53 protein-coding genes (1 of these 53 cut by a window edge) are annotated in these 56919 nt (G+C 56.7%); 24 read left to right on the top strand and 29 right to left on the bottom strand.

Annotated elements, in window-relative coordinates:
- Positions 1-333: 333 nt before the first annotated feature.
- Entirely contained in the window at positions 334-1614 is a 1281-nt protein-coding gene (locus CPH17_RS11950; RefSeq protein ID WP_074398298.1) for a serine hydrolase domain-containing protein, read from the top strand.
- Positions 1615-1675: 61 nt separating this feature from the next.
- Here the strand turns inward: CPH17_RS11950 and CPH17_RS11955 are convergent, their stop codons facing one another.
- The 12 genes from CPH17_RS11955 to CPH17_RS12010 all read right to left on the bottom strand — a co-directional run bounded on the left by CPH17_RS11955 (position 1676) and on the right by CPH17_RS12010 (position 13769).
- Positions 1676-2704, bottom strand: a complete 1029-nt coding sequence (locus tag CPH17_RS11955; protein WP_074398296.1) for a helix-turn-helix domain-containing protein — start codon at positions 2702-2704, stop codon at positions 1676-1678.
- A gap of 165 nt (positions 2705-2869) precedes the next feature.
- Positions 2870-4159 carry a TRAP transporter large permease gene (locus CPH17_RS11960; RefSeq protein ID WP_074398294.1) on the bottom strand — a complete coding sequence of 430 codons (1290 nt, stop codon included), beginning with the start codon at positions 4157-4159 and terminating at the stop codon, positions 2870-2872.
- Positions 4149-4676: a TRAP transporter small permease gene (locus CPH17_RS11965; RefSeq protein ID WP_074398293.1), complete on the bottom strand. Its 528-nt coding sequence runs from the start codon at positions 4674-4676 to the stop codon at positions 4149-4151. The genes CPH17_RS11960 and CPH17_RS11965 overlap by 11 nt, the downstream gene beginning before the upstream one ends.
- A gap of 6 nt (positions 4677-4682) precedes the next feature.
- Positions 4683-5711, bottom strand: coding sequence for a TRAP transporter substrate-binding protein (locus tag CPH17_RS11970; RefSeq protein WP_074398291.1), 1029 nt, complete (start codon positions 5709-5711; stop codon positions 4683-4685).
- A gap of 351 nt (positions 5712-6062) precedes the next feature.
- Positions 6063-7109, bottom strand: coding sequence for a TRAP transporter substrate-binding protein (locus tag CPH17_RS11975; protein WP_074398289.1), 1047 nt, complete (start codon positions 7107-7109; stop codon positions 6063-6065).
- Between the two features lie 57 nt (positions 7110-7166).
- Entirely contained in the window at positions 7167-8615 is a 1449-nt protein-coding gene (locus CPH17_RS11980) for an aldehyde dehydrogenase (protein ID WP_074398287.1), read from the bottom strand.
- Positions 8616-8660: 45 nt separating this feature from the next.
- On the bottom strand, positions 8661-9491 hold the full coding sequence (locus CPH17_RS11985; RefSeq protein ID WP_096299654.1) for a p-hydroxycinnamoyl CoA hydratase/lyase: 831 nt from the start codon (positions 9489-9491) through the stop codon (positions 8661-8663).
- Between the two features lie 55 nt (positions 9492-9546).
- On the bottom strand, positions 9547-10614 hold the full coding sequence (locus CPH17_RS11990; protein WP_074398284.1) for a TRAP transporter substrate-binding protein: 1068 nt from the start codon (positions 10612-10614) through the stop codon (positions 9547-9549).
- A gap of 66 nt (positions 10615-10680) precedes the next feature.
- On the bottom strand, positions 10681-11157 hold the full coding sequence (locus tag CPH17_RS11995) for a DUF3237 domain-containing protein (protein WP_074398282.1): 477 nt from the start codon (positions 11155-11157) through the stop codon (positions 10681-10683).
- A gap of 15 nt (positions 11158-11172) precedes the next feature.
- Entirely contained in the window at positions 11173-12492 is a 1320-nt protein-coding gene (locus CPH17_RS12000) for a TRAP transporter large permease (RefSeq protein ID WP_074398280.1), read from the bottom strand.
- Positions 12492-13112 (bottom strand): TRAP transporter small permease, encoded by a 621-nt coding sequence (locus CPH17_RS12005; RefSeq protein ID WP_082934303.1) that lies wholly within the window; start codon positions 13110-13112, stop codon positions 12492-12494. The genes CPH17_RS12000 and CPH17_RS12005 overlap by 1 nt, the downstream gene beginning before the upstream one ends.
- A gap of 153 nt (positions 13113-13265) precedes the next feature.
- Positions 13266-13769, bottom strand: a complete 504-nt coding sequence (locus tag CPH17_RS12010; RefSeq protein WP_074398278.1) for a MarR family winged helix-turn-helix transcriptional regulator — start codon at positions 13767-13769, stop codon at positions 13266-13268.
- Positions 13770-13912: 143 nt separating this feature from the next.
- Here CPH17_RS12010 and CPH17_RS12015 point away from each other — a divergent pair, with 143 nt between their 5' ends.
- Positions 13913-15721 carry a feruloyl-CoA synthase gene (locus tag CPH17_RS12015; protein ID WP_074398277.1) on the top strand — a complete coding sequence of 603 codons (1809 nt, stop codon included), beginning with the start codon at positions 13913-13915 and terminating at the stop codon, positions 15719-15721.
- Between the two features lie 121 nt (positions 15722-15842).
- Here CPH17_RS12015 and CPH17_RS12020 read toward each other — a convergent pair whose 3' ends face one another.
- Positions 15843-17036 (bottom strand): DcaP family trimeric outer membrane transporter, encoded by a 1194-nt coding sequence (locus CPH17_RS12020; protein ID WP_096299658.1) that lies wholly within the window; start codon positions 17034-17036, stop codon positions 15843-15845.
- Positions 17037-17242: 206 nt separating this feature from the next.
- Positions 17243-17929 (bottom strand): GntR family transcriptional regulator, encoded by a 687-nt coding sequence (locus CPH17_RS12025; protein WP_096299660.1) that lies wholly within the window; start codon positions 17927-17929, stop codon positions 17243-17245.
- Between the two features lie 142 nt (positions 17930-18071).
- On the opposite strand from CPH17_RS12025, the gene CPH17_RS12030 reads away from it, so the two are divergent.
- The 3 genes from CPH17_RS12030 to CPH17_RS12040 are packed head-to-tail and all read left to right on the top strand — an operon-like array spanning position 18072 to position 21175.
- Entirely contained in the window at positions 18072-19151 is a 1080-nt protein-coding gene (locus CPH17_RS12030) for an aromatic ring-hydroxylating dioxygenase subunit alpha (protein ID WP_096299662.1), read from the top strand.
- Positions 19148-20113, top strand: a complete 966-nt coding sequence (locus CPH17_RS12035; protein WP_096299664.1) for a PDR/VanB family oxidoreductase — start codon at positions 19148-19150, stop codon at positions 20111-20113. Before CPH17_RS12030 ends, CPH17_RS12035 begins: the two co-directional genes overlap by 4 nt.
- A gap of 51 nt (positions 20114-20164) precedes the next feature.
- Positions 20165-21175 (top strand): TRAP transporter substrate-binding protein, encoded by a 1011-nt coding sequence (locus CPH17_RS12040; RefSeq protein ID WP_096299666.1) that lies wholly within the window; start codon positions 20165-20167, stop codon positions 21173-21175.
- Between the two features lie 85 nt (positions 21176-21260).
- On the opposite strand, the gene pcaG is transcribed toward CPH17_RS12040, so the two are convergent.
- The 8 genes from pcaG to CPH17_RS12080 form a co-directional block, all read right to left on the bottom strand.
- Positions 21261-21893 carry a protocatechuate 3,4-dioxygenase subunit alpha gene (gene pcaG / locus CPH17_RS12045; protein ID WP_172898698.1) on the bottom strand — a complete coding sequence of 211 codons (633 nt, stop codon included), beginning with the start codon at positions 21891-21893 and terminating at the stop codon, positions 21261-21263.
- Between the two features lie 15 nt (positions 21894-21908).
- Complete coding sequence (gene pcaH / locus CPH17_RS12050) at positions 21909-22637, bottom strand: protocatechuate 3,4-dioxygenase subunit beta (protein WP_074398266.1); 729 nt, start codon at positions 22635-22637, stop codon at positions 21909-21911.
- Between the two features lie 31 nt (positions 22638-22668).
- A complete protein-coding gene (locus CPH17_RS12055) occupies positions 22669-23850 on the bottom strand; it encodes an alpha/beta fold hydrolase (protein ID WP_074398265.1) in 1182 nt (393 codons plus the stop codon).
- Positions 23851-23988: 138 nt separating this feature from the next.
- Entirely contained in the window at positions 23989-25191 is a 1203-nt protein-coding gene (pcaF, locus tag CPH17_RS12060) for a 3-oxoadipyl-CoA thiolase (protein ID WP_096299670.1), read from the bottom strand.
- Between the two features lie 10 nt (positions 25192-25201).
- Positions 25202-25975 carry a CoA-transferase subunit beta gene (locus CPH17_RS12065; RefSeq protein WP_074398261.1) on the bottom strand — a complete coding sequence of 258 codons (774 nt, stop codon included), beginning with the start codon at positions 25973-25975 and terminating at the stop codon, positions 25202-25204.
- Positions 25975-26808, bottom strand: a complete 834-nt coding sequence (locus tag CPH17_RS12070; RefSeq protein ID WP_074398260.1) for a CoA transferase subunit A — start codon at positions 26806-26808, stop codon at positions 25975-25977. The genes CPH17_RS12065 and CPH17_RS12070 overlap by 1 nt, the downstream gene beginning before the upstream one ends.
- A gap of 185 nt (positions 26809-26993) precedes the next feature.
- Positions 26994-28322 carry a class-II fumarase/aspartase family protein gene (locus CPH17_RS12075; RefSeq protein WP_074398258.1) on the bottom strand — a complete coding sequence of 443 codons (1329 nt, stop codon included), beginning with the start codon at positions 28320-28322 and terminating at the stop codon, positions 26994-26996.
- Between the two features lie 118 nt (positions 28323-28440).
- Positions 28441-29124: a TetR/AcrR family transcriptional regulator gene (locus tag CPH17_RS12080; protein ID WP_074398256.1), complete on the bottom strand. Its 684-nt coding sequence runs from the start codon at positions 29122-29124 to the stop codon at positions 28441-28443.
- 205 nt (positions 29125-29329) lie between these two features.
- Between CPH17_RS12080 and CPH17_RS12085 the strand changes: the two genes are divergently transcribed.
- The 6 genes from CPH17_RS12085 (at position 29330) to CPH17_RS12110 (ending at position 36021) form a co-directional block, all read left to right on the top strand.
- A complete protein-coding gene (locus CPH17_RS12085) occupies positions 29330-30337 on the top strand; it encodes a DctP family TRAP transporter solute-binding subunit (RefSeq protein ID WP_074398597.1) in 1008 nt (335 codons plus the stop codon).
- 87 nt (positions 30338-30424) lie between these two features.
- Positions 30425-30922, top strand: a complete 498-nt coding sequence (locus CPH17_RS12090; RefSeq protein WP_074398254.1) for a TRAP transporter small permease — start codon at positions 30425-30427, stop codon at positions 30920-30922.
- Positions 30919-32184, top strand: a complete 1266-nt coding sequence (locus tag CPH17_RS12095; RefSeq protein WP_172822116.1) for a TRAP transporter large permease — start codon at positions 30919-30921, stop codon at positions 32182-32184. The genes CPH17_RS12090 and CPH17_RS12095 overlap by 4 nt, the downstream gene beginning before the upstream one ends.
- A gap of 28 nt (positions 32185-32212) precedes the next feature.
- On the top strand, positions 32213-34096 hold the full coding sequence (locus CPH17_RS12100; protein WP_074398251.1) for a bifunctional sugar phosphate isomerase/epimerase/4-hydroxyphenylpyruvate dioxygenase family protein: 1884 nt from the start codon (positions 32213-32215) through the stop codon (positions 34094-34096).
- Positions 34093-34971, top strand: coding sequence for a shikimate dehydrogenase family protein (locus tag CPH17_RS12105; protein WP_082934301.1), 879 nt, complete (start codon positions 34093-34095; stop codon positions 34969-34971). The genes CPH17_RS12100 and CPH17_RS12105 overlap by 4 nt, the downstream gene beginning before the upstream one ends.
- Before the next feature lie 99 nt (positions 34972-35070).
- Positions 35071-36021: an AEC family transporter gene (locus tag CPH17_RS12110; RefSeq protein WP_074398250.1), complete on the top strand. Its 951-nt coding sequence runs from the start codon at positions 35071-35073 to the stop codon at positions 36019-36021.
- A gap of 11 nt (positions 36022-36032) precedes the next feature.
- Here the strand turns inward: CPH17_RS12110 and aroQ are convergent, their stop codons facing one another.
- Positions 36033-36476, bottom strand: a complete 444-nt coding sequence (gene aroQ, locus CPH17_RS12115) for a type II 3-dehydroquinate dehydratase (RefSeq protein WP_074398248.1) — start codon at positions 36474-36476, stop codon at positions 36033-36035.
- A 174-nt stretch (positions 36477-36650) separates the two neighbouring features.
- Between aroQ and CPH17_RS12120 the strand changes: the two genes are divergently transcribed.
- On the top strand, positions 36651-37445 hold the full coding sequence (locus CPH17_RS12120; RefSeq protein WP_074398246.1) for an IclR family transcriptional regulator domain-containing protein: 795 nt from the start codon (positions 36651-36653) through the stop codon (positions 37443-37445).
- Here the strand turns inward: CPH17_RS12120 and hglS are convergent.
- Positions 37419-38789: a 2-oxoadipate dioxygenase/decarboxylase HglS gene (gene hglS / locus CPH17_RS12125; RefSeq protein WP_074398244.1), complete on the bottom strand. Its 1371-nt coding sequence runs from the start codon at positions 38787-38789 to the stop codon at positions 37419-37421. The genes CPH17_RS12120 and hglS overlap by 27 nt on opposite strands.
- Positions 38790-38985: 196 nt before the next feature.
- Between hglS and CPH17_RS12130 the strand changes: the two genes are divergently transcribed.
- Positions 38986-39840, top strand: a complete 855-nt coding sequence (locus CPH17_RS12130) for a DUF72 domain-containing protein (RefSeq protein ID WP_074398242.1) — start codon at positions 38986-38988, stop codon at positions 39838-39840.
- Positions 39841-39999: 159 nt separating this feature from the next.
- Complete coding sequence (locus CPH17_RS12135; RefSeq protein ID WP_096299672.1) at positions 40000-41343, top strand: sodium-dependent transporter; 1344 nt, start codon at positions 40000-40002, stop codon at positions 41341-41343.
- 102 nt (positions 41344-41445) lie between these two features.
- On the opposite strand, the gene CPH17_RS12140 is transcribed toward CPH17_RS12135, so the two are convergent.
- Positions 41446-41664 (bottom strand): PA3496 family putative envelope integrity protein, encoded by a 219-nt coding sequence (locus tag CPH17_RS12140; RefSeq protein WP_074398238.1) that lies wholly within the window; start codon positions 41662-41664, stop codon positions 41446-41448.
- Positions 41665-41916: 252 nt separating this feature from the next.
- Between CPH17_RS12140 and hexR the strand changes: the two genes are divergently transcribed.
- From hexR to CPH17_RS12160, 4 genes are all read left to right on the top strand, one after another.
- Complete coding sequence (gene hexR, locus CPH17_RS12145) at positions 41917-42774, top strand: transcriptional regulator HexR (protein WP_074398237.1); 858 nt, start codon at positions 41917-41919, stop codon at positions 42772-42774.
- A gap of 220 nt (positions 42775-42994) precedes the next feature.
- Entirely contained in the window at positions 42995-45193 is a 2199-nt protein-coding gene (gene uvrD, locus CPH17_RS12150) for a DNA helicase II (RefSeq protein WP_096299674.1), read from the top strand.
- Between the two features lie 78 nt (positions 45194-45271).
- Positions 45272-45751, top strand: a complete 480-nt coding sequence (locus tag CPH17_RS12155; protein WP_074398233.1) for a phosphate-starvation-inducible PsiE family protein — start codon at positions 45272-45274, stop codon at positions 45749-45751.
- A 108-nt stretch (positions 45752-45859) separates the two neighbouring features.
- Positions 45860-46954 carry a TRAP transporter substrate-binding protein gene (locus CPH17_RS12160; protein WP_074398231.1) on the top strand — a complete coding sequence of 365 codons (1095 nt, stop codon included), beginning with the start codon at positions 45860-45862 and terminating at the stop codon, positions 46952-46954.
- Between the two features lie 67 nt (positions 46955-47021).
- Here the strand turns inward: CPH17_RS12160 and CPH17_RS12165 are convergent, their stop codons facing one another.
- Positions 47022-47435: an acyl-CoA thioesterase gene (locus CPH17_RS12165; protein WP_074398229.1), complete on the bottom strand. Its 414-nt coding sequence runs from the start codon at positions 47433-47435 to the stop codon at positions 47022-47024.
- A 106-nt stretch (positions 47436-47541) separates the two neighbouring features.
- Between CPH17_RS12165 and CPH17_RS12170 the strand changes: the two genes are divergently transcribed.
- The 6 genes from CPH17_RS12170 to cysZ all read left to right on the top strand — a co-directional run bounded on the left by CPH17_RS12170 (position 47542) and on the right by cysZ (position 53485).
- The gene (locus tag CPH17_RS12170) at positions 47542-48498 is read left to right on the top strand and encodes a PstS family phosphate ABC transporter substrate-binding protein (RefSeq protein WP_074398227.1); all 957 of its coding nucleotides are present in this window, start codon (positions 47542-47544) and stop codon (positions 48496-48498) included.
- 101 nt (positions 48499-48599) lie between these two features.
- Positions 48600-49712, top strand: a complete 1113-nt coding sequence (locus CPH17_RS12175) for an ABC transporter permease subunit (RefSeq protein ID WP_096299676.1) — start codon at positions 48600-48602, stop codon at positions 49710-49712.
- Positions 49709-51106, top strand: coding sequence for a phosphate ABC transporter permease PstA (pstA, locus tag CPH17_RS12180; protein ID WP_096299679.1), 1398 nt, complete (start codon positions 49709-49711; stop codon positions 51104-51106). Before CPH17_RS12175 ends, pstA begins: the two co-directional genes overlap by 4 nt.
- Positions 51100-51915 (top strand): phosphate ABC transporter ATP-binding protein PstB, encoded by an 816-nt coding sequence (gene pstB / locus CPH17_RS12185; RefSeq protein WP_096299681.1) that lies wholly within the window; start codon positions 51100-51102, stop codon positions 51913-51915. Before pstA ends, pstB begins: the two co-directional genes overlap by 7 nt.
- A gap of 28 nt (positions 51916-51943) precedes the next feature.
- Entirely contained in the window at positions 51944-52672 is a 729-nt protein-coding gene (gene phoU, locus CPH17_RS12190; protein ID WP_027337263.1) for a phosphate signaling complex protein PhoU, read from the top strand.
- Between the two features lie 81 nt (positions 52673-52753).
- Positions 52754-53485 (top strand): sulfate transporter CysZ, encoded by a 732-nt coding sequence (cysZ, locus tag CPH17_RS12195; RefSeq protein ID WP_096299683.1) that lies wholly within the window; start codon positions 52754-52756, stop codon positions 53483-53485.
- Positions 53486-54042: 557 nt separating this feature from the next.
- Here the strand turns inward: cysZ and phoR are convergent.
- The 3 genes from phoR to ubiA all read right to left on the bottom strand — a co-directional run.
- On the bottom strand, positions 54043-55368 hold the full coding sequence (gene phoR, locus CPH17_RS12200) for a phosphate regulon sensor histidine kinase PhoR (protein ID WP_096299685.1): 1326 nt from the start codon (positions 55366-55368) through the stop codon (positions 54043-54045).
- 2 nt (positions 55369-55370) lie between these two features.
- Complete coding sequence (gene phoB / locus CPH17_RS12205; RefSeq protein ID WP_074398215.1) at positions 55371-56060, bottom strand: phosphate regulon transcriptional regulator PhoB; 690 nt, start codon at positions 56058-56060, stop codon at positions 55371-55373.
- Between the two features lie 96 nt (positions 56061-56156).
- Positions 56157-56919: the 3' portion of a 4-hydroxybenzoate octaprenyltransferase gene (ubiA, locus tag CPH17_RS12210; RefSeq protein WP_074398213.1), read on the bottom strand. The gene runs 128 nt beyond the window's last position; the window shows 763 of its 891 coding nt (coding positions 129-891); its start codon lies off the right edge, out of view; it ends in the stop codon at positions 56157-56159.

Consider the following 56919-nt stretch of genomic DNA (forward strand, 5'->3'; position numbering starts at 1 on the left):
GTGTGGATGACTAACCTTCTCAACCAGAAGATGAGGCGTTAGCAAAACCTAGTAGAAATATTGTTATTGAATTTTCATGCGCCTTTATTAGAGCTCAAAAGCCGATCAAGCCGATTGTGCGCCAACCTGACTGACCATCAGGGCCTGTTGAGCTCAACAGGCCCTACCCCAACCCTCTATTAACCCACATCTGTTTTACCACTAACACTGCCCCCCTCTGCATTTGCAGGGGTTACTTCCCGGACGACTCTTTCTAGTATGGGGTGCGAGAACGCCTCAACCGCGGGCAACCCATGGCCACTTAGGCCAGACCTACCCTCGCTAGGAGACCCCATGACCATTCCCAAGAACAATGCCAAGCGCTATTCCAAGAGCTATCCCAAGAACTATCCCAAGAACTATGCTATCTGTCTTGCGGCGATCGTTTCCCTCACCTCAACGGCCTGTTTGGCCGCTTCTCTACCAGAAAACGGGGAGCAAGCAGTCGGGGAGCAGTGGGGCACCGAGACAATGATTAATGCCCGGGCCAATATGTTTAACCCTGACCTCAATTTTCTTACGTTTCAACACTTAGACAAGATGTTTGCCACCCGCCAAGTGGCCGCGTCATCAACCCCATGGCCCCTTGAGACAGACTTCATTGAGATTAATGACAACTTCTCGTTCGAAGGCAACGACGTGCCTTTGGAGGAGTATCTGGAGAACACCAGAACCAACGCGCTGTTGGTTATCAAGGATGGCAAAATCGTTTATGAGCAGTACCGCAATGGCTTCAGTGATGACAGCCAGCACGCGGTATTCTCTGCCTCAAAGTCAATTCTCGCGACCTTGGTAGGCGTCGCTGTGGAAGAAGGCAAAATCGAAAGCCTTGATGACAAGGTCACCAAATACCTACCTGAGTTGGAAGGCACTGGTTACAACGATGTTCGCGTCATCGACGTGCTGCGGATGCGTTCTGGGGTTGCCTGGGAAGAAGTCTATGAGTTCGGCGGAGACACCCAACTAACGGAAGTGCACGACAACGCGCTTGTGGCTGGCAACTACCGCTGGTGCGATTACGCCATTGCCTCTTCCGAACCGGAGTATGAACCCGGCGAACGTTTCAATTACGCCACCCTGGATACCAGCGTGCTGGGCTGTGTGCTGGCGAGCGTTTTAGATACCACGGTCGCTGAGTACATGTCTGAAAAGATCTGGCAGCCCGCGGGTATGGAAGCAGATGGCTTCTGGATCATGGATGGTGGGGATGAGTTCTATGGCGCTGGTTTTAACGCCACCCTGCGCGACCTTGGCCGCTTTGGCCTGATGATGCTCAATAGGGGCGAAGCCAACGGCACCCAAGTCGTTCCTGCCCACTGGGTAACAGAGGCCACGGTGTCCGACCCTGGCTATGAGCATATTGCGGAAGGCGCCGACCTCGGCTACCAATATCAGTGGTGGACCTTCCCGGATAGCGATGCGTATACCGCCATGGGTATCTACAACCAATACATCTATATCGACCCGGACAACCAAACCGTGGTGGTTAAGCTGAGCCACACGCCAGATGCCAACGGCTGGGACGATGACAACTTCGCCTTCTTCGACAAGCTTTCTGAGCTTGTTTCTGAGTAAAAATCAGTTAAAACGACGCTTACCGGGCCTTGGCATACCCAGCCAAGGCCGCGGCCACTTTTCACTCGCCAGGCTGACGCAGCGCTGAAAGCAGTGCTACTTTGTTGCTCACACCTAGCTGGACATAAGCGCTACGCAGATACGTTCTTGCTGTTGCCGGGGTGATCCCCAGCATTCGAGCGACCTGTTTATGCGAGTGGCCTTGAGCATAGAGCCTAGCGGCACTGAGTTCACGCGGGGAAAGTGCACTTGAACGCTGCTGAGAACATAGCGTCAGGGCCACGAGGTCGCCGCAGTGGTGCACATTTATGCCTTTGTGTTCATTAGACATTAGCGTGTTCGGTGCCGTGCTTAACTGATCAGCAATAAGGCGTGGCAGGCTAGAGCCTTGCCAGCCAGCATATTTTCGTTCGAGCGCTACGCGAACCTCTTTACCTATATAGAGGAGCTCGCCCTTTCTGTTGGAAAGGGCATAGCTATCCCAACCATTGGGCAGAGCATCAAAACGAATTTTGGCTAGGTACTGCTTCCAGTAATACGCCAGATGGTTAAGAAACTCCTCCATCAGCACTGCATCAAGCCTATCGAATTCACTGCTTGTCTTGCGGCGATATATCGACACAAAAAACAGCATACCGCTGCAGGGAAACTCTAGCGTTACGGCCATACTATGTAAGATGTCATGCCGCTGACAAAAAGCTTCAACCTCGGCGCAATCAGCGTCAGATAAATCGTCATGGCCTCCCCGCACGGCCTTGCCCAGGTAGGAGATTGAAGCCTTGGCGAACCGATCCACCCCGGAAATACCATGCCACTCTTGGGCAAAAGATGAACTCAGCCCCAAGCTGCCATCCATCATGACACTGGGTGCAAAGATAGATGATGAGGTATCCGAGGGTAGATAAAGTTGCCCCCACCAGGCGGCATCAAAGCCCACAATATTAGCGAAGCCTTGTACGGCTTCACATAGCCACCTTTCAGGCATCGAGCATCTGGGCAGCTCCGTCAGCTCCATTAACCCACGGCTGAAACGCTGCAATAGATCGGCATCGCCATGGCGTGTGGATGCCTTATTATTATTGATCTCCATCGTTTCACCTACTGACAGCCACAAGCCTTTGTCGGTAATGGCTTGATGAGCCGCGACGGCTCATCAAGCACCAGCGTCAGCCTCTCTACTCACTTGTGATCGCATAAACTCCTTTTATCGCCACCGCCCAAACGATGCTTAGACAAAGCGGATGACGCAAGCTGACTAGAGCAGAAACAGAGTGCTCAAAATAGGAAAGGCGATTAATAGCGCTAGTCGTATTAAGTCAGAGACCACAAAAGGCGCCACCCCTTTAAATATCTCCCCTAGCCCGACATGCGGCGCCATCGCTTTAATCACGAACACATTCATCCCCACCGGTGGCGTCATCAGCCCCAACTCCACGGTCAAAACGGTGATGATGCCGAACCACACCGGATCAATGCCCATGGTTTGGATGATGGGGTAGACCACCGGCACGGTGATCACCAGCATGGCGATGGAATCCATGAACATACCCAGCACAAAGTAGAGCGCCAGGATGCACAGCACCACCACAATCGGGGTTAAGTCCATGCCGGCCAAGAGATCGGCAATCGAGAACGAAATACGCGATACCGAGATAAAGTAGCCGAGCGTTTCCGCCCCCACCAGCATGAAGAACACCACCGCGGAGAGCGCCAGCGTTTCTTGCAGGCTATGCCATAGCCCACTAAAACGCATGCCTTTCACGAAGGCGTATATCAGGGTAGCAAAGGCACCCACGCTCGCCCCTTCGGTGGGCGTAAACGCGCCAAAGTAGATCCCCAAAATCATGATCAGGAAAACGCCGAAAAACGGCAGCAAGCCTGTTAGCGAGGCAAACTTCTCCTTCCAAGAGGTGGGTTCACCCGCGACGGCAAACGATGGTCGCAAGCGCATCATCACGCTCACCGTGAGGGCATACATCACCAGCCCCATCAAACCGGGGATCAACCCTGCCATGAACATGTCACCCACCGACTGCTCAGTGAGAATGGCATAGATCAGCAGCGCAATGCTCGGCGGGATCATGATACCCAGCGTACCGCCTGCCGCCAGTGCGCCGGTGGCCAGGCCGCGATTATAGCCATAGCGCTCCATTTCCGGCAGCGCAACGCGTGTCATCGTACTGGCCGTGGCCAGTGAAGAACCTGAAATAGCGGAGAAAATGCCGCAAGAACCGACCGCCGCGATGGCCAGGCCACCCTTCCAGCCGCCGCAAATGGTGCGCGTGGAATCAAACAGCTTGCCTGCCATGCCTGAATGCGCCGCCAGCACGCCCATTAAAATAAACATGGGAACCGCGCTGAAACTGTAACTTGATAGCACTTCCACCGGGACGGTTTTAAGCTGCGAAATTGCCGCCCCCCAGCTAATCACTTGGGCAAACCCCACCACGCCGATAATCAACATGGTGAGGGCCACAGGTACCCGCAGCACCATGAGGACGAGCAGCATGCCAAGCCCAACGGCACCGATCATTTCACTCCCCATGGGACACCTCCGCCTCGACACCAAACAACGCGCAGAGCAGCGCATGCAAAAAGCTACGGATACCCAAAAGGAGACTCAACACGGCAGCTATGTAATAAATTGGCCCCATGGGTAGCCGAAGATCCTGAGTCACCTCGCCATGACGAGCTGCTGCTGTGGCAGAATCGACCAGGCCAATAAAAATCACCAGCCCCAGCGCGGCAAAGCCAAGCAGGTAGACACCGTGCAGCCGGGTTTTCAGCTTGTCGGGGAGCCCGTGGGAAAAGGCCTCGACGATGACCTGGCTTTTCTCAACGTTGGCGGCCATCGCCGCGAGCAGCGAGAAAAGCATCAAATAGCTGACCAACTCCACACTGCCGCTAATCCTTAGTGAAACGACCCCTTCGGTCAGGCGCGCCAAATAACGGGTAGACACATCGGCAATCGTGACGCCCAAGAGCCCAACAAGCGCAACGCCCGCCACGATGCGACAGAACAGGGCCAGCCAATAGCTGGCCCTCAGTAAGGTTGACTGCATTATGGATTACTCCTGTTGTGCAGCGCAGGAATCGCGGGCCTCTAGGGCAGCTTCGTAAACTTCTTCGCCCGGTAAGTCACGCTCTTCCAATTCAGCAAGATAGTTGTCAATGCCGTCCTGCAACGGTTTCTGCCAGTCGGCATCTTCCAACGGATTCTTGATTTCACGGATGGTATGGCCCGCGTCTTCGGCTTCCTGCTTGCCTTCCACGTCCAGGCGGTCGAACACTTCACCGGCGTTTTTGGCCCACTTCATGCCCGAATTGTTATCCAGCACTTCCTGTTGCTCGGGACTCAGGCTGTCGTAGGTGCGCTCACTCATGGTGGCCACAAAAATCAGCGTGTAAAACGGCACTTCGGTGTGGTACTCGACCAGTTCGTTAACGCGGAAGCCTTTTAGCCCTTCCCAGGGAAAGCTCAGCCCATCGATAACGCCACGCTGCATAGAGGTGTAGATATCCGGTGCCGGCATGCCCACGGGCTCGGCACCCATGTTTTCGAGAATTTCACCCGCCACGGCAGTGGGGCGGCGAATGCGCAGGCCATCAAGGTCACCAGGCGTTTGCACGTCAGTGTCGATGGTGTGGATACCACCCGGCCCGGTAGTGAACATAAACAGCGGGCGGGTATCCTCATACTCGCTATCCAGATGACCATCGTCGTAGAGCGTTTGCAGGACACAGGCACCCTGGGTTGCCGTTGTCGCAACACCCGGCAACTCAACAATTTGCGATAGCGGGAAACGACCGGCGGTATAGCCTTGGGCCGTGGCACCAATATCTGCGATGCCGTTAGCCGCCGCCTCGTAGATCGCATCTGGCTTGGCTAGCGTACCGGAGGGGAACATTTCAACGGTCAACTCGCCATCGGACTCTTCTTCGATAGTGTCGGCCCACACCTCAAAAATATCTTCGTTGACGCCCGAAGAACCCGGCCAGAAATGCGCCATGCGCAGGGTCGTTTCGGCCTGCGCCGAAGCGATAGTGAAACCCGCCACGGCAGCAGCGAGGATAGAGCGGGTAAAGAGGATTTTCATCAGGAGCTCCTGGACTTTTGTTGGATTCTTATAAGTTCGCATAGCGAATATTAGTTCGCCTATAATCACTACGTTAGTCCACAATGCGCAGTAGAGCTAATCGACATTCGTCTATGATGGCGGTTTATGCCGCCTGTATTTAACAGATGCAGCACAACACTTTCAGTGTTAGGTAGATAAGGGCCAATAGATAAGTCACATTGCCAATATAAAATTGGACTTTTCGAATATAAAATCACGGCTATGGTCGAGCCATCGAATAACACAGCGATTAAACATAAACGGTGCATCAACAAAAAGCCGCTTTCGCAAATAATACGAAAGCGGCTTACCAACAAATCAAGTCAAGGGCTACTTTGTCTGCTCGGTATACTTATCAACCAATCGGGTCGCCTCATCATAGAGCTGTTGGCCTTCAATGCCGCGGCTATTCATGTCGTCAATCCACTGAGCCGTGGCCTTCTCGGCTGCCGCTTGCCAGGGGGCCAGTGAGTCTTGATCGATATAGAACATCTCCCCTTCACCGCTTGCTTCAATCGCTTCGATCGCGTCCTCTTCCGCTTGATCCATGACCTGACCGATACGCTGCGCTTCCTCGAGCCCGGCATTGTCGTCAATCACCTGTTGCTGTTCTGGCGAGAGTGCATCATAGCTAGCCTGGTTTAAGCCCAGTACCATCATCGCTGTATACAACCCATGCTCACCTTCGAAAAAGGTGTGGTTCTGGGCGACATCCAGCACACCCAGTGCCGCTGCGCTCTCAAAGGGCAGCGTCAGGCCATCGATCACTCCACGGGAAATCGCCTCTGGAATTTGTGGCATCGGCATACCTACCGCCTTGGCACCGAGAAGACCCAGGTAGCGGTTCATGGTTTTAGAGGGGGCGCGAATCGCTAGCCCATCAAGGTCATCGGCGCTCTCTACTGACACATCCCGGGTATGGACTTTGCCTGGCGTATGCGCAAAAACGGCGATGGGATAGACACCCTCGAAGGCGTCTTGCATATGCGTTGTCGCAAACTCATGGGCGGCCATGCTGGTGGCTTCCCCCGTTGTGGGCAGGAAGGGTTGATCGAATGCCTCGGACTCCGGGAAGCGATTCGGTGTATAGCTGAGCAGTGTCCAGCTGATATCCACCACCCCGTCTTTGGCTTGATCGTAGAGCGATGGCGCTGAGCCCCCCAACTGCATGGCTGGGAAAATTTCCACCTTGATAGCCCCTTCGGACTGCTCTTCGATCCGCTTGGCCCAGGGTTCCAGATACTCGGTCTGCACGGGCGTGGCCGGGGCAGCAAAATGGTGCAAGCGCAGGGTCACCGTGTCCTGGGCGTAGCCACTGGCGCTGAGGAGCATGCCAGTTAACAACGTGAGGCTGGCGAGTGTGGGTTTTATTGTCATTGTAATGAACTCCTTTATTTACTTCGCTTTCTTGCAAGATATAGTGCTTGCGCTTATCTAAATGGGGTAATGGCGCGGCCCAAGCTGCATGGTCATCCAGCGCAGGTCGGTGAATTCCTCAATCCCGGCTTTTCCGCCAAAGCGTCCATAGCCGCTCGATTTCACGCCGCCAAAGGGCATCTGGGGTTCGTCGTGCACAGTGGGGGCGTTGATGTGGCAAATACCCGACTCAATGCGCTGGGCAAACTGCATCGCCCGGGCGGTGTCGCGGCTGAATACAGCAGCCGAAAGGCCATATTCGCTATCGTTTGCCACGCGTAGGGCTTCCTCTTCATCCTTGACGCGCATCAGCGCGACTACCGGGCCAAACGACTCTTCGCCATACAGACGCATCGCCTTGGTAACCCCATCCACCACGGTAGGCTGCATAATGACGCCTTCGGCCTTGCCGCCGCAGGCCAGGCGAGCCCCATGCTGCTGGGCGTCGTCGATCAGGGCGTTGAGTTTCTCGCCCGCTTCGCGATTGATCAGCGTGCCCAGCGCATTGCCTTCGCCGCGGGGGTCGCCCGCGCGTAGCGTTTGCGCCTTGCGGGCCAGTTTTGCGACGAAGGCGTCGGCGACCGCGTCCACCACGATCAGTCGCTCGGTGGACATGCAGATCTGGCCCTGGTTGAAGAAGGCGCCAAAGGCGGCAGCCTCTACGGCGGCGTCCAGGTCGGCATCGTCAAGCACCACGAACGGCGCCTTGCCGCCCAGTTCCAGCAAGACCGGCTTAAGATGACGCGCGGCTTTTTCGGCAATGATGCGCCCCACCTGGGTAGAGCCGGTGAAGTTGATACGCCGTACGGCTTGATGCTCGATCAGCGCCTCGACGACCTCGGCGGCCTGCGGGGGCGCATTGGTCACCACGTTAACGATGCCATCGCCCAGGCCAGCCTCGATCAGCACCTCCCCGATCAGATGATGCGTCGCGGGGCACTGTTCCGAGGCCTTGAGAATCACCGTGTTACCACACGCCAGCGGTGTGGCAATGGCACGGGTGCCTAGAATAATCGGCGCGTTCCAGGGCGCAATGCCCACCACCACGCCGCAGGGCACGCGCACGCCCATCGCCAGGTTATCGGGCACGTTGGAAGGGATGACCTCGCCATTCACTTGCGTAGTCAGCGACGCCGCCTCACGCAGAATGCTGGCGGCGACCATGACGTTAAAGCCCGCCCAGCCTGGCGTCGCGCCGGTTTCATCTACCATGCGTTCGATAAAGTCAGCTTGCCGCGCCTCCATAACCTCTGCCGCTTTGAGCAGCTTGGCGCGCTTTTCGCCGGGGCCCGTTCTTGACCAGGCCGGGAAGGCGCTCGCGGCGGCGTCTGCGGCCCGAGCTGCATCGGCGACAGAGGCCGCCGCCGCCTGGGTGACAACGTCGCCAGTCAGCGGATTGGCCCGCGTAAAGTTGGCGTCTTGCTCAGCGGCACACCGCTCACCGCCGATTAACAGTTCAAGATCCATGGCAACCTCTCGTTTACATCATTGTCGATTGTTGTTGTCCGGTGTTTACCGGTGATAGCTCTCCAGCCCAGGCTTGATGCTCTTTTCATCGAGGAACTGCTTCAGCCCTTGCTCACGCCCCTGCTCGGGATCGAGTTGCTGCGCCTGATCGAGCTTGGCGTAGAGGTACTCTTCGTTCTGCTCCCAGGTCAGTTCGCGGCACATTTTGAAGCCGATCTTGGCGGCACGCAGCACAACGGGGTTCTTGTCACGCAGCGTTGCGGCTAACTCGCGGGTGGCTTCGCGTAGCTCGGTCAGCGGTACACTTTTATTCACCAGCCCCATTTTGGCTGCCTGGGGGCCGGTAAATGTTTCCCCGGTCATGATGTAGTAGAGCGCTTCCCGGTGGCCCACGGTATCGGCCATGGCTTTGCTCACCAGGTTGCCGGGGGGAATACCCCAGTTGATCTCGGAGAGGCCAAATACCGACTCATCGGCGGCAATCGCCAAATCGCAGGCCACCAGCGGCGAGAAAGCCCCGCCAAAGCACCAGCCATTGACCATGGCGATGGTGGGCTTGGCGTAGTGACACAGTAGCTTCCATTGCCAGGTAGAGGCGTCGCGACGCACTTTGACCTGGACGATCTCGGGGCTGGCGTCGATCTCGCGGAAGTACTCTTTAAGGTCCATACCGGCGGAAAAGGATTCGCCCTCGCCGGTCAATACCAGCACGTGGGCCTCTTGATCCAGTTCGATGGTTTCGAGCACATCGATCATTTCACGGTTGAGGGTCGGGCTCATGGCGTTGCGCTTTTCAGGGCGGTTCAACGTCACCCAGGCAATGCCCTCTTCGACGTTCACCTTCACGGTTTGCCAGCGATCCTGGTAGTTACTCATCTCTTGCTCCTTGGGGTTTATCAAACGGCTTATTCAAACGTTAACGGTCAAGCGCCTACTCAGTGGTGAACTTTTCGATTAACTCTCGGGCATCGTTATATAGCGCTTCGCCATCAAGTCCTTTCTCTTCGGCATCGGCGATCCACTCGTCAGCGATTTCCTGCCCCACGGCTTGCCAACGGGCAGTTTCATCTCTATCCAGTTGGGTAATCGTGCCGGGCTGTTCGCCATTTTGAATGGCCTGGATTTGCACCTGGTCGGCATCATCCATGATCTGACCTATTTTGCGGGCCTCTTGGATGCCGGAGTGAGCGTCGATAACCGACTGCAGGTCGGCGGGCAGCTCATCGTATTTGCGCTGGTTCATCGCGACGATCATCATCGTGGTATAGAGCGCATTGTCTCCACTGAAGACCGTATGTTCGGTCGTAATATCGGCCAACCCCATAGCGGTAATCGCTTCAAAGGGAATCACCGTGCCATCCAGGACGCCTTTGGACAGGGCTTCCAGCGCCTGGGCGACCGGCATACCAATAGGTTCCGCGCCCAGTTTGGCAAGATAGCGGTTCACCAACCGGCTGGGGCCACGCATCTTGAGCCCCTTTATATCGTCGAGTGATTCAATGCGCGTCTCTTTGGTGTGCAGCGCGCCAGGGCTATGGGTATGGACAGCGATGGGGTATACGCCCTCTAACTCATCCTCCATGTGCGTCATCGCATATTCATGAGCGGCTTGGCTTGTCGCAGCACCTGTGGTCGGTATAAAAGGTAAATCGAAGACTTCAGCCTGGGGGAATCGTCCAGAGTTATAGCCCAGCACCGTCCAGATAATATCCACCTGGCCATCTTTCGCCTGGTCATAGAGCGAAGGTGGCTTACCACCCAGTTGCATCGAAGGGTAGAGTTCAACCTCCAGACGGCCGTTGGACTCTTCCTCTATGGCCTCTTTCCAGGGAATAAAGTACTCCTGGTGAACGGGCGCCGAAGACGGGAAGAAATGATGCAGCCGAAGTGTGTACTCAGCCTCCTGGGCGCTGGCCTGCCCAGCGCCCCAGGCAAGAGGTAAGGCGATGGCTAATGCGAGCAAACGCCGGTGTAGTTTTGAAGTAATCTGCTGGGTCATAAGAAGTACCTCGTTGTGCTTGTTATGTTTACTGTGGTCAATGGCTAAGCGACTGAGCACGCCGACTTAATTCACCGCGAATAAATCAATCAAAACGTTCTCCCGGGTACGCTCGGCAGCGCCTATAAAAATCGTGCGCGTTAGCCAGGCGTAACGGGGGCTGGAAGTGTAAAAGCGCGGCGTGGTATGAAAGTAATACTCCTCTGGAGCAACGATTTCTCCGCGCTGAAGGCGCTGCATGACAGCAGTCGAACCGTGCCGAAACCCGCTGTTTTCAACTTCGATGCGTTCGCCACTATCGGTTTCTAAAAAATAGCGGGCATGCAGTTCGGCCACGCCATCATTACGCAGGGTCTGCCAGTCTCCTCCGCCAGGCAATACCACGCCGTTCAACCGCTCACCACACACTTGGCCGCCGGTGATGGCAATGAAGCGACGCTTGCCTTGAGGGTTTTCACCCAGCTCAAGCGGGGCATCGACGTCAACCGTTAAGCGCGCGATAAAAGTAGGCGTCGGCATTCGTTGAGTCGCGTCTTGGGACATGTCCAACTCCCTTGGTCAATTGATTAAGTAGACGAAGCCAAGCGAGATGGCGGGGAAGAGCACCAGCAAAATAATGCGAATAAGGTCTGCCACTAAAAAAGGCAGGATGCCTTTAAAGGTCTCGATTAAGGGAATACGAGGGGCCATCGAGTGGATAATGAAAATGTTCAGCCCCACCGGCGGCGTGATCATGCCCACTTCAACGACCACCAGCGCTAAGATGCCGAACCATATCGCCACATCGGCGGCGGGCATGCCGAAGTCCATCCCCATGACGATGGGCAGAAAGATGGGCACGGTGAGCAGAATCATCGAAAGGCTGTCCATAAAGCAGCCAAGCACCAAATAGCAGAAAAGAATGCCCGCCAGAACTACCCAGGGACTAATCTCAAGCCCCACTATCCAACCGGCAGTCATTTGCGGAAGCTGGGTCAGGGCAAGGAAGCTATTGAAAACACTAGCACCGAGCACGATAAAGAAGATCATCGCCGAGGTCACCGCGGTTTCAAGAACGCAGTCCCGTAAGCCGTTCCAACGCAGTCCGCCTCGTGTTATCGCCAGGGCACCGGTGGAGACCGCCCCGACGGCGGCGGCTTCGGTAGGCGTAAAGATACCGGTATAGATGCCCCCAATCACCACGATAAAGATCGCCGCGCCAGGCCATACCTCCAACAGTGAGCGCCAACGCTCGCCGCGGGAGGCTTTCGCCTTACTCGGCGCACTGTCAGGAAAAAAGCGCACATAAAGCGAGATGGCCAACATATAGCTGAACACCGCTAACAAGCCCGGCACCAGGGCAGCGGCAAACATTTCGTTAATGTTCTGTTCGGCCAGGATGGCGTAGATAACCAACACCACAGAGGGGGGAATCAAAATACCCAGGGTGCCGCCTGCGGCCAAGGCGCCGGTCGCCAGGCTGCCGCGATACCCTTGACGCTCCATTTCGGGCAGCGCCACTTGGGTCATGGTGGCGGCGGTCGCCAGCGAAGAGCCACAAATGGCCCCAAACGCACCACAAGCGCCAATGGTGGACATCGCCAGTCCGCCGCGGCGGTGGCCCAGCCAGTCGTTGGCCGCCTGAAACATGGCCCGGGAGAGGCCAGCTCTCGCCGCAAACTGCCCCATAAGCAGGAAAAGTGGAATGATGGATAGCGTATGGCTGGAAAAGTGTTCGTAGGGAAGCGTCTTTAAGCCACTTAAAATGCCCGCTGGCCCAGTGACCAGTATCGTCCCAACGCCGCCAACCACCAGCATGGCCAAGCCGATTGGAATTCGCGTGGCCATCATGAATAGCAGAACCACAAAACCGCTAGCGCCCAAGGTGAGAGGTGTCATTACAGGTCTCCTTGCACAGAATTTTCTTGCGTGGGAGACGAATGGCTATGCGTTGAATTGGGATACTGCTGCTTATCGGTTAACGCATCCAAAGCACGATATAGGCAGACCAGCGTCAACAGTGCGAACCCCGCTACACCGCCGACATACCCCCACCAGAGCGGTATATCCAGCAGCATGCTGGTTTCCATATAGCGACGTTTATCCAGCAAGCCATGATAGAGGCGCCAGGTCATTAACCCTGCCACTACCAAAAAGAGCATTTCGGCAACAACGGCAAGCAGGCGCTGAACGACAGGCGGCGCGTTCATGACCAGTAGGTCTACCGTGACATGACCACTGCGAAAATGGCAGTAAGGCAAAAACAGAAAAACGGCGATGGCCGTCCCCATCTCCACCAGCTCGTAATCACCGGTGATGGGGCCCACCCATGCCAGCATCGTCATATCACTTAACACCGGCACACTGGCTACCCACCGGCCAAGAATGCTAACGACGGTGATAATAGCGAGTGCTACGATCAACAATCCGCCGCTTATCGCGGCAACCCTACAGGTTATCTCAAGACTACGGCGCATCAATGCAGTGCCGATGGTCGGTACTGTCGCTAAGCTGCTCATCGTTTCGTCTCTTGTTTTTGGAATTCGCTGTATGGCTGAAATCAACCCTGCGCTTTACACCGCGAGGCCGTTACAACCAAACTAATTACTTAATATAAGTAATTGTCTTTGAGAGAGCATGCAAGCGTCACCGACAAAAATACGCCTAAAGTTTTATCCTTTCTCTGTATCCGAGGTGTATATTTTCACTAACAGCGACAGCAATTGACGTCGCTCTATTTCGCTAAGTGATTGAGTTGCATTGATATCACTTTGTTCAGCCAGCCCCTTCAGCTGTTCGGTCAAGGCTTCGCCCTTTTTGCTAAGAAAAATCCCGTGGGAGCGCTTATCCCGCTTACAGCGCACCCGTAAAGCCAACCCTCTCTCCTCCAGATTGTTAATTAAGCTAACGATTCTGGGTGGATCAATGTCCAGCACCTTGGCTAAATTGGTTTGGGTGATGCCGGGATAGCCTTCAATCACCACGAGCGAAGAGAACTGGGCAGGGCGTATCTCATGCTCCTGCATGGCCTCATTAAAATGTTTAAAAACAGTCAACTGCGCCCTTCTCAAGGCGTAACCAAGGCGATTTTCAAGCACCAGACCGGCGACAGACGTCGGCTCTTTTTCATCGGGCTCAACTTGTTGAACGGACGTACTCTTTTTCGATTTGGCCATGCGTTAATTCCTGTCTCATTTAAATAATTACAACCAAGGTCTTAAATCAGCATCCTAGCTAATCATCTAGTTAACCACTATAACTATATTCGCCAAGATGACAGCACACAACAAATCCAAGATTTTTCGCTATGGAGCTATTCATGTCTCTCCCCCCTCCGCTGACTGACACCTTACAAGAGTTCCGACTACACGGAGGCGATGTCCCTACCTACCCCCGTAACATGACCCAGCGCCTTGCCCATTGGGCAAGTAAAACATCACAGCAACCCTTCTTAGCTGAGCGCCAAGAAGGCCCGCACAGGTGGCGAACGCTTACCTTCGGTGAAGCATTGCCACAAGTAAAACGCTTGGCACAAGCACTGATTGATCATGGCCTGTCGACGGAGCGGCCGTTGATGGTGCTGTCGGGAAATAGCATTGAGCACGCATTACTTGCCTGTGCCGCTATGCATGTGGGCATTCCTTACGTGCCGGTGTCACCCTCCTACGCGCTACTATCGGAAGATTTCGTTAAGCTGCGGCATGTGGTGGAACTGGTGACCCCGGGGATGCTATTTGTCGATGAGGAGGCGCGCTTTAGCCGGGCACTGGCGGCCGTTTGCGATAATGGCGTTACCTGTGTAGCCAAGATACCCGCACAGAGAGCCCTGACCTTTGACTCCCTCGTCTCGACACCGGCGACTCACGATGTAGAGAATGCCCACGCCCGCGTAACACCTGACACTATCGCCAAACTACTGTTTACCTCAGGGTCGACGGGCATGCCCAAGGCGGTGATTAACACCCACCGTATGCTGTGTAGCAATCAAACCATGCTAGCGAAACGGCAGAGCTTTCTAGAGCGGCACCCACCGGTATTAGTCGACTGGCTGCCCTGGCATCACACCTTTGGCGGCAATACGATTCTGGGGATGGCGATCCACAACGGGGGCGCTTTATATATTGATGATGGCAACCCCACTGCTCAAGGGGTTCAGCGAACTATAGAGAACCTGCGCGAGGTGTCGCCCACGTTTTACTGCAATGTCCCCAAGGGGTTCGAAGCGCTGGTCGAGCACCTGCGCAACGATGACTCCCTGCGCGAGGCCTTTTTCCACGACCTGCAAATGCTGCACTTCGGGGGCGCCGTGCTGCCCGCTCATGTGCGCGCTGCTCTGGAAGCATTAGGCAAACAGACACGCGGAGCTCCCGTTCCCATGTTGACGGGGCTCGGTTCCACCGAAGCATGCCTGGCCTTTTGCACCGAAGAGCCCAGCGACACACCAGGGTTGATCGGCCACCCTGTCCCGGGCATGACGGTGAAGCTGGTGGCGAAGGACGATAAGTGGGAGGCACGTCTTAAGGGGCTCAACATCACGCCGGGGTACTGGCGCGATAAACAGCGAACCAACGAGGCGTTTGACCACGAAGGGTACTACTGCACAGGGGATGCCATGCGACTCATTGACCCCGACCACCCCGAACGTGGGCTAATCTTTGACGGTCGGCTAAGCGAGAACTTCAAACTGGTGACCGGCACCTGGGTCAATGTGGGCACCCTGCGTCTACATCTCGTCGAACACTTCGCCCCACTCGCACAGGACATCGTGGTGGTCGGCGAAGGACGTGACTACCTGACCGGCATCGTCGTGCTGAACCTTCCTGCCTGCCAACAGCAGCTTGGCTCAGGGAAAACGCCGCTTGAGGTTCTGGCCGCAGACCCCAACCTGCAACAGTGGTTCGCAAAGCGCCTGGCGACCCACTGCCGTGGCCAGTCAAGCTCCATGCGGTTGGAGCGCCTATTGCTGCTCGACCAGCCGCTTTCCGTTGACCGTGGCGAATTGACCGACAAGGGATCGGTGAACCAACGGCTCGTTCGCGAGCGCTACACGGATCTCGTGGCATGTCTCTACGCTGAACCACCCCAGGATCCACGCATAATCCTACCCTCGACTAGCCCAGCGTCTTAACACTGGTACTTTTAGATAGCAATACGTGACCTAAAAAAGGCTGGCAAAGCGCCAGCCTAAAACGTGATCGAAACAGCGCTAAAGCACTTATCACAGTCACCTCACTGCAAAGCACAGGTCGTTAGAACTGGAAGGTGGCACTCGCTTGAAGGCGACTAGCGTCGTTAGAGACCCCATTGACCTGCTCGATATCAGCGTGCTGGTACTCAAGACCCAGCGCCGTACGCTCGGTCACATCCCAAATCACATTGGCAAACCCATAGTCGAGCGTTTCAAAATGATCGCCATAGCCTGCGGGCAAGTCTTGCTCAAGCCGCGAAACACCCACAGAACTGAACCAGCTATCCGTCCAGTGGTGATTCAATGAGAGGCCGAACGCCTGAGTTTCAATCGCTTCAAGCTCGTCACCCTCTACATAGACGTCAGGCGCATTACGGTGCCCTACATTGCCAGGGTTACCCATGTAGTTACCAACACCCTCGCCATAAGTGGCACTGCCTTTCAAGCTGGTTGAGGCATTAAAGGGCAAATTGAACTGCGCCTGTACCCCATAGCCCGTGACTTCGTCATCAGTGGTATTGGTGATGTTATTGGTCGAAAGTTGACGTGCTATCCCCGATAGCGCAAATAAACGCTTGTATTCATAGCGCAGCGTCAAATCTGGCAGTTGGCTCTCCCCATCGGCCACTGAAGCATCATTGCGGGCGATGACCGTCGTGGGGTTTTCCAATGCAGCCGAGAAACTCCCTTCTCCAACAGGCTGCGTATAGCGCAACTGGGCCTGCCGCTCGAAGGCATAGCCCTTAGGATCGCCGAGCGCCAGGGTGCGCGTCCCGCCCACAAAGCTCATGAAATTTGACCACGTTTGCCCGGCGAGAAAACCGTTCAGCTCGCCATACGCATGGCGCAACCCGAACTTGCCATCAGGCACAAAGTGCCCTTCGAAGTAAGTAGATAAACGCCCATAGTCAGTGGCGGTATGGGTGCGGAAATTCAGGCGGGACTCATAGGCCGTAAAGCTGGTTCGACCATCGGTTCTATTGCCTGGGTCCATCACGGCGTAAGGATCGGTCGATGTACCCAGGTCATAGTCGAAATCGTAAAACGCATCGAGCTTAACGTACCCCCCAAAAGCTATATCAGTTTTGGTGCCTGGAATATTAATCGTTGATCGATGATTCCATGGTGGGCCTACACGGCTTGGCTCACCAGTCACAACGGGTTCTCCGGCTTCTACAACATCAAACGCATGGGCCTGGGCAGCAAGCGCACAGGGAGCAAGAAGGGCGCATGTAACAAAGTGGTTAATTTTCATTGTTTGTCTCTGCTATTGGTCGTAATGGCTAGCTGTAATTGTTCTTAATGCGAATTTTGATCCGCATTACGTACCAAGCTGTAAAAAAAACCTCCATCTGTCAAACAGAATGGAGGCAGGACACCTTGGAGAACACATAAAGCATTGAATATAAATAATTTTACATAGTTAATACTTTGGTTTAATTATATATAATAACTAAATAGTCAGACATTTTTATCTTGATCAGCCAGCAACTCAGGGTAACGCAGCCCGATCAGCGCATGCTCGCGCATCAGCATTTCTGCACGCGCGCCTTCCCCTGACTTAAGTGACTGAAATATAAGCTCATGATGGAATTGAGCCAACTGCAACTTTTTAAACTCTCGCGCCAAGTCAGATTCGTCGATAATGATCGAGTCAGCAGCAGCAAAGGGCAAATGATTATTCCTTGCAATGGCATCCGCCACGACATCGCTGCCAATGGAGTGAATGATAGTGCCGTGGAAATGTGCATTCAGCTCACTCCACTGGTTAATATCTGATTCCAAAAGGTATCCTTTGGCGATAAGCACCTTTCCTTTTTGGATCCAAAATCTCAACTCCTTATCGACATTGTCCGAAACACCCTGCTCTGCCAGATGCCGAGCGGCCAGCCCTTCCAGCACCCCACGAACCTCCACCGCGCAGTGCACATCCGCCTGAGTAAACTCACGTACCATAAACCCACGCTTGCCCGCCTGCTGAAGCAACCCTTCCTGCTCCAGTGTACGAAAAGCCAGCCGTACCGGCGTTCTCGAAACCCCTAACTGCTCCGCAACCGCGACTTCACCAAGCCGTTCCCCAGGCGCATATGCCCCCTCGCTGATCAATTTACGCAGCCGACTGACGACACTTTTATCGTTGTTACTCATTTATTTTTTCCCTCATATCAACACGGTATTGCTCACCATTAGCGAACTATACGAAAGTATAGATTGACTACCCAAACCTTCCTCGCCTTTACTTTGGATCCAATAAAGATAATTACAACGCTAAACCAATAAGGAGTTTACCGTGACTCAACAAGCCCCCTTTCCCTTAAACACTTGGTACGTCGCCTGCACCCCAGAAGAACTGGCAGAGAAGCCACTTGGGCGAACTATTTGCAATAAACAACTAGTTTTCTTCCGTGGTGACGAAAACCGTGTGGCCGCCGTCGAGGATTTCTGCCCCCACCGTGGCGCGCCGCTCTCTTTGGGCTTCGTCCGTGATGGCAAGCTGGTTTGCGGCTACCACGGCCTTGAAATGAACTGCAGCGGCAAATGCGACAGCATGCCCGGCCAGCGGGTTCGCGGCTTTCCAAGCAATCGCGCCTATCCCGTTGAAGAGCGCCACGGCTTTATCTGGATCTGGCCCGGCGACCCCGAGAAAGCGGACGCTGACCTGATTCCCGAGCTGCACTGGGCCAATAACCCCGACTGGGCGTATGGCGGCGGCCTCTACCATATTCAGTGTGAATATCGTCTGATGATCGACAACCTCATGGATCTTACCCATGAGACCTATGTACACGCCTCCAGCATTGGTCAACCCGAGATAGAGGAAGCCGCACCGGAAACAACGGTGAACGGCGATGAAGTGGTCACCAGCCGCGAGATGGAGAATATCCCCGCACCGCCTTTCTGGCAGGCCGCTCTGAGGGGCAACGGGCTCGCTGATGACGTGCCCGTCGACCGCTGGCAAATTTGCCGCTTTACGCCTCCAAGCCATGTACTCATCGAAGTCGGCGTGGCCCACGCCGGAAATGGTGGGGCAAATGCACCGGCCAATGTAAAAGCCTCAAGTATCGTGGTCGACTTTATCACCCCGGAGACGGATACCTCCATCTGGTACTTCTGGGGCATGGCCCGCAACTTCAAGCCGGAAGACCAGGCGCTCACCGACAGGATCCGCGAGGGCCAGGGCAAGATCTTCGAAGAAGATCTTGAGATGCTCGAGGCACAGCAGCGCAACCTGCTCAAATACCCTGACCGCCAACTGTTGAAACTCAATATCGACGGCGGTGGTGTACAGGCGCGCCGCATCATTGACCGCATTCTGACGGAAGAACGAGCGGAGGAGCAGGCAACGCAAGCGCAGGAGACGACAGCATGAGCCACCCCTCCTTGTCGCTTATCGTAGAAGTCAAAGCGCGCCGTGAGGAGGCAATTGGCATCGCCACCTTTGAGCTTGCCGACCCTCATGGTCGGCCGCTTCCGCCCTTCAGCGCGGGCGCCCATATCGACGTGCAAGTGAAAGAGGGCGTGATACGACAGTACTCACTGTGCAATCACTCTGAGGAACGGGATCGCTACCTGATCGGCGTATTGCGGGACGAAGCCTCCCGAGGAGGCTCCGTCACCATGCACAATGAGGTTAAAGAGGGTGATCTCCTGCTGATCAGCGCCCCTAAAAACCACTTCCCGCTCAAGCCGGCTAAACGAACGTATCTGCTGGCGGGCGGGATTGGCATCACCCCGTTGCTGTGCATGGCAGAGCGGTTGGCGCGCACCGAGGCAGACTTCGAGCTGCACTACTGTGCGCGCTCCGCCGAGCGCATGGCCTTTCGCGAGCGTATCAAGGCATCAAGCTTTGCCGATAGAGCGCACTTTTACCTGGACGACGAAGCGTCCCCGCCCCTCGGCCTGGAGGAACTGCTCAGTGAGCCAGAGGCTGATGCCCAGGTTTACGTCTGCGGCCCTGCCGGCTTTATCGACGCCGTCCTATCAACGGGTAAACGGTGCGGCTGGCCAGATGACCACCTGCACACCGAGTACTTTGCAGGCGCTGAGACAGCCTCGGAAGACGACGGTAGCTTCGAGGTGCGTATCGCCAGCAGTGGTGCCTCCTTCACCGTGCCCGCCGATAAGACCGTCCATCAGGTGCTGGCTGAAAATGGCATCGACATCATGGTGTCCTGCGAGCAAGGGGTCTGCGGCACCTGCCTGACCCGTGTGCTTGAAGGCGAGCCCGACCACCGGGATTTATACCTGGAGGATCATGAGCACGCGGCCAATGATCAATTTACCCCATGCTGCTCAAGGGCCAAAAGCAAGACCCTCGTGCTTGACCTCTAACCCCGCATAAAACTTCAACCTATAAGAACAACAGACGAGAAGAGAGACCCAATGAGATCATCTACAACAACACTAAAATGCGCCCTGGCGGCCACCCTATTGACTTCTTTCGCCGTGGAAGCCAACACAACGATACGCATCGCCCATGTATGGCCTGGCGGGTCGATGATTGATAAGGAGATTTTTCAGGCCTGGGCCGATAGTGTCGAAGAAGCATCGAACGGCGAGCTGACCGTCGAGGTGTTTCCCAGCCAAACATTGGCTAAATCGGACCAAACCTACCATAGCGCCGTTACCGGTATTGCCGATGTGGGAGCGACCGCTCAAGGGTATACCTCGGGACGCTTCCCCCTGACGCAAATCGTCGAGCTGCCGGGCGTTTCGGAAAGCAGCCGCCAGGGCTCCTGTATTCTGCAATCGCTTTACGATGACGATCAGCTCGGTGATGAGTACGACGATAGCCACCCCTTGTTTATGTTCACCACAGGGCCTGGCTATTTACATACCAAAGAAGCGCTGATTGAAAGCCCCGATGATCTGGCCGGTCTGCGCTTGCGCCGCCCCACGTCGGTGGTTGGCGATATGTTTGAGCGCCTGGATGCGCAGGCGGTCGGCATGCCAGCACCGGATGTTTTCACCTCGATGCAACGTGGCGTGGTGGATGGCTTGAGCTTTAACTGGGAAGGCATGAAAACGTTTCGCCTAAACGAGCTTGCCGAGTACCACACCGAAGTGCCCCTGTATGATTTGTCCCTGATCGCGACCATGAACCCCGAAACCTATAACGGCCTGCCGGATCACCTAAAAGAGGTCATTGATGATCACAGCGGCCTTGAATGGTCAATCAAGGCATCCGCAATTTACGATGAGCTGAGCCGCCAAGGGCGCCAGGAAGCAGAAGACGCCGGGCATGAGTTCGTCGCGATCGACGATAGCTTAAATGACGATGAGTGGGGCCCGGTGCTTCAAGAAACCATTGATCGTTACCTCGATGAGGTAGGGGGAAATGCCAATGATATTTATCAGCGTGCGATGCAGCTAAAGCAAGACTGCGAGGTATAAAAGCGGCGTTTGTTGTTACCTGAGCCAAAAAAACGCTGCTTCTATAAGCAGCGTTTTGGTTTCTCATCCTTAACGCGATATCGCGCTAAAAATCGAAAAACACCGTCTCGCCTTCGCCCTGCAGGTGAATATCCAAACGATAGCGCACCTTGCCATCCGCCTCTTCGCGCTTGGCGATGAGGGTCTGGCGGCGCGCCGGTGACTCGATGCGCGAAAGCACCGGGCACTGCGCATTGGCGTCGGCCTCGTCATCAAAGTAAAGCCGCGTTTGCAGGTGGATGTTAACCCCCCGGGCGAACAGGGTAAGGTTGATATGCGGTGCCATTAATTGGCCGCTTGCATGCTTCACCGCACCGGGCTTGATGGTGGCCAACGTCCACTCGCTGCCGTGATCAAACGTCGTGGCAGTGCGGCCAAAACTGTTGAACGGCTTTTTCAGGTCGTAATCCGCATGGTAGTGGCCGTCAGCATCGGCTTGCCAGGCCTCGATAAACGCATCACGCACCAGATCACCGTTGCCATCTATGACGGTGCCCACCACCTCGATATGTTCGCCCTCTGCCTCGGGCTTGGCCATCTCGTTCCAAATCTCTTCATCGCGCACCGGGTTGCCTGCCGCGGCCAGGGCCAAGCCGATATGCACATAGGGTCCCGCGGTTTGCGAGGCGGTCTCACGCAGCATCAACTCGCTGGTCGGCTGGCTGTTGGGTTGTTTCATGATCTCTCCCCGCCCTTATTGATTTTCAAAGTAGGTTTGCAGCTCGCCGCGTACCACGATATCAAAGCGATAGGCGAGGCAGTCCATCGGCTTGCTGTGCGCCATATCCAGCCGCCCGATCATGGTGTCCACCGCCTCGGGGTCGTTGAGCGTATGCACGATGGGGCAAAGCGGAATCAGCGGGTCGCCTTCGAAATACATCTGGGTGATCAGCCGCGTGGAGATTGCAGGCCCGGTCACCGAGACGTGAATATGCGCCGGTCGCCAGCTGTTCATATCATTGGGCCACGGGTAGGGGCCGGGTTTGATGGTGCGAAAACGGTACATCCCCTGCTCATCGGTCAAACAGCGGCCCACACCGCCGAAGTTGGGATCCAGCGGTGCCAGGTACTTATCGTTCTTATGCCGGTAACGGCCACCCGCGTTGGCCTGCCACATTTCCACGAGGGTGTGCGGTACCGGCTTGCCGAACTGGTCCACCACCCGGCCAAACATGATAATCCGCTCGCCCTGGGGCAGCCCCTGGCTATCCGCTTGGCGAAAGTTCAGCAGCAGGTCGTTGTCATGCGGCCCCATGCGCAAGTGGCTAAAATCCGGACCGGTCAGCTCGGATGCGGTAGGCTGCTGCATACTCACCAGCGCCTGCTGGGGCGAGCGCGCTACCGAGGTTTTATAGCCGGGCGCGTAGGCAGGCGGATGCCAGTTGCGGTCGCGTGCTACAAAGCGTTTGTTATCGTAGGTCATCACCCTTACCTCTCATCCATTTTTTGAACCGCTACTCGCCCCAGCCCAGCTCTTTGGCAAGCGCAAAGGCGTGGTTGGCCGCCGGAACGCCACCGTAAATCGCCACATGCATCAGCACCTGACGCAGCTCTGCTTCCGTCAGGCCGATACGCTTGGCGGTTTTCAAGTGCAGCGTTAGCTCCTCGCGCCCTAGGGCGGCGAGAATGCCGGTGGTGATCATGCTGCGTTCGCGGCGGGTTAAATCGTTATTACTCCACAGCTCACCCCAGGCAAGACGGGTAATCATCTGCTGGAAGGGCGCATCCAGGCTGTTGGCGTTGGCGGTGGAGCGCGCCACGTGCTCCTCACCCAGTACTTGCTTGCGGGTTTCCAGGCCGGTCGCATAGGCCACGCCGTGGTTAGCCACGTCACCCAAATCAGCCGCCCATACGGCAAGTAGTTTTTCGGACAATAGCGCCGGGGCTTCCACCGAAGGCACGTGGCCTACGCCGTCAAAAATCTCCAGCGCCGCGCCGTCCAGTTCCGCCGCCAGGGCTTCCAGTGTCGCGGGTGGCGTGGCCATATCCTCGCTGCCGCCAAACAGCTGTACCCTGACCTTATGAGGGACGCTCTTACCTGAAAGCTTTCCAGTGAACGTATCGCGACCGAGCATTTCACATAGCTGGGCATAGGATTCATCGTCGCCACGGCCCATCTGCACGCACCAGCCCGCTTTTAGCGCCGGACTTGCTGCAAACGCCTTGGGTGCAAACCAGCGCGGCACGATCTCTTCAGACATCGCCGCCAGACCTTCCTGGCGAACCCGGCCTGCACGGGTATTCCATAAATCCGGATTACCAATCACCGCGCCGGTGTTGGTCAGCGTAGCGGAGAGCAGCCGCTCGCTATGCTCGGCAATCAGTTGCTGGCCCACCACACCACCAATCGAGGTGCCCACAAAGTGAAAGCGCGGAGCGCCCGCCAGTTCAGCCAGCGCCAAGGGCTCAGCGGCCAGGTCAGCGGGCGTGATCCGTTCACCACTCACCGCGTGGCTGGCACCGTGGCCGGGCAAATCCCAAGTCAGCACCCGGTAGCGGGACAGCAGTGCAGGAAGCATGTCATCCCACACCGCTTGGCTCATGCCCAGTGGATGGGCCAACACCACCAATGGATTGGCCTCTGAGCCGAGCAGGCGGTACGCCACGCTGCGGCCGTTGATTGTGTGAAATGCCATACGAACTCTCCCTTCCTAAGGCGTCGCATCATGGCGCGGCGCCTAATTGGAAAATAGCGGTAAGACGGATGATCGGTGCTTAGCACCTGGAAGAGGGAAAAGACCCTACTGTTCCTATTCCTTCTTACTTCTTACCTCTTAAGCCCTTTCTATCAGCGTAGCGATGCCCTGGCCCACGCCCACACACATGGTGCACAGCGCGTAACGTTTGCCACTGGCTTGCAGCTCATGGGCGGCGGTCAGCAGCAGTCGCGCGCCGGACATGCCCAGCGGGTGGCCCAGCGCAATGGCACCACCGTTGGGATTGACGCGCGGGTCGTCGTCTTTAAGGCCCAAGTCGCGCATGCAGGCCAATGCCTGGGCGGCAAAGGCTTCGTTGAGTTCGATAATATCAATCTCATCAAGGCTTACGCCTGTGCGCTCCAGCAGCCGGTTGACCGCAGGCACCGGGCCATAGCCCATGATGCGCGGCTCAACGCCCGCCGTTGCCATGCCGATGATTTTCGCCATGGGCGTGAGGCCGTACTGTTTAACCGCCGCTTCGCTTGCCACCAGCATTGCCGCCGCGCCGTCATTGACGCCCGAGGCGTTGCCCGCCGTGACGCTGCCGCCCTCTCGGAAAGGCGTGGGCAGGCTAGCCAGTTTTTCCAGCGTGGTTTCCCGCAGGTGCTCGTCCTGATCAAAGATCAGCGGCGCCTGCTTACGGCGGGAGATCTCAATCGCCGTAATCTCTTGGGCAAAGCGTCCGGCCTGTTGCGCGGCGGCGGCTTTCTGCTGGGAGCGCAGTGCAAAGGCGTCCTGGTCTTCCCGGGAGATAGTGAACTGCTCGGCGACGTTTTCCGCCGTCTCGGGCATCGAATCCACGCCATACGCTTTCTTCATCAGCGGGTTGATAAAGCGCCAGCCGATGGTGGTATCTTCAATCTTTTGGCCGCGGGCGAAGGCGCTGTCGGCCTTACCCATGACATACGGCGCGCGGGACATGGACTCCACGCCGCCGGCGAGTGCCAGGGCCATTTCGCCTGCCTTGATGGCGCGGAACGCGGTGCCCACGGCGTCCATACCCGAGCCGCACAGACGGTTCATGGTCGTGCCGGGCACTGAGGTAGGAGTGCCTGCCAGCAGCGACGACATCCGTGCTACGTTGCGGTTATCTTCACCGGCCTGGTTGGCGCAGCCCATAAAGACTTCGTCAATGGCAGCAGGGTCGAGATCCGGCGCTTCTGCCAGTACGGCTTTAAAAATCGTCGCGGCGAAATCATCCGGGCGCACGCTGGCCAGCGTACCGCCAAAGCGGCCTATGGCGGTGCGGCGTGGATGGCAAAGGTAGACGTTGCTCATCAAAAACTCCTTATTCGCCCGCGTGGGCGCGCTCGGTGCGGGCTTTCAGCTCGCGCAGAATTTCAAGCTCTTCTGTGCTGGGCTCGGACGTGCTCTCCAGCTGCTCGGCAAAGCGAATATCCCAGCCCGTCGCCTCGATCACGTCATCACGGCTAACGCCGGGGTGCAGCGACACCACCACCAGTTCTTTGGTCTCCGGGTCAGGCTTCATGACGCACAGATCGGTGATCACTCGGGTAGGACCTTTGCCGATATTAGGCACGTTATCGCGCCCTTTACCGTCGCGGCCAAAGCCTAGCGTGGTGACGAAATCGACATCCTGCACAAAGGCGCGCTTGGAGTGCTTGAGGGTGATAAACACTTCGCCCGCGTTGGTAGCAATTTCCGGCGCCCCACCGCCGCCCGGCAGGCGCACCTTGGGGGCTTTGTAATCGCCGATCAGCGTGGTATTCAGGTTAGCAAAGCGGTCGATTTGCGCGGTGCCCAAGAAGCCCACGTCCACCTTGCCGCCCTGCAACCAGTAGCGGAACATTTCCGGCACCGCCACGGTGGTCAGCGCCGATTCACACAGCTCGCCGTCTCCAATCGAGAGTGGCAGCACCTCGGGCTTGGTTTGCAGCGTGCCGGACTCATAAATCAGCACCACATCAGGAGCATGGGTAAGACGCGCCAGGTTGGCGGCTTCTGACGGCAGGCCAATGCCCACAAAACAAGTCATGCCGTTTTCCAGTGCGCGTGCCGCGGTTACCGACATCATTTCAGAAGAGGTGTATTCCGGGCTCATTAGGCTTTCTCCCCCGCATGATTGTGAACAACATTAAAGACGTTCTCATCGAGCCACTGGGTAAAGGTGTCACGGTCGCGGGCAATGGCATCCCACTCTTTGTAGAAGCGGTTGCTGCGGCCGTAATAGCCGTGGGTATAAGAAGGCAGCGCGCCTTTCTCGGCGACGGCAATGGCACTGACTGCCCAGCCTGGAATGACGCAGGCATTGGGGTGGGTGTTCAGGTCGTCGACGATCTCTTCCACCGTGACGATGCTGTGCTTGGCCGCCAATATGGCTTCTTTTTGAACCCCGACAATGCCTTCTACCAGCACGTTGCCCTGGCGGTCTGCCCGCTGGGCGTGAACAATCGAGACATCCGGACGCACCGACGGCACCGCGGCCAGGCGCTCACCGGTGAAGGGGCATTCGATGAATTTGATCTGGTCATTGACACTGGGCAGCTCGCTGCCGATATAGCCGCGAAAAACCGCCAAAGGAAGACCTGCGGCGCCCGCTTCAAAAGCGCAGGCCATGGCCGCGTGGCTATGCTCCAGAATCTCGATTTTGCGCGGCCAGCCTTTCTCCACCGCATCGCGTAGGCGGTGGAGGGAACCAACCCCCGGGTTACCGCCCCAGGAGAAAATCACTTTTTTCGCGCAGCCCGCACCAATCAGCTGATCGTAGATGATATCGGGGGTCATGCGAATCAGCGTCAGATCGCGCTTTTTCTGACGTATCACTTCGTGGCCCGCCGCGAAAGGAATCAGGTGGGTAAAGCCTTCCATGGCCACGGTAGCGCCGTCTTCAACGTAGCGGGCTACCGCGTCATGCAAGCTTAAAAACTCGGCCATGATGAATGCCTCTTAGCTGGACGTGACAAACTTGTTGGTTCTTGTTCGTTAAACGAACATAGATTCTCTATACGAACAAGTTACTGCCGAACGCTAATCGGGTCAAATCCGCTGGCGTTGACGAGGGCAACACCTCACCACACCGGGTTGTTAGGCGGGCATTTAAATATTTTATTTTCAAATAGTTATTCGTTATTCAGCCACTTTTTTGCACGCTCGACCTGACGCGTGCTGCTACCAAGGTATAAAGCAGGGTTGCAGGCCTTGATGAGCGCATCGGTGTCAACGGCGCTTTTTACATCAGGGCGCTCGGCGAGGACGTCTAAGTAGGGGCGGCCGGACAGACGGGCGGTTTCAGCCGCCTCAGCGCTGGTCGCTTTTGCCGCGTCTGGCCCAAGCCGAGGGGAGAGCAGGCGTGCGACGGGTTCGGCCATAATGCCACCCCCAGTGGCGGCTAAGTTGCGCTGCATGTTTTCGGGGTAGACTTCCAGGCCTTCGAGCAGCACCGCCATCTGCTCAAGTGCGCCTTCCACCAGCAAGGCGCTGTCGACCAAAGGCGCCCATTCCGCATGCCACTCCCCCAGCCCGCGCTCAAGCGGCTGGGCAGCAGCGTTCAGCAGCACACTGGTATGGCCATGCACCTGCCTAGCCGCGCCACGAATCAGCGCGCTGCGCACCGGGTTGCGCTTATGCGGCATGGAGGACGAGTCGCCCATGCCCGGTGCCGAGGGCTCTGCCACCTCGCCGACTTCGGTTTGCGTCAAGAGAGCCACATCAAGGGCGATTTTTTCAGCGGCTCCGGCCACCGCATCTAACGCCGTACTCAGCGAATGCACGGGGTAGCGGTCGGTATGCCAGGGCAACACGGGGGCATCTAAGCCCAACCGCTCGGCCAGGGCGTCCATCCATTCAAGTCCCTGCACGTCCCAGCCAGAATGCACACCCACTGCGCCACCAAACTGCACGGGGAGTTCAACAGTGCTTAAACGGCGACGGGCTTGCTCCAAGCCGATTGCCCAGTGGGCTACCTTGACGCCAAAGGTGATTGGCAGCGCCTGCTGCATTAAGGTGCGCCCCACCATGGGCGTGTCGGCATGAGCGCTCATCAACGCCGTCGCTGCCGAGCGGCAGCGCTGTAGCAAATCATCCAGCGCCGCTAGGCGTGGCTTAAGCAGCAGCATTAATGCGGAGTCGACCACGTCCTGGCTGGTTGCGCCTTGATGCCAATAGCGCTTAATTTCATCGGCAAGCAGCGCCCGTCCGTGTTTCACAAAGGGAATCGCCACGTTGCCGCCGCTTGCGATGCCCGCCGCGATCTCTTCGCTATCGAAGGCAGTGTGTTCCAACTGGGTGCGCATCTGCTGGCTAACGCCCTGGGGCACAGCACCGCTGGCTTCCTGTATCTCGGCCAGCGAAAGCTCAAATGCCAACATGGCACGCACCATAGCGTTGTCATCACAGGCTTCTAGCGCGTGCAGACTCATAAACGGATGCTTTAAAAATCCAGCAGGCATGGGCAGCAGCCTCCTTTTAACGGTACACAGGAAAAAGTTGCACATATGTTCGTCATTCGAACTATACGCTAAATAGGCAGGCGCTCACTTGCAAACGTTAACCTACGGTGGCTCGTGCTCACGAGTGAGGCAGTGTCTCGTCAGCGCGCACGTAGCGCAGCACCATATCAGTCACGTGTTCTTCTAACTTTTGTTGATTTTCCGGCGCGGCCTGCTGCCAATCAAAAATACGCGAAAAGGTATGCTGGTTTGAGACATTAAAAAATGACAGCGCACTAATCAGCCAATGCAGCTCCCGCGGGTCTAGCCCTTCGCGAAAACACCCTTCCTCGACGCCACGGAGGTACACGCTAGTGAGCACATCAATTACCCCTGCATTGAGCGATTGAATCAACTCTGACTGCGCCAAAAAGCGGCCATGATGAATATTTTCGATCATTACCAGACGAATGAAATCGGGGTTTTTGGCGTGGTGGCAAAAGGTAAACCGAACTAGTCGACTTAGCGCCTCAAGCGGGGCTAAGTGGTCAAGATCTAGCTCCGCCTCCTGCAGACGCACTTTCTGGTAGGCAGCTTCAAGCGTATGAAGGTAGAGCGTTTCCTTATCATTAAAATAGTAATAAATCATGCGCTTGGAAGCGCGGGTTTTCTCGGCGATTTCATCGATCCGCGCCCCTGAGAGGCCCTTTTCTGAGAATTCGCGGGTGGCCACCGCCAGGATATCGGCGCGCACGGATTCGGGGTTATTTTTACGCCGTTGCTGCGCGGAAGGGGGGCTGGCCTTGGTCGAAGTGGCTGTCATAGAGCGTGCCTTTTGTTGTCATGGTCATCTTTTGTCTAGTATGTCACAGCTTGACTGAACGTACCATTTCGTACATTGTTAATTGGGACAACATGGAAAGGCCAAGCACGCCACTGTTTTAAGGCTTTTTCACCCCATACAACGGCCCGACAAGAGGACAATAACAATGTCTCTGCATCCGCTATTTGCACTAAAACAAACATCTATGAAACACACACTAACGGCTGCCGTGGCTGCCGCCACGCTGATTGCCGCGGCGAATGCCTCTGCCCAGACGCTACGCTTTGCCCACGTTGATCCCGATGACTGGACCACCTCGAAAAAAGGTGCGGCCGCCCAGGTATTCAAAAACTTGGTAGAAGCCGAAACGGATCTAGAGATAGAGCTATACCCGGCTGGCTCATTAGGCGATGAAACCGAGCTTATCGAAGGCGCGCAGGATGGCACTATCAGTATCGCAATGGTTTCCGGTGCCTATGCCAATTTCTGCCCTGCGGTCGCCGTCACCGATATTCCTTACACCTTCCCGTCAGCGCCGGTGGCGTGGGAAGTGATGGACGGCGAGTTCGGCACTTCCCTGGCCGAGCATTGCTTAGAAGAAACTGGCTTGCGCACGCTAGCCTACGGCGAAACCGGCTTTCGCCACTTCACCAACTCCGTTCGCCCGATCAATTCACCGGAGGATATGGAAGGCCTGAAGTTTCGCGTGCAAACCATTCCTCTTTACGAAGAAATGATAAAGGGCCTTGGGGCTGAGCCGCAGGGCATCTCCTGGGGTGAGGTACCAACGGCGCTCTCTACTGGCGTAGTGGATGGCCAAGAAAACCCCATTTCGGTCATTTACGGCAACAATTTTTATGAGTTTCAAGATTACCTCACGCTAGACCGCCACGTTTATGGCGTCGATCATATTCTGATCAGTGATGAACTCTTCCAGTCGCTCTCCGAAGAAGAACAAGCCGCGGTGAAGCGCGCCGCTGTCGTTGCGGGCACCACCGGCCGTGCAGTCCAGCAGTTCAACTCGGCCGAGGGCATCGCCAAGCTGGAAGAAGAGGGCATGGAAGTGACCCAGCCCAACGCCGAGCAAATGGAAGCCTTCCGCGAAGCCGCCCAGCCTCCGGTGCAGGGCTACCTGCGCGATGAGCTTGGTGATGATGCCGAGTGGATTGAGCGTCTATCTTCCTCTGTGGAAGAGGCCTCCGAGCGTTTCTAACCCTCGCCTGATTCAAGTGCTTTGCGAGTGGGCCTTATACGCCCACTCGCATCTATGCTTGCCTGACAAACGATAGAAGGTGCTTTTATGTCTCATCTTCTCGCCCGAATACATCGTGGCCTGATCTTGTTCAATGGCAGCTTGGCAGGACTTGCCATGGTGCTGATTTTCCTGTTGGTCGCGGGCAATGCCTTTGCACGCTATACCTATGGCGGCTCCATTACCTGGGGCGAAGACACCGCCATCTACCTGATGATTTACGGTCTGATGTTTGGCATGTCTTGGGCGTACCTACAGGACAAACACATCGGGTTTGACCTTATTCGCCGCCTGCTACCGCCGAGCTGGGTACGCTGGCAGGCTGTTGCTGTCGATCTGGCGGTGCTGGTGATCGGCATAGGCCTGATGGTGTCGGCGGTTGAATTTATCGCCTCCCGTGGTGGGCGCACCTCCTCAAGCACGGGCATGCCGATGTGGCTATTTCAGGCGTCAATGCTGATTGGCGGCGGGCTGCTTAGCCTTTCTGCGCTGGTCATGGCTGGTCGTCGCCTGACCGACCACGACGGTCAGGAGGCATCATCATGATTTTTGTACTGCTTTTAGCCCTCATATTACTGGGCGTGCCGTTTGCGTTCGCTATTATCGGCACGCTTACCGTGCTGATGAGTACCGGCGATTTGCCCTACCACATTCGAATCGTCTCGCAGCAGTTTTTCGGTGGGATGGAATCCTTCCCGCTACTGGCGATACCGCTGTTCATTTTGGCCGGCGAGCTGATGAACGAAGCGGGTATTACGCACCGTATTATTAACCTGGCCACGGCGATCGTCGGCCGCCTGAAAGCCGGGCTGGCACACGTGAATATCTGGGCGTCGGTGATTTTTGCCGGGCTTTCAGGTTCAGCGATTGCCGACACCTCCGCGCTAGGGCGGGTGTTCGTCCCGGCGATGGAAAAAGAAGGCTATCCGCGCGATTTTTCTGCCGCCCTCACCGCTGCCTCATCGGTGATTGGCCCAATTATTCCACCCAGTATCCCGGTGATTATCTACGCGCTCACGGTCTCTGGTGTGTCGGTACCGGGGCTGTTTTTAGCCGGTATCGTGCCGGGGCTCCTGCTGGCGCTAGGGCTTTCCATTTACGTTTACTTTTTTGCCGGCGATCTGGGGGCGACGCAATTTAAGCAGCAATCACGTCGCCGCGCATTGCTCCACGGCCTTTTGCCAGCGCTGATGCCGGTATTTGTGGTCGGGGCGATTCTCATCGGTATCGTCACGCCCACCGAAGCAGCCGCCTTTGCCGTGGTCTACGCGCTGCTTCTCGGTGTGGTGCTCTACCGCAATATCAAACTGGTTAACCTGCCGGGCATTTTCGCCCGCGCCATGCGCGATAGCGCGGTCATTATGGTCATCATGGGTGCGGTCGCCGCAGCCAACTGGGTTCTAACCTTCGAGCGCGTGCCCAACATGCTCACTGAGTGGGCAATGATGAGCATCGACACCCAGTGGGCCTTCCTGATTGCTGTCATTTTGCTGTTGCTGGTGGTTGGGCTGTTCTTGGAAGGCATCGCGGCTATTTTGGTACTGGTGCCGATTCTGCACCCCATCGCCATGGCACTGGGCATCGACCCTCTTCACTTCGGCATCGTGGTGATCTTCAACCTGATGATGGGGCTAATCACACCGCCGATGGGGCTCTGCCTGTTTGTCGCCGACTCGGTCTCCGGCGTGGGGATGGGGCCCATTATCCGCCGCATTCTGCCGATGCTGGGTGTGCAGTTTTTAATCCTGCTGCTGATTACCTTCGTGCCTGAGCTGGTGACCTTCCTACCGCGCCTGGCGGGTTACTGATGTCAACCAATGATAGGAGCGTGATGCCATGTACTCGTCCATTGCCACGGTTTGCCTAAGCGGCTCACTGGAAGAGAAGGTAGAGGCCATCGCTCAGGCTGGCTTTGAAGGGCTTGAGCTGTTTGAAAATGACCTAACGGCGTTCCCCGGCACGCCGCGCGAGGCTGGCGCGTTGATTCGCGCCCGTGGTCTCAAGCTGGTCACCCTGCAGCCGTTTCGCGACTTTGAAGGCCTGCAGGGACGCGCACGCCAGACAGCGTTCGACCGCGCCGAACACAAGTTTGACCTGATGGAAGAGCTCGGCACGGATCTATTGATGGCGTGTAGTACCGTTCATCCTGATTCGCTGCCAGGCTTAAGCCGCGCCGCCGATGATTTCTATGAGTTAGGCGAGCGTGCCGCCCGGCGTAACCTGCGTGTGGCCTATGAGGCGCTGGCCTGGGGCCGCCATATTCACGACTACCGGGACAGCTGGGAAGTGGTGCGCCGCGCCGCCCACCCCAATGTCGGTCTTGTGCTGGATACCTTCCATATCTTCTCGCGCCAGACGGAACTGGGCACCGTTGGCCGCATTCCCGGGGATCGCATATTTCTGGTTCAGACCGCCGATGCGCCGCGTCTTTCCATGGATCACCTGTCGTGGAGCCGCCACTACCGCTGCTTCCCCGGCCAGGGTGAGCTGCAGATGGATAAGTTCATGGCCATGCTGGACGAGACACGTTACGACGGCCCGCTGTCCCACGAAATCTTCAACGATGTGTTCCGCATGGGGCACAGCGACCAAACCGCACGTGACGGTTTGCGTTCCTACCATTTGCTGCGCAGCATGCAGGTCGACAGCGGCATCCCTGTGCCGCAGCCAATTGAGTCGGTCGCCTTTCTCGAAATCGCCGTTGAGCCTGACGATCTAGCCCCGCTACGCGAGTTGCTCAGCGCCCTGGGCATGGCTTGCGTGGGGCGCCACCACACGCTGAATGCCGAACGCTGGGCCGCGGGCGACGTTAATCTGGTGCTTAACACCGAGGCGAGCTTCACCGGCCGTGTGCCGGGTCGCGACGCCACCGCTGTCACCGCAATCGGCCTGCGTGTGGGCAACGCTTATGAAGCGTTTAAGCGTGCAGACAAGCTGGGCTACGATATTGTCGAGCCAGAAGACGTCGGTGCCAGCCACCGCATGAGCGCCCTGCGCAATGTGGATGGCAGCCTCTCCTACATCATTGACGACTCACAACTTAGCCGCACATGGGATCGTGAATTCCCTGTCGATGTGCAGCCCGTCCCCCAAGGGGCACTGGTGGATATCGACCATATCAGCGTGGCCCTCTCCTACCACGACTATCTCTCGCTGATGCTGCAGTACCGCGCTATTTTCCAGCTGGAGCCGACGCCCTCCTTCGATGTAACCGACCCACGCGGGCTGATCCAAAGCCAGGTACTGCAAAACTATAACGGCCGCTTTCGGCTGGCGCTTAACGCCAGTGCCTCGCCGGATACCGCCAGCAACCGTTTTGTGCGCCAGTACGGCGGCTCGGGCATTCACCACGTCGCCCTGCGAACAGCCTCGATGCGCGACACCAGCGCAGCACTAAAGCAGGCGGGCACGCCGGTGCTGCCGATTCCCGGCAACTACTACCGCGACCTGGCCGCACGCTTCGACCTCCCAGCGCAAACTCAAGCATGGATGCAGGAGCACCACATCCTTTTTGATCAGGATAGCGGCGGCGACTTCCACCAGCTGTATACGCAACCCGGCCGCCAAACGTTCTTCTTCGAGCTAGTGCAGCGTGAAGGTTACCAAGGGCTGGGCGCGCCTAATGCCTTTGTGCGCGTCACCGCGCAGCAGCGCCTGGAAGCGGCCATTGACGAAAACGCTCAGAACATTGACCAAGACACGGGAGGTAGCCACGCATGATCAAACTTGGGCTGGTAGGCGAAGGCATTGCCAAATCGCAATCTCCCGATTTGCACGAACGGCTGGGCGCTTCGTTGGGTGTGCCGGTGCGCTACGATTTAGTGGATAGCCGGGGCGTTGAGGATTTCGATTTTCGAAGCGCGATACAAACGCTGCGTGCCGAGGGCTACCGTGGCACCAATGTTACCTTCCCCTTTAAAGAGAAAGCCGCACAGCTGGCCGATATCCGCGGTGAAGGAGTGCGCCGGGTAGGCACCGCCAACACGCTGCTGTTCGATGAACACGGCCTGCGTGCTGAAAATACCGATTACACCGGCTTTATCAGTGCCTACCGCTACTCCTTTGGCAACCAACCCGCAGGCGATGTGCTATTGATTGGTGCCGGAGGCGTGGGCCGCGCGGTGGCATGCGCCCTGGGCGAACTCGCTGTCAGCTGTATCCACATTCTTGAGCGCGACAGCAAACGAGCACAAAGCCTTAGTCGTGACCTTAACAGCATGGGCATTACCGCCGATTGCGTTACCCCAGAGCAGGCGCAGCAAGAGCTGCCCAATTGGCAGGGCGTGGTCAACTGCTCGCCTATCGGCCATATCAATCACCCCGGCTGCCCCATCGACACCGCCGGCTTGGGTGCTCAGCACTGGGTGTTTGATGCGGTGTACATTCCGGCTCATACCGAACTGTTAAATGCCGCTTACCAAGCCGGTGCTAAAACGCTGTCGGGGGTTGATCTGTTCGTGTTTCAAGGTGTGGATGCGTTTCGCTTTTTTACCGCTGAGTCTATCGATGCTGAGCAGATTGACCCGCATGTCATACCGCTACGTACCCACTATTTCGAACAGCTCGTTACCCCAAAAGCTAGCAACGTGCCATAAAACTTTGACCATGAATCTCTTATCGTGAAATTCTGGCAAAGTCACGTGCGATCATTCGTTATTCGAACACCCCATTCTTAGTACGCTAAAGAGACCACTATGCTCGCCATTCTTGCCATTACCACGCCGATTTTCCTACTGATTGGCACAGGGTATCTGGCAAGATGGAGCGGCATTATCCAGCATGACCAAATGCAGGGCGTGGGGGTTTTTGTGCTTTACTGCGCGCTACCCGCGCTGGTGATTCGCGCATTAACCCAGCAACCGTTAGAAGACATTTTTAAGCTGAATTATCTGGTGGCTTACGGGCTTGGCTCGCTGGTGGTGTTCGCTGGAGGGCTGTGGCTTGGCATTAAGCGCCAGCAATTATCGCTTAACGCAAGCGCAATGCAGGCACTGGGAATGGCCGCCGCCAATAGCGGTTTTGTAGGCTACCCAGTGGCGGCCATGGTGATTGGTTCCCCAGCAGCGGTGCTGTTGGCCCTTAACATGGTGATTGAAACGCTAATTATTATCCCCACCGCTCTGATACTTGCCGAAATGGCCACCCAACAAGGGGCGAGCGTTTGGAAGACAGTTAAGCAGACGGCTCTCAGCCTGGCGAAAAACCCCGTGCTGGTGGGTTTATTGACTGGCATTGTGATCGCCGTGACTGGCACAGCCATTCCCGGCCCGCTGTACAAAGCAATCGATATGCTGGCCGAATCCGCAGGTCCAGCGGCGCTATTCGTGATTGGCGGCGCACTATTTGGCCTTAAGGTCAAAGGCATGGCCAGAGACGTTGGACAAATTGTGATCGGCAAACTGCTGATTCACCCGCTGGCGATTTTCAGTGCCTTTTGCTTGGTGCCCGGCATCGACCCAGTTTACAAAGCCGGTGCCATCCTCTTCGCTGCTGCGCCGATGATCAGTATTTATCCGTTGTTCGGCCAACGCTATGGGCTGGGCGGCGTCAGTGCCGCCGCCATGCTGGTGGCAACGGTCGCTTCTTTCTTCACGCTGAGCTTGATTATCTGGTGGATGACGCTAGCAGGATTACTAACTACGTAGTAACCCAAGGCTCAGTTCGCAGATTTTATAATAGCCTCTAATGCTGCTTGATAGCCCTGTGTGCCTAACCCGGCAATCACGCCGTCGGCGCGCAGCGAGACGTAGGAGTGGTGGCGGAAGCTTTCGCGCTTGTGCACGTTAGAGATATGTACCTCAATCACTTTGCCTTCAAACGCATTGAGCGCATCGAGAACGGCCACCGATGTGTGAGTATAAGCCGCCGGATTGATGATGATCGCCTGGGTGCCATCGGTACGCGCGGCGTGAATGGCATCAATCAGCTCGCCCTCATGGTTGCTTTGCAGGCAGTTAATATCCCACCCAGCAATCACGGCTTTTTCCCGCAAAGCGTTGTTAACATCTTCCAGCGTTTCATAACCGTAAATTTCCGGCTGACGTGTTCCCAGGAGATTTAGATTGGGACCATGGAGCACCGTTACCTTTGGCTGACTCATTGACTGATATCCTTTCTTAGCGACATATCATAATGTAGGTTAGTGGTATTTTTATCGTAACTTATTATTAATAATGAATTTTTCATGTAATTTCAAAAAAGCCTATTTGTTCGTTATTCGAACAGCGTGTTACATTGTACGTTCTTAATCACCAAAAAAATGGCCTGCCGACCCATGGATGCAATGGTTCAGGAAGACAAACTTGATCCCGATGACCGCGACTTCGTAACAGCACTTGCGAGCGGCTTGGAAGTGATTCTAGCATTTGATGAAAGCCACTCTCGAATGACGCTTAGCGAGGTGGCATCCCGCACCGGCATGAATCGCGCCAAAGCACGACGCTTTTTGCTGACATTGCATGCATTGGGCTATGTACGTAAACAACAACGCTACTTTGAACTCGCACCCCGTGTGCTGCAACTCGGCTATGCCTTTTTATCTGCCAACAACTACCGCAGTGTTATTCAACAGTACTTGGAAGACATTACTCAGGAGAGCGGCGAATCCTCATCGCTAGCTGTGTTGGATGGCGATGAGGTTATCTACGTGGCGCGCTCAGCGGCTCCCCACCGGCTAATGGGTATTACGCTCTCGATAGGTACTCGCTTACCAGCAGCGCACACGTCCATGGGGCGGGTACTGCTCGCCCAACTCCCCGAAACCGAACTTGATGCCTTTCTGTCGCGGCTAGAGGTCACTCGCTATACAGAAAAAACCGTGACCGATAAAGACGAGCTCAAACAATGCATCTTAGAAGTCCGTCAACAGGGTTATGCCATTGCCGACCAAGAGCTTGACCCCGGTCTACGCTCATTGGCAGTACCCGCGTTTGACGCCAACGGCAAGCTATTAGGCGCGATCAATATCAGCACCAACGCCGCCCGAATCGACTTGGACACGCTATTAAATAATCACCTGCCACTATTGCAGGAAAAGGCTCGACTAATTCGTACCAGCATTACCAGCTAATTGCGCAAGCGCCTGCTCTAGCGATGCCTGCTGGCGTTTTGCGTAGAGCGCAACTTCATCGATCACCGGCACGCCCAGCGCCTGCTCGAACTGTCGCTGGTTGGCGTCACGGGCGTAGCCGCTGTGTCCTTTATCGCCCAGGTTCGACTGGAAAATGCCCGCCGCACTGACCGGCAGAAAATCCTCGTAAATCATGGGAGAGATCGTTAGCGCACCCTGCTCCAGTAACGCTTCCACATCGCTTGTGTCGATAGAGCCGGCCACCTTGGCGCCGGGCGCGGCGTGGTAGTGGAAAAAAGCCAGGCCCTCGCGGCGCAGGGTGGCATCATCATCCGGGAAGGCTTCAAACACTGCCGATAAGCGGGTCTGGTGAGTGTCGTTATCTGCGACCGTCGCGCTTTTTGCGTCGCCCAATAAACGGTCATACAGTGCCCGCCCTTTGTGCGTCAGTGCAATGCCGCGCTGCTCGATTTCGCCAAAGCGGGCGGTGTGATGCCCCTGGGCGGCATCGGCAAACGAAATCGGCTCTTCCAGCGCCTTGAAGCTGGTTTGGCGCAGCAGAATCGGGCAACGACGGCGTGGAGGCCCTTCGATGATGGCTTTGGGGTCAATACCCACCTGAGGCATACGCCGCTGCACCTCGTCGATATCCAGGGTACGCGGCGTCAAGTGGTTGATATGCGGGCCCTTGAAGCACACTACGTCAGCAATCAGCCGATGCTCCTGCTGCAAGCGCTGATAGGTCGCCAGGTCGACCGTGGCCTGTTCATGCCAGCGAAACGTTTCCAATGCTTGATGGACAAACTGCTCAGCCTGTTCAGCGGTTAGCCCACCCTGGCGTTCAAAACGCTCTATCAAGGCTTCCGCCTGCGGGGTGACAATATGGCGGGCATCGAGAATCTTGCTGGCCTGCTCGCGCAGCGCGGGATCGTCGATCAGTTCCAGGCGCAACAAAGAAGTGAATACACGGAAGGGGTTGCGCGAAAGCGCCGCATCGTCGACCGGTCGAAATGCCGTAGAGTGTACCGGTACGCCTGCGGCGGCTAAATCGTAATAGCCAACGGGCTGCATCCCCATCACCGCGAACATGCGCCGCAGCATGGAAAGTTCCTCAGCTGTGCCAACGCGAATCGCGCCATGACGCTCAACGCTAATGCGCGCCAAATCGTTGTTCGCTACTAGCGTGTCACGCAGCGCCGGGGATGCAGCCAGCACCTCTTCGTTCACCGACGCGACCAATGACAGCAGGGCACTGTATTGCGGGACTTCCTGCTGGTACATGGCCGACATTGCCTTGGAAAACTGATCGCGAATGTCGTCGCTGCTGACGTGCGCTGCACTCATCGTGCGCTCCTTGAAAGCAATAAGAACTGGGTAAGTATGAGCTTGATAAGATAGTACCGCGCCTGTTTCACCGACAATTGCATATTTTCCGCCCTTAGCTTCATCAAAATGCCATCGGTATCGGTCGGCAGCGTTGGGAGGTCACGCGCCCGGCTGTTACATTAATGACCACTTTCCTTGAGGCAGACTCAATACCATGACGTGCCCGCTTTATATCGGCTTGCCCATGTGGGCCAACACGGATTGGCTGGGCTCGCTCTATCCGCGTCACGCCAAAACTGACCTGCTCAGCGATTATGCGGCGGTGTTTTCCAGCGTAGAAGGCAATACCACCTTTTATAGCGGTGCCCCAAAGCCAGAAACGGTAGCGGCTTGGGCACGCCAGGCGCCCGCGCATTTTCGTTTTTGCTTCAAACTTCCCGCTAGCGTCACCCACGATCAGCGCTTAACGCGCTTAGAAGAGGCCTGGGCCTTTTTAGACGCCCTAGCCCCGCTTCACGATCGGTTAGGCCCCACAATGGTCCAGCTTCCCCGCGATTTTGGCCCCGATGAGTTACCGCAGCTGGAAGCCCTTCTCGCCGATTGGCCTGCTCATTTAGCCTGCGCCGTGGAAGTCCGACACCCTGTTTTTTTCCACAAGGGAACGGCTGAGCAAGCCCTTAACCGCCTGTTGATAACTTATCGAGCCAACCGCGTGATGCTCGACGTCCGCCCGCTGTTTTCGACGTCGGCCAATAGCCATCCCGGGCTTGCCCATGCTCAGCAAGAAAAGCCGAAACTCCCATTACACGTGCTTTCGACAGCAGATCATCCTATCATTCGCTTTATTGGCCATATTGACAAAACCATTAACATTGACTACTTCAATGCCTGGAAATCACGCCTTTCCCTGTGGATAAATCAGGGGAAAACCCCTTTCTTATTTGTGCATACAGCGGATAACCGGGAGTCGCCCGCGTTAGCCCGCATGCTCTATAGCGCCGTCCATGACATTACGCCTTTACCACCGCTTGGCCCATTTGCCAATGAAAAGCAGAGCCAGCTATTTTAGCCTGCCTTTTTAGCGATGCTGACTGGCATGCAAGGCACTGATCGGATAAATTGCGCGTACTTTCGAAAAATAACGTAGGCAATCCTCTGTCTGTGGTTTTTCGAATAGCGGTGCAACGCGCCGACAACAGTCTCATTACAATTAATTAACAGGTGATGTATGGCAAAACTTGCACATGCACAGTGGTCATCGAAAATGGCCTTTGTGCTGGCAGCTGCAGGCTCTGCAGTAGGCCTAGGCAATATCTGGAAATTCCCCTACATGGTGGGTGAAAGCGGCGGTGCCGCGTTCGTGCTGGTATACCTTGCCTGCGTGGCGCTGGTCGGTGTGCCTATTTTGCTCGCTGAGTGGATGATCGGTCGGCGCGGCCAGAAAAACCCCATCGACAGTATGCGCGAGCTGGCCAAGGAAAACGGCCAGTCCCAGGGGTGGGCGCTGGTCGGTATCAGCGGCGTCCTGGCCGGCTTTTTGATCCTGTCTTTCTACAGCGTGATTGGTGGCTGGTCGCTCAACTATACCTTGAGCTCGGTGATTGGCACCTTTAGCGGCCAGGATTCCGACAGCGTTGGTGAGATCTTCAACGGCATGCTGGCAAGCCCCGGGACGCTGCTGTTATGGCACAGCGCCTTTATGGTGCTGGTGGTGGGTATTGTCGCCCGAGGTGTGACCAAAGGGCTGGAGGGTGCGGTGCGCTCACTGATGCCGGCACTGGTCATTTTGATGCTGATTCTGGTGGGTTACGGCATGACCACGGGCCACTTTGGTGAAACCCTGGCGTTTATGTTCAGCCCCGACTTGAGCGCACTGGATGGCGGCGTGGTACTGGCCGCGATGGGCCAGGCATTCTTCACGCTCTCGCTGGGCATGGGTATTATGATGGCCTACGGCTCCTACCTCGGCGAAGACGTTAACCTGCTGAGCACGGCGCGCACGGTCATTATTATTGATACCGTCATTGCGCTGCTAGCTGGCCTAGCGATTTTCCCGATTGTGTTTGCCAACGGCTTAAGCGCTGGCGAAGGCCCGGGATTGATCTTTGTCACGCTACCTATCGCATTCGGCAGTATGACCGGTGGCGCCATACTGGGGCTGATGTTCTTCCTATTGCTGACCTTTGCCGCGCTCACCTCAGCGATTTCGCTGCTGGAACCAACCGTCGAAATGTTGGAAGAGCGCACATCGCTGTCACGTATTACCGCGACGCTGGTTAGCGGCGTTGCCGTTTGGCTATTGGGCGTCGCGGCACTGCTGTCGTTCAACCTATGGTCAGAATTTTTGGTCTTTGGGCTGAATATCTTCGACTTGCTGGATACCTTTACGGCGAAGATCCTGCTGCCGCTCACCGGTCTTGGCGCGGTAGTATTTGTCGCCTGGTGTCTGGAGCGCAAAAGCGTCGAGCAAGAGCTTGCCTTGTCCGCGACAGGAACCAGCGTATGGAACATCGTGGCACGCTTTATCGCACCGATTGGCGTTATCGTGGTGTTCATCACCGGCTTTCTTTAATAGGGTCGGCTTGGCTCTGCGCGTAGCAGGGCCAAGCGCCTATAATTAGCATGCTCTAAAACGGCTTAGCTTCCCTTAAGGCATAGCCGCTTAGTACATTTCTCAGTGCAGTTCGCTCTCTTGCCGTTCATCTTCGTCCGGCAAGGGGGCGATATCCTGCGATAGTTTTTGAAATTCCCGGTGTAGTTCAATGCCTCGACGCGCGCGCAGGTTACGTTGCGCTGCGCTACGCCGCCGTTGGGCGTGTTCGTCTACTTCCATACTCATGAAAATATCGAGCAGTTCGCTCTTAACCGAGGTGATGCGTTCGACGTTTCGCATGATCGACGTTCCTCCAGGTGAATATGCCTTCGTCCACCTGCATCGGTGACGACTGTTAGATGATGCAGTGCGACACTTCATTTCTTACTATAACCTACTTGACAAAATGATGACCAATTCAAAAAACCGTCATCTAACGCCGTGTCAAACTAACGTGGGCGCAATGCTTGCTTGCCCATTTAGTGCGTCACTCAGGCATACTGGTCGCACGCCTAGCATATAACGCTGCGCCGCTTGATTAAGGAGCTAAACGTGAGTCGCGCCCTGTTCGATGAAATGAGACGCCGCATGGAGCACTTTCGCCGCTCCGAGCAGAAAGTGGCGCGGTTTGTACTGCGCAATCCCGAAGAAGTGATCCACATGCGGATCGTCGACCTCGCTACCGAGGCGAAAGTCAGCGAGCCCACCGTGGTGCGTTTCTGCCGCGCCCTGGGATGCAATGGCTTTCAGGATTTTAAATTGCAGCTGGCACAAATGCTGGCCACCGGCAGCCAATTTGCCCAGTTCTCGATGAACGATAGCGATTCAGTCGCCGAATTCTCGCATAGCATTTTCGACTCGACGGTAGGCACCTTGCTGTCGGTTCGCGACCGGCTCGATAACGATGCCCTGGGCCGTGCCGTAAATGCGCTGGCGATGGCCAATCGCGTCGAGTTTTATGGCTATGGCGCGTCAGGCGCGGTGGCGTTTGATGCCCAACACAAATTTTTTCGGTTACAGATTTCCACCTCGGCCTACGCCGACCCCCACATGCAGAACATGTCGGCGGTGACGCTCAAAGAAGGTGATGTGGTGGTGGCCATTTCGCAAACCGGGCGCACCAAGGCGCTGGTGGCAAGCGTACGGCTAGCCCGGGAGGCGGGCGCGACGGTGATTGGCCTGTGCCCCAGCGACTCGCCGCTGGCGGAAGAAGTCACCCTGCCGCTGTATATTGACGTGCACGAAGACACCGAAATCTACACGCCGATGAGTTCACGCATCGCCCATTTGGTACTGGTCGACGTGCTCGCGGTGGGCGTGGCCAAAACCCGCGGCCCGAAGCTCGCCGAACAGCTCAAATCGGTTAAGAAAAGCCTTAACTCGCTGCGCTTCCCGGAAGACTCCCAATAAGTCTTAGGGAAGGTTGAAGCGAGGTTTTTTCGCCATGGCCGGAAAATGTTCCCGACATTTCCGGCATTTCCGCCAGCCATGGCGGTCAGATGGCGAAAGTAGCGCCCTCGCGGAGACCTGCCCTCGGTAGTGAGTTGTGAAGATGTCATACCTGTATGCACAGCCAGTTCAATGGCTGTGCTAAACTGACCGCCCATTTTTCGACCCGGCAGCGGCTTATATGGACGACGTCACGGCGATACTCGATCAGCTTAATTCCGACCAGCGTGAAGCGGTTAGCGCCCCGCAAGGCAATCTGTTGGTACTGGCGGGCGCAGGCTCGGGCAAAACCCGTGTGCTGGTGCACCGTATTGCCTGGTTGATGCAAGCCGAAGGGTTGTCGCCCTATGCGCTGCTTGCCGTGACCTTCACCAATAAGGCCGCCCGCGAAATGCGCACCCGGCTGGAAGCGCTGCTGGGGCTATCGTTGCGAAATGTGTGGGTGGGCACCTTCCACTCAATTTCCCACCGCCTGCTGCGCACCCACTGGCAAGATGCGCGACTGCCACAACACTTCCAGATCATTGATGCCGACGACCAGCTACGGCTGGTCAAACGCCTGCTCAAAGACTATTCCATCGACGACGAGCGTTTCCCGCCCCGCCAGGTGCAGGGGTTTATTTCCGGCTGCAAGGAAGAAGGCCTGCGGCCCCATCAGGTCAACGTCGACGGCGATGCCTACCTAGGCCAGATGGGCGAACTCTACGAGCGCTATCAGCTAACCTGCGAACGCGGCGGGCTGGTCGATTTCGGCGAGTTACTGCTCAGAAGCCTTGAGCTATTGCGCGACAACCCGGCGTTGCTGGCGCATTACCGCGAGCGATTCAGCCACTTACTGGTCGATGAGTTTCAAGATACCAATACGCTTCAGTACGCGTGGCTCAAACTGCTGACCGGCATGCAGACGCCGATGACCGTGGTCGGCGACGACGATCAGTCGATCTACGGCTGGCGTGGCGCCAAGGTCGAGAATATTCGCCGCTTCGAGCAGGAGTTCCCCCAAACCCACACCGTCCGCCTTGAGCAAAACTACCGCTCGACCAGCGCGATTCTCGACGCCGCTAACGCGCTGATCAGTCACAACAGCGAACGCATGGGTAAGCAGCTATGGACCGAAGGCGTCGAGGGCGAACCCATCTCGATATACGCCGGTTTTAACGACCTTGAAGAAGCGCGCTTCATCGTCGACACCATCAAAGAGAAAGTCGATGAAGGACTGAACCGCCGCGATATCGCCATTCTCTACCGCTCCAACGCGCAATCGCGACTGCTGGAAGAGACACTGATCCGCCAGGGGATGCCCTACCGCATCTACGGCGGCCATCGGTTCTACGAGCGGCTGGAAATTAAAAACGCCCTGGCCTATTTGCGCCTATTGCTTAATCGCGACGACGACGCCTCTCTTGAGCGGGTAATTAACGTCCCCACCCGGGGCATTGGCACCCGTACGGTGGAAATCGTCCGCCTACGCGCCCGCGAACAGAACATCCCGCTGTGGCAGGCGCTGCACGACGCGATACACGATGGCACCTTGAAAGGCCGCGCAGCCAACGCGGTGCAGGCATTCGCCAATTTGATTGAGGCGTTGGACAACGACGTTTCAGGACTTCCGCTGCATGACATCATCGACCACGTCACCGCCAAAACGGGCTTGATTGAGCACCACCAAAGCGAACGCGGCGAGAAAGGCCAGGCACGGGTAGAAAACCTCGAAGAACTGGTCAACGCCGCACGGGCGTTTACCCACGGCGATGCCTTCGAAACCCCTGAAGCCGGTGAGGGCATGGCCGCGCTGGAGGCGTTTTTATCCGAAGCGGCACTCAACGCCGGCGATCACGAAGCCGAAGAGTTCGAAGACAGCGTGCAGCTGATGACGCTGCATTCGGCGAAGGGCTTGGAATTTCCCGTGGTGTTTATTGCCGGCGTCGAGGAAGGGCTATTTCCTCACAAGATGTCGCTGGAAGAGCCAGGTAGGCTCGAGGAAGAGCGCCGCCTGTGCTACGTGGGCGTTACCCGGGCAATGCAAAAACTCTACTTAACCCACGCCGAAACCCGCCGCCTGCACGGCAAAGAGGTGTTTCCCCGGCCTTCGCGTTTTATACGCGAGCTGCCGCCGCACCTGCTCGAAGAAGTACGCCTGCGCGGGCATATTTCACGCCCGGTTACCGCCTCGCGCACGTCTTTTGCCCAGCAAAGCGTCGAAAGCCACGGCGACCTGCCCAGCCTGCATGTCGGCCAGGGGGTGGAGCATCCGGTCTTTGGTGAAGGGGTCATTCTCAACGCCGAAGGCGAGGGTGCCCGTGCCCGGGTGCAGGTCAGCTTTGAAGGTGAAGGCGTTAAATGGCTGGTGCTCGGATTTGCTAAGCTAACGCCTCTGTAAACCGCCCGTGACCGGGACGTTCACGCGCCATTACTTGCGCCTATACTCACGCACCCATTGCGCCGTGCAGAGGACCTTATGAAACAACGCTTGAAACGCCTATTCCCCGAAGTGTGCAACGGCTGGTCAGAACTCAGCGGCTACCATCGTTTTGAGCGCATGGTATCGTTGGTACTGGCCCTCGCTATCGGCGGGGCCGTGCTGGTCGCCATGTATCATCTGGTCATTCATGTAGTGCAGCTATTATTCATTCAAAGCCGCGACCCCTTCGACTACCGCGTGTTTCAAGCGCTGTTCGACATGATCCTTACCGTGCTGATTGCCATGGAATTCAATAACTCGATCATCCGCACGATGACCAGCGGCAAAGGCTTTATCCACGTCGAAATCGTGGTGCTGATTGCCATTATGGCGTTGGTACGCAAATTTATGGTGCTGGACATGGAAACCATCGACCCATGGCAAATTGGCGCGCTGGCAGCAGCGGTGTTGGCCCTCGGTGGCTGTTACTGGCTGGTTCGGCATGCCAACCGCATGAAAGATGCGAGCGACGATTGACCATAAAGCTTGCGGGAAAAATTCGCTTTATCGCATACTGGCTGGCGGACAAGGCGCACCCAGCGCCCCTATAACAACAGCGTGATAACTCTTGGAGTCTTGCTCAATATGCAACGCCGTCACTTTCTCAAAACCGCCAGCCTTGGCGTCGCTGGGGCTGCTGCTGCCCCCTTTGTATCCACGTCTCGCGCCCGCGCCGACGAAACCTATACCTGGGACATGGTCACCTCATGGCCAAAAAACTTTCCCGCGTTAGGTACCGGCGCCAACGACTTCGCCCGCCGCGTGGAACAGCTTTCCAACGGCCGCATGAAAATTACCGTTCACGGTGCGGGTGAACTGGTGCCTGCGCTCGAAGTCTTTGATGCCGTCGCGGCCGGCACCGCTGAAATGGGTCACTCGGCATCTTACTATTGGCGCGGAAAAGTCGCTGCCTCGCAGTTCTTCACTGCCGTGCCCTTCGGCATGACCACCACTGAAATGAACGCCTGGCTTTATCATGGCGACGGTCAGGCACTGTGGGATGAAATTTACGAGCAGCACAACCTGAAACCCTTTGCGGTCGGCAATACCGGTCCGCAGATGGGGGGCTGGTTTAAGCAAGAAGTTAACTCGCTGGAGGATATGCAGGGCCTTAAGCTGCGCTTGCCGGGCTTGGCCGGTGAAGCCATGAACAGCATCGGCGTAAGCACCGTCAATATGCCTGGGTCTGAGATTTTCACCTCATTGCAGACCGGTGCTTTGGATGCCGCCGACTGGGTCGGCCCCTACAACGACCTGGCATTCGGCCTGCACCAAGTGGCTGACTATTACTACACCTCGGTATGGAACGAGCCAACCGCGGTGCTGGAAGGCACGATCAACCTGGATGCCTGGAACGAGTTACCTGAAGATCTCCAGGCGGTTATCACCGAAGCTGCCCGCGCGTCGAACCTGGCGATGTACAGCGAGTTTGCCTTCCGTAACGCCCAGGCTCTCGAAACGCTGGTCGACGAGCATGGCGTGAAGTTGCGCACTTTCCCTGAAGATGTCATGAAGGCGCTTTACCAAAGCTCCCAGGAAGCCATCCAACGCCAGATCGACGACGATGAGGAATCACGCCGCGTATATGAATCCTATTCAGCGTTCCAGAAAATCGTCCGCCCCTTCAACGATGTCGGCGAATACGCGTACTTGAAAAGCCGTGATAACGTAGGCGGTTAAGCTACTCAAAAACGGTGAAGAGTTGTATTAAGGGCGCTTTTAAACAAGCGTCCTTTTTTGGTTTAGGTTAGCCGTGCACCGCGCGAATGCGGCCGTTGTCGTCCAGCGCCACCATCACAAAACGCGCTTCGGTGACTTTTTGGCGCTCTTCCAGATGCGGCTCGTGCAGCGCACGCACCCAGACCTCTACGTCGATTTTCATTGAGCTGTGACCCACCTCTTGAAGCTGGGTATACACGCTCACCATCGACCCCACCCGCACCGGACTTAAAAAATCCATCGCCTCAATGGCCACGGTGGCGGTTCGCCCCCCGGCCTCTCGGCCAGCTGCCAGCTCGGCCGCTTGATCCATCTGGTTAACCAACCAGCCGCCGGAAATATCGCCGTAAACATTGGTATCCTGGCGTGAGGCCAGTAGTTTAAGGGTCAGTTCTCCTTGGGGAGCAGGCACATCGTCCAAATCGGTATCCAGCAGTGTCATGTGTCGGTCGCTTTGTCGGTTTATTATTGTGAATATCAGGTCGCCCTCTAAGGCACACCTTGTTGCATCGCAATACGCAGATAGTTAATCACAAGAGAGCATTCGATTGAATAGTAACGGTTTCGCTTTACGCATTAAATATCTCGCGGCCCTAGGCTTGGCCTGGCTACTATTGGGCTTGCCGCTTGCGAGTTGGGCGCAATCCCAGGGGCCTTCGGCAAGCGGTACCCTGGGCACTGTCGGTTCGGACACCATGGCCGGGCTGATGTTGCGCTGGGGCGAAGCGCTTACTACCGAGCATCCAGATATCAACGTTCAATTTCAAGCCAGTGGCTCTGCCAGCGCACCGCCCGCGTTACTCGCCGGTACCACCCGCATCGGGCCCATGTCGCGGCGCATGACCGATGAAGAACGCGACGCCTTTGTTGAGCGTTACGGCTATCCCCCGTTAGAACTTCGTGTGGCGCGCGATGCGTTAATCGTGATTGTGCATCGCCATAATCCATTGCCTGCCATCTCGCTTAAAGACGTGGATGCGATTTTCTCGACCACTCGGGCTTGCGGCAGCGAGCGCTCGGTATCTCGCTGGGAGGCACTAACGCCGGGCGATGAGGGGCCAAGCGGGCCTATCGCCTTGCATGGACGTAACATTACCTCGGGCACCTACGGCCTGTTCCGTCAGCGCTTGCTATGCGACGGCGACTTTCGACCTGATATCAGCGAGTACATGGGCGCGTCAGCGGTCGTCGCGGCAGTCGGGGAGTCCTATGCAGCCATGGGCTACTCGGGTTATAACCACCTAACACCGTCGGTGAGGGCGCTCCCTCTGGCAACCGAGCAGGGTAACGCCGTGCCACCGAGCGAAACTGCCATCCAAAGCGGCGAGTATCCGTTATCGCGCTACTTGTATGTTTACGTCAACCTGCCGCCAGGTGAGTCGCTGCCTTCCGCAGAACGCGCGTTTCTGGATCTGGTCATGTCCGCTGAAGGCCAACAGATTACCCGAGCCGCAGGCTTTGTTCCCCTGCCACTAGACGCCTTAGAGGCTCAGCGGGCATGGTAGGCAGATATTGTCATTTAACTGTCACAAAGGTCCCGTAACGTAAGGAGTTCCCATGCAAGCCCACACGCTGATCCTATCGCTGACTTGTCCATGATCGTCACATGACCCGCGCTCGGTTTTCTTCTCCGCCGTACCGCCACTTAAAAGACCGTATCGCCACCGGACTCATCACCGCCGGCGGCATTGGCGTGCTGTTGGCGGTATTGGGCATTGGGGTGTTTTTAGTCTGGGAAGCAGCCCCCTTATTACTGAGCAACGATCGCGCCTCGTTGACAACGCTCTCACCGCTGGCCTGGGGCACGCTAAAAGCCGCTCTGATGGCGCTACTGTTTGCGCTACCGTTGGCGCTTGGAGCGGCGGCTTACTCGGCGTTTTTCATGTCCCCGCGGCTACGCAGTCGCATTAAGCCAACGCTGGAAATGATGGAGGCCATCCCTGGCGTGGTAGTGGGTTTTATTGCCGGTATGGTGCTCGCGCCTTGGGTCGAGCGTCACTTGGCCAGCACTCTTGTAGTGCTACTTTGGCTGCCGCTCAGCGCTGGGCTTGCTGGCTTGCTTTGGCACCTGGCGACTCGCCGTTGGCAGCGTCGCTTGCCGCTTTCGTGGGCGGCGTTGTGGCTGATTCCTTGGCTCATCGCCATGTTTATGGTGGCCCTATGGATAACCCCGCTGGTGGAGCAGGCCTTTTGGGGCGGCGATCTCCGCCAACACCTTTACCAATGGTTTGGCCTCGACTACGTCACTCGCAATGCGCTGATTGTTGGCTTGGCGATGGGTTTCGCCGTCATCCCCAGCGTTTATTCGCTCGCCGAAGATGCCCTTACCGAGGTCCCCCGGCCGCTCTTGGAAGGGGCTCAGGCGCTGGGCGCTAGCCGCTGGCAGGCGGTGATCAAGGTGGCGCTTGCCGCCGCGGGGCCGGGGCTGTTTTCCGCCATCATGATTGGCGCGGGCAGAGCGGTGGGAGAAACCATGATCGTGCTGATGGCCAGCAGCAATACGGCGCTGCTCAGCGCCAGCCCCTTCGAGGGCATGCGCACCATGGCGGCCGCCATCGCCATTGAGCTGCCCGAAGCCGCCGCCGGAGGTGCCACCTATCGCATGCTGGTGTTGGCGGCGCTGGTGCTGTTTTTGTTCACCTTTTTCGTCAACACCCTGGCGGAAGTGGTACGTCAACGACTGCGTCGACGCTATCAGCGCATAGGGGGTGTTCCATGAAGTGGCTGAAAAGCGCCATGCAGCAGGGCGTCTGGCCCTGGTTATGCGCAGGCAGCGTTGCACTCTCATTGCTGATGCTGGGTGCCTTGCTTGCGTTACTGCTAACGCGCGGCCTAGGCCATTTCTGGCCCGCTGCGTTGGACGAAGTCACGCTGGACAATGGTGACGTAGTGGCGGGCGAGGCGGTACGCGAGATGCCGCTCCCCGACCAGGAAGGTCACGAGCGCCTCTACTTTACGGGCAATCGCGACGTCGACGACGCCCGCTGGCGCTGGGTGGCTATCGACGCCATTGCCCGGCAGACCCAGCCGGCGAACCTGCTGCGCCTGGAGCGGCGCACCTGGGGCGACTTTATCGGCTATCTGGAGGCGGTTGAGGTCAATGGCGAACGCTTTAGCGGCCGTGAAGCCTGGCAGCAAGTGCAGCAAGCGCTGCCGCTGCCAACGGCACAACGCGCCCACTATCAGCTCACTTTGCGCACGCCCCAAGGGCAAACGTTGCGCCAGTCACTCGCCCCCGTGCTTAACGTCGAAGCGCCGAATGCCATGAATGTGGGGCAAAAAATTCAAGCCTGGGGGGGCGATGTCTGGCAATTTTTAAGTCAGGGGCCGCGTGCGGCTAATACCAGCGGCGGCGTATGGCCAGCCATATTCGGCACCATGCTGATGGTCATTTTAATGTCGGTAATCGTCACCCCGTTTGGCGTGCTGGCTGCCATCTACCTCAATGAGATTGCCCACCAAGGGCCGCTTACCCGACTGGTGCGTATTGGCGTTCGCAACCTCGCAGGAGTGCCGTCGATTGTATATGGCGTGTTCGGCCTGGGGGTGTTTGTGTACGGCATTGGTGGCTCACTCGACGAGTGGTTCTTCGACGACGCCTTACCGTCGCCTACCTTTGGTACCGGCGGCTTGTTATGGGCATCGTTAACCCTCGCCCTGCTCACCCTGCCGGTGGTGATCGTGGCCACCGAAGAGGGGCTTGCGCGGATTCCCGAGGCGCAGCGTGAAGGCGCGGTGGCGCTGGGGGCCACGCGGCTTGAAATGCTGACGCGTGTCGTGCTGCCGATGGCCACACCGGCCATGCTAACCGGGGTCATTCTAGCCGTGGCACGGGCGGCCGGAGAGGTAGCACCATTAATGCTGGTCGGGGTGGCTAAGCTCGCGCCGCAGATGCCACTCGACGGAGAATTCCCTTACTTACACCTGGAACGCAAGTTTATGCACCTTGGCTACCACCTGTTTGACACCGCCTTTCACGGCGAAGATGTCCAGGCCGCTATCCCGTTGGTGTATGCCACTGCTCTATTATTAGTTCTGATTGTGTTGGTGCTTAACCTAACTGCCATATTATTGCGTCATCATCTACGTCGTCAGCGAGGAAGCGAATGCTAGCATCTCGACATGTCGATCACGCCACGCAGGCGCCCGTGACGCTTTTTCCAGCGGAGCAGTGCTGCCTGAACATTGACCAGTTTAGCCTCGCCTACACGGGGAAACCGGCGTTGCAACAGCTTACGCTGCAGGTGCCCCGGCATCGTGTGACAGCCTTTATCGGCCCCTCGGGGTGTGGCAAGTCGACCCTGTTAAGGGCAATCAACCGGCTGCACGATCTTAATGAATCGGTCAGCCACAGCGGTGTTATCAGTCTCGAAGGGCAAAGCATTCATGCCCCGGAGGTTAACGTGACAGAGCTTCGCCGTCGGGTAGGCATGGTGTTTCAAACCCCTAACCCCTTCCCGATGTCGATCTACGAGAATGTCGCCTTTGGTCTGCGCCTGCAAAAGCGGCTCGCCAAGCGCCAGCGGGACGATATTATCGAATGGGCACTGACGTCGGCAGCACTATGGGATGAAGTCAAAGATCGCCTGCATCGCTCCGCTTGGCAGCTGTCCGGCGGGCAACAGCAGCGTCTGGTGATTGCGCGCACCCTGGCGGTTCAGCCAGATGTCCTGTTGCTCGATGAACCTGCATCAGCGCTTGATCCCATTTCCACGCTTAAGATCGAAGAGCTGATCCGTAATCTGAAATCTCAGCTAACGTTAGTGTTGGTGACTCACAATATGCAGCAGGCGGCTCGGGTGTCCGATTACACCGCCTTTTTGCAGCAGGGGGAGCTTGTGGAGTACGGCCCCACCGACCACGTTTTCACTAACCCTCGTTTACAACGAACCGAAAACTACATAACCGGCCGCATGGCTTAGGTTGCCGCAACCCCGTTAGGAGGGCTCCATGGACATTACCAGCGATACCCACAGCACGCATATCTCGCGCCAATTCAACCAGGAGTTGGAAGAGCTCAAGACCCACCTGATGGCCATGGGCGGGATGGTGGAAAAACAGGTGCAAGACGCTGTCTTTGCGCTGCTGGAAAACGATTCGCGGTTGGCCGAAAAGGTCCGCGATAACGACCGTCAGGTCAACGACCTGCAGATCCAAATCGATGATGAGTGTACCCGCGTGCTGGCGCGCCGCCAGCCTGCTGCCTCGGATTTGCGCCTGGTGCTGGCGGTCATCCGCGCCACCTCCGATCTAGAGCGGATTGGCGATGAAGCCAGCAAGATCGCCCGCAACGCCCTGACGCTGAGCGAAAACAGCAATACCGTTCGCGGGTTGGTCGAAGTCCGCCACATCAGCGAACACGTCCGCAAGATGCTGCGTGACTCGCTGACGGCGTTTGCCCGCTTCGACACCGAGCTTGCCATGCAGGTCATCCGCGAGGATGAGTTTGTCGACGGCGAGTACGGCAGCGCCATGCGCTCGCTGATGACCTTCATGATGGAGGATTCGCGCTCGATCACCTCGGTACTCAGCGTCATGTGGGTGCTGCGTGCGCTGGAACGCGTCGGTGACCACGCCAACAACCTGGCCGAACACGTCGTCTACCTCGTCAAGGGGCTGGATATCCGTCATACCGATCCCGACACCCTGGATCAGCAGGCGGCACCGAAAAAGTCTTGACCTGCCCCCTGATTCCTCATGCAATACGCCCTGGCTGCGCGGCAGCCAGGGCATTGCGATCAACGAGGAGTCATACTTTCCATGCTAGACGCGGTCACTGCCATCAGCCGGGGTACACGCTGTGTGTACGGCCCCGGGCTGAGGCGCTATATTTTCCTGCCCATTCTGGTCAACGTGCTGGTTTACGGCACCATGCTGCACATCGTGCTCGAGCGCTTTTCGGGCTGGCTGGCCAGCTGGATGAGTGCCGTCCCTGGCTGGCTCGATTGGCTGTCATGGCTGATCTGGCCGATATTTTTCTTAAGCCTGCTGGTGGTGGTGTTTTTCACCTTCACCCTGGTCACCCATTTTATCGCCGCGCCATTTTACGGCTTTCTCGCCGCCAAGGTGGAGCGTCAGGTGGTCGGCAGGGAACCCCTTGATGACCGCGGACTGACCAAAACGGCGCTCGATGCGCTAGGCCGCGAGCTGGTCAAGCTGGGGTACATTCTGCCTCGGGCCGCGCTTTTGTTTGTGATCGGCTGGATCCCGGGGCTCAACCTTTTCGCGCCGCTGCTGTGGGCGCTGTTTTCGGCCTGGGTGATGGCCATTACCTATCTGGATTATCCGATGGATAACAACAAGGTATCGTTTCGAGACATGCGCGGACGCCTGTCGGCGCGTTGGTGGCAAAGTCTCAGCTACGGGGGGGTGGTGACGCTCTTGACCTGGATACCGCTGGCCAACCTGTTCTTGATTCCCGGGGCCGTGGCCGGGGCCGTGCTGATGTGGGACGACCACTACCGTGATGTCCATACGCTCACCAAGCCTTGAGAAGATGTGCATTAACCGCAAGACGGTGTGGAAAAAAATCGCGTTAATGAGAGGCGATGGCGTGATATCGCAGGGAGCGATATCGAATAGAACCCAGTAAAAAACAAGACCCCGCCGTGGCGGGGTCTTCGACAGTGATCATTTTAGGCGATGTTGCTAACCAGCTTCCAATCCTTTTGCGGGATTCCAACCGTGGACGTTACCCTGACTGGCAGTGTGATCGCCTTTTAGATTCATCCTGTGAATCTTCAATCATCCCTGCTGACACAAGACGTCCTTGCCTCGCATCGGTTCACTATCTAAGCGTAGTTACTTTTCCCTACTATGTAAAGAAAAGTATCAACAGTTTTCTGCATTTTACAATACAAGGCGACTGTCGTATTTATCTAAGAGCAGACTCTGTGCCAGCTACCCACTAAGCTATTTATTATGTAATGATAACAAAGAGTTGTTTTTTTATGCTTCCTATCACTGCATGAGCGAAGCGTGACAAATGGATACTCACATTGTGAGTCGTAATGACACATGTAACGGGAATATCCACTCACGGCGCAGGGTTATTGCGTCATCGACGACGCATTACGCGGCGGAGTGGCAGGGGTAATGAGGCGGGTCGCCGGGAACACACAGCGGAACAGAGCACCTTCGCCCGGGCGTGAATCAATTTGTAACTGAGCGTCGTGGCGCAACAAGACGTGTTTTACAATGGCAAGTCCAAGCCCGGTGCCCCCGGTCGCGGTACTGCGGCCCTTATCAACGCGATAAAACCGCTCGGTCAAACGCGGAATATGCACGGGGTCGATCCCCTCACCGTCGTCGCACACTTCGATACACGCGCCTTGGCCAAACGCTGTCCAGCGCAGTGTGATCGTGCTGCCTGGAGGGGTATAACGCACCGCATTAAAGGCAAGGTTAGACACGGCGCTACGCATTTCCTGCTCGCTACCCACTAGCTGTGCGGGGTAATCGCTGTCGACCCTAAGCGTATGCTGATGATCAGAAAGCGCCAGAGCATCAGCTCCTACACTGTTTAACAAGGCGGTCACATCAAGATGCTGATGATCTTGACCGCCTTGATCAATTTCTAAGCGAGACAGCAGCAGTAAGTCATTTACCAAATTCTGCATGCGCTGTGTTTGGGCCTCCATCTGCTCAATTCCCCGCCCCAGGCGAGGGGGGAGCTGATCAGCCAGTTCACCATAGGTTTCAAGATACCCCGACAGCACGGTTAACGGCGTACGTAGCTCGTGGGAAACATTGGCCACAAAGTCTCGCCGCATCTGCTCTAGTCGATGCAACCGGGTGATATCGCGCGCCATAACTAAACGCTCATCGTCACCATAAAGGGTAATCTGGTACTGCAGAATGCGCCGTTCGTCTATTGGCGATGTGAGTGTCAGCGGCTCACCGTAGTCACGCGCATTAAAGTAGCTGATGAAACGCGGGTCGCGCAGCAGATTGGTAATATGCTGGCCGCGATCGTGGGCCGTTTGCAGCCCTAGCATATCGCTGGCAGCGCTATTCCACCATTCCAGGTCGCCGTGACGGTCGAGCATCACCACACTGTCACGCATGGCCTCAGAGGACTCTTGAATGCGGGCAAGCGTCGTACGCAGACGACTTTGGGTAATCCGTTGGCTTTTCTGATAGCGGTATAGGCGGTCAAATAGCTCGCCCCAAAGGCCGCGTGCGGCGGGTGGCTCATCCTGCGGCTGTTGCGTCAGCCAGCGATATGCGGCGCGTAATTGCCGCAAGTGATAGACCAAACACACGGCGAAGCCAGCGGCTAACCCTAGCCCAGGCATACCGACTAGCCAGCCCAAGCACGTGCCGAGTGCCGCCCATCCCACCAAGCGCCACAATTCACGGCTCCACAAACGCAAGGTTAAACTCGCGCGGAAAAGCGGTAGCCAGTACCGCGTACCGTTTGGATTAAGTTCTGGTGCGCATCGCCCAGGGCTTTACGTAACCGACGTATATGAACATCTACCGTGCGCTCTTCCACGTAGACATTGCCTCCCCACACCTGATCGAGCAGCTGGCTACGCGTATAGGCCCTTTCCTGATGGGTCATAAAGAATTGTAACAATCGATACTCGGTGGGCCCCATATCCAGCGCTTTACCGTAGGCGCTTACCCGGTGGCCTACCGGATCAAGCAGTAATCCGTTAATTTCGATAGGATCTTCTACGCCGCGAGGCGTAGCGCGACGCAGCACGGCTTTTAAACGCGCCACCAGTTCGCGAGGCGAAAACGGCTTGGTGATGTAGTCGTCGGCCCCCGCTTCCAGGCCCTGAATTTTATTATCCTCTTCGCCTTTGGCGGTGAGCATAATAATTGGCAATTCGGCGGTCGCCTCCTCTCGCTTGAGACGCCGGGCCAGTTCGATGCCACTCGTGCCGGGCATCATCCAGTCAAGCAATAGCAGGTCGGGCTGGTGGTCAACTACCATGGCGTGGGCATCCTGGGCGTTGTCCGCTTCAAGAACACGATAGTCAGCCATTTCCAGCGCCACCGCGATCATTTCGCGAATGGGTGCCTCATCATCGACGATCAGTACGGTCTTGGCGGTCATTCCAGAGCCTCACGGTGTTCGATAGAAAGTAATCCAGTGACATGTCAATGACGATCACACCATGACTTGATGACAATTCTATGACATTACCAGGGATTAGCCAGCAATCGGCCACCAACTCAGCGCAATCCCGGCAAACACCAGTAGACCTGACCAATGATTATTCAAAAATGCCTGGAAACACGGGTCCCGCTCACGCTGACGGATCAAACGCTGCTGGTGGATGAACGTCGCCGCCATACCCGCCAGACCAAGCCAGAAAAAACCGCCCAAACCGACGCGCGCGCCCACCCAAGCCAAAAGTGCCAGCGTGGCAAGCTGAAGCAGACCAATTACCAGCCGGTCGGCGTTGCCCAGCAGCACGGCCGTGGATTTGATGCCGATCTTGATATCGTCGTCGCGATCGACCATGGCGTACTGGGTATCGTAGGCGACGGTCCACAGCAGATTGGCAAAAAACAGTAACCACGCCTCCACCGGCACATCGCCCAAGACCGCCCCGAAGGCCATCGGAATCGCCCAGGAAAAAGCCGCGCCGAGTACCACCTGAGGGAAATGCGTGTAGCGCTTCATAAACGGGTAGATGAACGCCAGTAATACGCCGCCCACCGACAGCAAAACGGTAAACCAATTAGTTAACAGCACCAGCATAAACGCCGCAGCCACCAGCCCGATAAACAGCAACTGGGCTTCGGTTTCACTGATCCGCCCGGTGGCTAACGGACGATGTTGGGTACGCTTCACATAGCCATCAACGTGGCGGTCAGCATAATCGTTGACCACACACCCCGCTGCGCGCATCACGTAGACCCCGGCGATAAAGATCAATAGCACGTCGCGCCCTGGTACACCTTCAGCG

It is taken from the genome of Halomonas sp. hl-4, assembly GCF_900215475.1.
Lineage (GTDB): Bacteria > Pseudomonadota > Gammaproteobacteria > Pseudomonadales > Halomonadaceae > Vreelandella.

Excerpts from the sequence above, each read along its gene's own strand:
- CPH17_RS11985 (WP_096299654.1), bottom strand. The coding sequence starts at position 9,491 with ATGAGTAACTACCAGGATCGCTGGCAAACCGTGAAGGTGAACGTCGAA.
- CPH17_RS12105 (WP_082934301.1), top strand. The coding sequence starts at position 34,093 with ATGATCAAACTTGGGCTGGTAGGCGAAGGCATTGCCAAATCGCAATCT.
- CPH17_RS12100 (WP_074398251.1), top strand. The coding sequence starts at position 32,213 with ATGTACTCGTCCATTGCCACGGTTTGCCTAAGCGGCTCACTGGAAGAG.
- CPH17_RS11990 (WP_074398284.1), bottom strand. The coding sequence starts at position 10,614 with ATGACCCAGCAGATTACTTCAAAACTACACCGGCGTTTGCTCGCATTA.
- pcaF (WP_096299670.1), bottom strand. The coding sequence starts at position 25,191 with ATGAGCAACGTCTACCTTTGCCATCCACGCCGCACCGCCATAGGCCGC.
- pcaH (WP_074398266.1), bottom strand. The coding sequence starts at position 22,637 with ATGACCTACGATAACAAACGCTTTGTAGCACGCGACCGCAACTGGCAT.
- CPH17_RS11995 (WP_074398282.1), bottom strand. The coding sequence starts at position 11,157 with ATGTCCCAAGACGCGACTCAACGAATGCCGACGCCTACTTTTATCGCG.
- CPH17_RS12135 (WP_096299672.1), top strand. The coding sequence starts at position 40,000 with ATGGCAAAACTTGCACATGCACAGTGGTCATCGAAAATGGCCTTTGTG.
- CPH17_RS12085 (WP_074398597.1), top strand. The coding sequence starts at position 29,330 with ATGAAACACACACTAACGGCTGCCGTGGCTGCCGCCACGCTGATTGCC.
- phoU (WP_027337263.1), top strand. The coding sequence starts at position 51,944 with ATGGACATTACCAGCGATACCCACAGCACGCATATCTCGCGCCAATTC.
- CPH17_RS11965 (WP_074398293.1), bottom strand. The coding sequence starts at position 4,676 with ATGCAGTCAACCTTACTGAGGGCCAGCTATTGGCTGGCCCTGTTCTGT.
- CPH17_RS12120 (WP_074398246.1), top strand. The coding sequence starts at position 36,651 with ATGGATGCAATGGTTCAGGAAGACAAACTTGATCCCGATGACCGCGAC.
- hglS (WP_074398244.1), bottom strand. The coding sequence starts at position 38,789 with ATGAGTGCAGCGCACGTCAGCAGCGACGACATTCGCGATCAGTTTTCC.
- CPH17_RS12070 (WP_074398260.1), bottom strand. The coding sequence starts at position 26,808 with ATGGCCGAGTTTTTAAGCTTGCATGACGCGGTAGCCCGCTACGTTGAA.
- CPH17_RS12035 (WP_096299664.1), top strand. The coding sequence starts at position 19,148 with ATGAGCCACCCCTCCTTGTCGCTTATCGTAGAAGTCAAAGCGCGCCGT.
- CPH17_RS12080 (WP_074398256.1), bottom strand. The coding sequence starts at position 29,124 with ATGACAGCCACTTCGACCAAGGCCAGCCCCCCTTCCGCGCAGCAACGG.
- CPH17_RS12155 (WP_074398233.1), top strand. The coding sequence starts at position 45,272 with ATGAAACAACGCTTGAAACGCCTATTCCCCGAAGTGTGCAACGGCTGG.
- CPH17_RS12090 (WP_074398254.1), top strand. The coding sequence starts at position 30,425 with ATGTCTCATCTTCTCGCCCGAATACATCGTGGCCTGATCTTGTTCAAT.
- CPH17_RS12010 (WP_074398278.1), bottom strand. The coding sequence starts at position 13,769 with ATGGCCAAATCGAAAAAGAGTACGTCCGTTCAACAAGTTGAGCCCGAT.
- CPH17_RS11980 (WP_074398287.1), bottom strand. The coding sequence starts at position 8,615 with ATGGATCTTGAACTGTTAATCGGCGGTGAGCGGTGTGCCGCTGAGCAA.
- CPH17_RS11970 (WP_074398291.1), bottom strand. The coding sequence starts at position 5,711 with ATGAAAATCCTCTTTACCCGCTCTATCCTCGCTGCTGCCGTGGCGGGT.
- CPH17_RS12040 (WP_096299666.1), top strand. The coding sequence starts at position 20,165 with ATGAGATCATCTACAACAACACTAAAATGCGCCCTGGCGGCCACCCTA.
- CPH17_RS12020 (WP_096299658.1), bottom strand. The coding sequence starts at position 17,036 with ATGAAAATTAACCACTTTGTTACATGCGCCCTTCTTGCTCCCTGTGCG.
- uvrD (WP_096299674.1), top strand. The coding sequence starts at position 42,995 with ATGGACGACGTCACGGCGATACTCGATCAGCTTAATTCCGACCAGCGT.
- CPH17_RS12110 (WP_074398250.1), top strand. The coding sequence starts at position 35,071 with ATGCTCGCCATTCTTGCCATTACCACGCCGATTTTCCTACTGATTGGC.
- CPH17_RS11960 (WP_074398294.1), bottom strand. The coding sequence starts at position 4,159 with ATGGGGAGTGAAATGATCGGTGCCGTTGGGCTTGGCATGCTGCTCGTC.
- CPH17_RS12065 (WP_074398261.1), bottom strand. The coding sequence starts at position 25,975 with ATGAGCCCGGAATACACCTCTTCTGAAATGATGTCGGTAACCGCGGCA.
- pstA (WP_096299679.1), top strand. The coding sequence starts at position 49,709 with ATGAAGTGGCTGAAAAGCGCCATGCAGCAGGGCGTCTGGCCCTGGTTA.
- CPH17_RS12130 (WP_074398242.1), top strand. The coding sequence starts at position 38,986 with ATGACGTGCCCGCTTTATATCGGCTTGCCCATGTGGGCCAACACGGAT.
- cysZ (WP_096299683.1), top strand. The coding sequence starts at position 52,754 with ATGCTAGACGCGGTCACTGCCATCAGCCGGGGTACACGCTGTGTGTAC.
- pstB (WP_096299681.1), top strand. The coding sequence starts at position 51,100 with ATGCTAGCATCTCGACATGTCGATCACGCCACGCAGGCGCCCGTGACG.
- CPH17_RS12015 (WP_074398277.1), top strand. The coding sequence starts at position 13,913 with ATGTCTCTCCCCCCTCCGCTGACTGACACCTTACAAGAGTTCCGACTA.
- CPH17_RS12140 (WP_074398238.1), bottom strand. The coding sequence starts at position 41,664 with ATGCGAAACGTCGAACGCATCACCTCGGTTAAGAGCGAACTGCTCGAT.
- CPH17_RS12160 (WP_074398231.1), top strand. The coding sequence starts at position 45,860 with ATGCAACGCCGTCACTTTCTCAAAACCGCCAGCCTTGGCGTCGCTGGG.
- CPH17_RS12025 (WP_096299660.1), bottom strand. The coding sequence starts at position 17,929 with ATGAGTAACAACGATAAAAGTGTCGTCAGTCGGCTGCGTAAATTGATC.
- CPH17_RS11975 (WP_074398289.1), bottom strand. The coding sequence starts at position 7,109 with ATGACAATAAAACCCACACTCGCCAGCCTCACGTTGTTAACTGGCATG.
- CPH17_RS12095 (WP_172822116.1), top strand. The coding sequence starts at position 30,919 with ATGATTTTTGTACTGCTTTTAGCCCTCATATTACTGGGCGTGCCGTTT.
- CPH17_RS12000 (WP_074398280.1), bottom strand. The coding sequence starts at position 12,492 with ATGACACCTCTCACCTTGGGCGCTAGCGGTTTTGTGGTTCTGCTATTC.
- aroQ (WP_074398248.1), bottom strand. The coding sequence starts at position 36,476 with ATGAGTCAGCCAAAGGTAACGGTGCTCCATGGTCCCAATCTAAATCTC.
- CPH17_RS12005 (WP_082934303.1), bottom strand. The coding sequence starts at position 13,112 with ATGAGCAGCTTAGCGACAGTACCGACCATCGGCACTGCATTGATGCGC.
- CPH17_RS12165 (WP_074398229.1), bottom strand. The coding sequence starts at position 47,435 with ATGACACTGCTGGATACCGATTTGGACGATGTGCCTGCTCCCCAAGGA.
- CPH17_RS12175 (WP_096299676.1), top strand. The coding sequence starts at position 48,600 with ATGACCCGCGCTCGGTTTTCTTCTCCGCCGTACCGCCACTTAAAAGAC.
- CPH17_RS12055 (WP_074398265.1), bottom strand. The coding sequence starts at position 23,850 with ATGGCATTTCACACAATCAACGGCCGCAGCGTGGCGTACCGCCTGCTC.
- CPH17_RS11950 (WP_074398298.1), top strand. The coding sequence starts at position 334 with ATGACCATTCCCAAGAACAATGCCAAGCGCTATTCCAAGAGCTATCCC.
- CPH17_RS11955 (WP_074398296.1), bottom strand. The coding sequence starts at position 2,704 with ATGGAGATCAATAATAATAAGGCATCCACACGCCATGGCGATGCCGAT.
- CPH17_RS12075 (WP_074398258.1), bottom strand. The coding sequence starts at position 28,322 with ATGCCTGCTGGATTTTTAAAGCATCCGTTTATGAGTCTGCACGCGCTA.
- pcaG (WP_172898698.1), bottom strand. The coding sequence starts at position 21,893 with ATGAAACAACCCAACAGCCAGCCGACCAGCGAGTTGATGCTGCGTGAG.
- phoB (WP_074398215.1), bottom strand. The coding sequence starts at position 56,060 with ATGACCGCCAAGACCGTACTGATCGTCGATGATGAGGCACCCATTCGC.